This is a genomic window from Tateyamaria pelophila (genome assembly GCF_019966495.1).
GTDB lineage: Bacteria > Pseudomonadota > Alphaproteobacteria > Rhodobacterales > Rhodobacteraceae > Tateyamaria > Tateyamaria pelophila.
In genome coordinates this window covers 1-48519 of the sequence record NZ_JAIMIA010000029.1, presented here as the reverse complement: position 1 = coordinate 48519, position 48519 = coordinate 1, and the positions used below count along the sequence as shown (strand labels likewise).

The window sequence follows — 48519 nt, the reverse complement described above, 5'->3', positions numbered from 1 at the left end:
GATTTGCTGCTGCTCATAAATGCAAACGCTACAAAAATCCCCAACAATCAAAAAGACGGCCCTCACCGGAGGAATACAGATTTCGAGACGATACGCTCGAATGACTGGATCACGTTACAGGCTGGAGGGCACTACCAGTCTGTAACGCTTCTCCCTCCCCGCCCGATCAATGTCCGCCCCGGATGGGTTTTTTCACCACCCTCATCATGAACCGCCCTGGCGATCCATGGCGGTTTTCGCCGTTGGCACAAGGCACGTCGCCGGATCGAAACAGGTGGATTTTCCGATTATTTTGATCCACATACGGTCCAACCTCGCAGCGGTGGGCTCGTCCCGTCAACGCCTGCGAGAGTGGATGAGACATTGCATAACCGAAAGGCGGCCTGATGAAACGGTCCCGTATCAACGACATCATGACGCAAGCGGACGAGATGATCCGCGCCCATGGCTTCACCCTGCCGCCCTGGGCCTACTGGACACCCCAGGAATTCAGCGCGCGCAAGGTCGAGGCCGCAGAGGTGATCAACGCCCGCAACGGCTGGGATATTACGGATTACGGCAAGGGCGACTTTGACAAGCTGGGCTTGTTCCTGTTTACCCTGCGCAATGGGCGACTGGCCGATCTGCAACGCGGCGGCGGCATGTGTTACGCGGAAAAGCTGCTCATTTCCCGCCAGGATCAGCTCTCTCCCATGCACACCCACGTCATCAAGGCCGAAGACATCATCAACCGTGGCGGCGCCACGCTGGTCATCGAATTATTCGGGTCTGATGCCGACGGAAACTTTGCCGAAGATGCGGGCGGCACCGTCTGGTGTGACGGGCTCAAACGCGAGTACGCCCCCGGCGACAAGCTGAAGCTCGCCCCCGGTGAAAGTGTGACCTTGATGCCCGGCGACTGGCACGCCTTCTGGGGCGAGGGCGGCGATGTTCTGATCGGCGAGGTCAGTACCGTCAACGACGACGAAACCGACAATATCTTTCGCGAGCCCATCGGCCGTTTTGCCGACATCGAAGAAGACGTCGACCCCACGCATCTGCTGGTCAGCGATTACCGGACATGGCTGGCCTGAGACGCTGAAGTACATGCGTTGCGTCACAGGCCCCGCACAGGATCAGAGCAAGTGACGCGCTCAGATGACGAACTGCACTACCCGCTCGATCGTCCAGAACGCCGCGATGGACCCAATGCCGTAGGCCGCGGTAACAAGGCCCGGCGCACCCGGCCGCAGTTGCGCCGTAAAAACATCAGGGGCCAGACGGCGGAAGATCACGGCAGCGGCTGAAACAAAGGCAACAAACATCAACTGCCCGGCCTCGACCCCCAGATTGAAGGTCAAAAGCGCCAGCGGAATGTCCACCTCGGGCAAACCAATCTCGCGCAGGGCGCTGGCAAAACCCAAACCGTGCAACAGGCCGAAGGCAAAGGCCACAATCCACGGCGCGCGCTCCATCAGACTGTCCGCGCCTTCCTTCCGGGCCAGAATTTCGGCCGCAAGAAAGACGATGGACAAGGCGATGACAGCCTCGACCGGCGGCGTGGGCAACGTCAAGAAACCCAAGGCGGCCGTCACGAGCGTAATGCTGTGGGCCACGGTGAAGGCCGTGATCGCCCAGATCAATCGCCGGATATCCGGGATCAGCAACAGCAACGCGAAGACAAACAACAGGTGGTCAATGCCGCCCAGAATATGATCGACCCCAAGCTTGAAATAGCTGGACGAAATGCTCCACCCCGTCGGCGCGTCGGGCAGCACGATCGACGGCATGTCCGGGGTCAGGCGAAAGGTCTGCGCCCAGATCTCCGGGCTGGACGTATAGCGCACGAGCACATCGGTCGCGGTATTGGACAAGCCGTCGATAAACACCGCGCCGCTGGAAAACGGCGCATCACAGGTCGCGATCCAGCCGCTTACAAAGGCACGCCCGTCAAACCGCGGATCGGGTCCCCGGCGCGGCGTGCAGGCTTCGGGCAATTCCGCGTCGATGCCCATGGGCTGGCCGTTCACTTGCGGCTTGCGCCAGGTGATGCGCCACTGCCCGTTCTCAAGCGGGCTGATTTCAAGGTAGCCGGGTTCCAACGCATGGGACTGCGCCGGGACCGCCCCGAACACCTGAAGGATCATGGCAATCAGAAGGACGGCGACTTTCATTGCGACAAGACCGCCGCCGGATCCGGGCGCTCGATTGTGTACTGATCCTTCAGGGCCTCGAACCGTTCTTCGCGCAGCATCCGGGCCTGTTCCGCCCGCCAGTCGACCTCGATCTGATCGCGCGCGGCCTCAAAGGGCAACAGAGACCCCGCTTCGACGCGCTCCAACCGCACGACATGCGGCCCATAGCCGGACACCACGGGACCGGCCCATTGCCCTTCATCCAGCCCTGACACCCGATCAAAAAAGCCCTCCCCGAATGTCCGATCCACAATCTGCGGAACGCTCAGCGGAAATTGATGCGGCAACAGTGTCCTCTGCCCAAGGGTTTGTGAGTCAGCCCCCGCAGCCAGGTCTGCCAGAACCGCCGCGACGGTCCCCTCGTCTGATTGCGGCAACAGGATCTGGCTGAACGCGATGCGCGGCGCCAGCGCATATTTGTCCGGATGCGCCGCCTGATAGGCCCTCAGGACGTCATCGGTCGGATTGGCCGCCTCCGCGCTCGCTTCCGTCAGAAACTCCATCTTTTGGCTCAACCGCCGCCGCACGACCGCATCGCCCTGATCCAGTCCCAGGGCCAACGCTTCGCGCACATAGATATCCTCACGCACAAAGCTGTCGATCAAACCATTCAGCTCGGCCTCCGAAGGCGGCCTGCGCCAGGTCGCCTCGAACTGACTGGCAAGCCAGGTTGCATCCTGTTCCGACACGACGATGGTCGGCACGCCCGCTTCCGGCACGGGATCATTCGTCAGCGAAAACAGGCCAAAAAAGCCCAACCCGATGAGAAAAAAGTGCATAATCGGTTGACGCACAATCTGTTTCAGCATGTTCAGGTCTTACTCCTTGGGGCCTGCGGGCAGTACAACCGGGCGGCAATTTCGATACCCTACAAAGCCGGGCAGATTGTTCAAGGACCGCGCAACATCTGTACCCGTCACAGGCCGAAAACAGAGGCGACAGTCGGACAAACCGCCCTGACTTGCAGATTAAATGCGGCCGCGCGCAAAATCACCCCATGCGACTGCGTGACTTCTGGCTATCTTCGGCTAGGGTCGGCAACATGAACGCCGCGATTCAACGACAAACGGAACCTGCCACAGTGTCTGCACCGACCGATCCCAAGACCGCATGCGCCCCGCGCTCCTTTCCGGCTGCCATGGCCCGGATACCGATGCGAGGACACCTGTAATGCCCATCTTACGCTCCCTGGTCCGTAACTTCTCCGTGCCCTGCCTCATGCTGGGCCTTTTGTTCTTCGCCGCCTCCCTGACGCCGTCGCTGATCCCGCGCGGTCCAGTTGTACAGGGCGTCTTGGGCGGGATCGTCATTGGCGTGGGGTACCTCGTCGGTCAGATCGTCGGGCTGTTCTGGAAGGCGGCCGATTTGCCCCATCTCCAAGGGAAACTGGCGCTCGCGTTTCGGCTCGTGATGGGTAGTGCCGTGCTGGCCTTCGCCGGATGGACAATGACCTCCAGCCTGGAATGGCAAAACGAGTTGCGCGGCAAAATGGGGCTGGAACCCACCGACGCGCTGCACCTTGTCAAAATCGTCTCGATCGCCACCGGCACTTTCGCGGTCGCCCTGCTGGGCGGGGCCCTGATCGCGGCCTTCTTCCGCTTTGTACGGAGCAAGTTGAACCGGATCATGCCCGAACGGCGTGCCAACGTGTTCGGCGTCGTGACCGTGGCGGTGATCCTGTTCGTGGTGACACGCGACGGCGTCTTTGATCACATCTTCCAATCCCTCGACGCCAGCTATGAAGCCGCGCAGGAGCTTTTCGACACCGCCCCGCCCCTGCCGACACAACCAAACCAGGCCGGGTCCGCAGCTTCCTTGATCGACTGGGCTGCGATGGGGCAGCCTGGCCGGAATTTTGTGTTGGACGGGCCGGACGCCGCAGCGATCTCCGCCTTTTCCGGCAGGCCCGCGCTGGACCCGATACGGGTCTATGTCGGCCGTGCAGACGGGGAAACACCCGAGGACCGGGCGCAGCTTGCACTGGCGGAGCTCAAGCGGCTCAACGCCTTTGACCGCAAGGTGCTGATCGTGACAAGCCCGACAGGGACCGGCTGGATGGACCCCGGCTCGCATGACCCGATCGAATATATCCACAACGGCGACATCGCTACGGTGAGCGTGCAATATTCCTATCTCCAGTCCCCGCTCGCATTGATCCTGGAAACCCGCACCGGGCTGGAACAGGCGACCGCCTTGCTCGAAGCGGTGCATGAACACTGGAAAACCCTCCCCAAGGACAGCCGCCCGCGGCTCTATGTCCACGGGCTCAGCCTTGGGGCCTGGTCGTCGATGCATGCAACCAACCTGTTCCGCCTGCTTGATGATCCGATCAATGGCGCGTTCTGGGCTGGCCCCCCTTTCCCGTCCGGCCTGTGGCAACGCATCCAGAACAAGCGCACGCCGGGCAGCCCATGGGTGCTGCCGACCATCGGCGACGGCTCTCTGGTGCGCTACGCGTCGCATTTTGCAGACGCCTCCCAAGCGGAAGCAAACTGGGGAACGATGCGGATCGTGTTCCTGCAATATTCCAGCGACCCGATCGTGTTCTATGATCCACAGTCAATCTGGCGTGCACCGCCCTGGATGAATGACCCCCCTGCCCCGGATGTCTCCAAACACCTGATCTTCATCCCCTTCGTCACCCAATTCCAACTGGCGCTGGACATGGCCCTGTCATTCGGCACCCCGCCGGGCCACGGTCACGCGTATTTTGCGCATGATTACATCGCCCCATGGATCGAGGTCACAGCGCCCGAGGGCTGGACCGCGGAAGACACCGAACGGCTCAAGGCCCATTGCAACGGCGGGCTCCGGGACGGGTGCAACAACGACGCAGGATAGCGGACGGCCGCTGGTGCAACATCGGGGCGCGAAACGATCAAATGACGGTTCATGACCACACATTCGAAGTCTGCGCACGCAATGACCGACCCGTTTCTTCGTTCGCAAGGAACACGAACCGGAAGGCCAGGAATCATGACAACCAAGCCACTGTATTTCTGGATAAAAACAGCGTTGGAGTTCGGTCCGACGATAGGATTCGTACTGGCCTATCTGATCTTCCGGAACGAAACCTATCTGATCGCCGGCACCGAATATGGCGGTTTCGTGGCGGTCACCGCAGTGTTCATCCCGATCTTCCTTGCCGCGATTGCCGCCCTCTGGTGGCTTTCGGGCAAAATCGTCCGGATACAGGTCGCAACAGCAGTTATGGTTCTTGTCTTCGGAGGGCTCAGCATTTGGATGAACGACCCCCGACTGTTCAAGATGAAGCCAACGGCGATTTACCTGAGCCTCGGTCTTATCCTCAGCATCGGTATTCTGAGGGGGCAATCCTGGCTGAAATACATCATGGAAGACATGGTTCCTTTGAAACCAAAGGGTTGGATGATCCTCACCAAACGCGTGACGGTCCTCTTTTTTCTGTCAGCAGGCGCAAATGAACTGGTCTGGCGCACACAATCCGAAAAATTTTGGGTGCTTTTTGAAACCTTTGCAATGCCGATTGTGATTTTTGTCTTCTTCATACAGCAAATCGGGCTCGTCATGGACTACGCACAACTAAAGCCATCGAAAAGGAAAAGCTGAGCGCCAACACGTTCTGCCGCGGCAGGCATCAAAAAGGCCAACGGGCGTTTCCCATGCACATGGCCCCTTGGTCCGCATGGTGACCTACAAGCTTGCCCCCTATTGCGTGAGCAGGTCGGCGGCCTCAAGTTTTGACCAGTCAAATGTCACACCGATCCCCGGCGCATCCGGCGCAATGGCCAGATGGTTTTGCACGACCAGGGGCCGTGTCGTGTAGGTGTCGATGGGAAAGGAATGCACTTCGATCCATCCCGCGTTGGGGCGGCCCGACACCAGACTGACATGCAGTTCCTGCATTCCGTGACTGCAGACGGGCACACCGTGCTGCTGCGCCAGTTCCGCCACCTGCAAGAACCCCGTGATGCCCCCGCAATTCGACGCGTCGGGCTGGATATAGCTCAGCCTGGCCTGCGCAAAGGCATATTCGAACTCATGGATCGTGTGCAGGTTCTCGCCCATCGCCAACGGCATCCCCGTCGCATCCGCAATCCGGCCATAGCCCGCATAGTCATCCGGGATCGTCGGCTCTTCGAACCAGAGCAGATCGAAGGGCTTGAACGCATCGGCTGCCGTGATCGCCTCCTCCACAGTCATCGAGTAATTGGCATCGACCATAAACGCGATTTTAGGCCCGATGAGGTCCCGCACCGCCGTGATGCGCGCGATGTCTTCCTCCAGTGTCGGCTGACCGATCTTGATCTTTACCCCGTTAAAGCCGCGATCCAGATAGCCCTGCACCGACGCCAGCAGCTTGGGCAGGTCAAATCCCAAATCGATCCCACCGCAATAGGCCTTGCACGATTGCGCAGCACCCCCCGCCATTTTCCATAACGGCTGCCCACTCTGCTTGCCGCGCAGATCCCACATCGCGATATCAACCGCCGAGATCGCAAACGACGCGATACCGCCCCGCGCCACGTAATGCACATGCCACTGCATCGCCTCATAAAGCGCCTCGACGTTCGTGCTGCGCTGCCCCAGCAGAAACGGGGTCAGATCATGTTCGATCATCGCCTTGATCGCATGGCCGCCCTTGCCACCGGTATAGGAATAGCCCGTGCCCTCCGACCCATCCTCCAGCCGGACCGTCGCGGTGATCAGCTCAAAGAAATAATGATCCCCATGCTTGGCATCCACCAGCACTTCTGCCAACGGGATGTGAAACAGCCGGGTCTCGATTGCGGATATCCTTGTCATGTCACTCCCCTTCGCCACGCTCCGGGTCGCTGCCAACGCGTGCGGACCCGGATGTCGCCCATCAGACGAAAACCACCTTGTGGATCGCCCCGAATTCCTGTTCCGCCGCGCCGGTCAGCGGCCCCATCAGATGCGTCGCGATGTACCGCTCCGAAAACCGGGTCGGCACGGTCAGCTGCAACGTGCCCGCATCAAAGCTGCAAAACCCCACCTTGGCAAACCAGGACTGAAACACCGACGGGTCCGTCTCGGACAAGCGCTGCAGCGTTCGCTCCCATGGCGTGTCGGCGTCCGACGTCTTGACCGGGGATGTCGCGTAATCCTTCAGGGCCACAACCTTCACCGAAGCCGATCCGTGACGGGCCTGCATCCGCGCCTCGAAATCCGGACCGACCAAGGCCCAGCACGGCTCCGACATCTCGACAATGCGCTGTATGTTGAGCCGGTACGTTGCCACGCGCCCCTTGACCCCTGCCCGCTTGCAAATCAGCAGGCCCGCTTCGGTCAGCCGCTTGACCTCCCGTTTCACGGTCCGCTCGTTCACGGACCACATGCGCGCCATCTCGCGCTGCCCGACACATAACTCATCCTGCGTCCAGTTGTACCGGGCTGTGATCAGGGAAATCAGCCGCATCATCGAGGTTTGCAAAACCGGTGGCCCATTCAGCCCGGCGACCGAAAGGCTGGTGACAAGATCATATTTAACGACCCCTGCCCCGGGCCCCGTCATTCGTTGCGCGTCCATACTCGGTTATCCTGTATCCGTCTTTCGCCTCAGGGATCGAATCTCTTGCCGGATTAATTCCCCTGCTCACAGCTAGGACTTAATTCCCGTCTTCTGTCAACACTTTCGAAAAGACGCGATTATTTCCCGAATTAGAAAAAGAATAAGAATTTTTGGTATATAGGTATTGGGTGACACAGGTGATGTCACCTTAAAAGCCCTGCCATGACACCATATATGCGCAATCAAGCCCTTGGGTGTCACCATATCGTTGCGGCGCTGCGACAGGGCATGCCGCCGCTGTCCCGCCATATTATCAACATATATGGCGTTTGGCCATTTTTCCTTTTGCGAAATATGCAAAATCCCGTTATTCAGAATTGGCAAATCAAAAACGCGAGAATGCAAATGCGAAATCACGCTGACCTGCTCAATATGAATGAACGCAGCCTCGCGCAGCAAACGGCTGTGCGCAAGGCAACCTTTTCTCCCGGCGAGATAAAGGAACTGCGTCCCTTTTCGATCTGGGAGATCAGCCAGTTCATGTTCGATGTGCCCGCTGACACGTTGCGCAAGAAACTGGCCGAAGACCCGTCCCTGCCGCAAGGCGAAACCCAGGAGGACGGTCGTCAACGCTGGTTCACCTTGAACGAGATCAACGAGCTGCGCCGTCGGATCCGGTTCCGCGGGCGCAACCTGCTGCCAGACCGCCCCAAGGGGCGCGCCATGCGCGTGGCCGTGTCCAACTTCAAGGGCGGTGTGGGTAAGACGGTGGTGGCGCAACACCTCGCTCATGCGGCGGCGCTTGACGGCTACCGCGTGCTGGTTATCGACTTTGACCCGCAGGCGACGCTCACCCACTCCATGGGGCTGACCGAGGTCAAGGAATGGAACACGGTCTGGGGCGTCATGTGTCGTGACCTGTGCCGCGAGGCCGACCGGATCACCGAAGGCTACGATGACCCGGACGACTGCCCCTACCCCTCCTCGGACGAGTTGCCCGAAGACGTACGCTCCATCGGCGCGCAACGGTTTCAGGACTTCATCCAGCGCACGTGCTGGCCCACGATCGACATCATCCCGTCCTGCGCCAATGCTGCCTTCGTCGAGTTCGCGTCGGCCCAGTACCGCGCAATCCACAAGGCATGGAGTTTCTTTGGCTGTGTCGATCGGTACCTGAACGAATTGCCGGACGACCAATACGATATCATCCTGTTCGATTGTCCGCCCGCCATCGGATACCAGTCTCTGAACGCGGCATTTGCCGCCGACATCCTCTATATCCCCTCCGGCCCCGGCTACTGGGAGTATGACAGCACCACCAGCTATCTGGGCCAGCTTGGTGACGCGATGGCGGATATCTCGGACGGGTTCGGTGCCTTGGCAGCGGACGCAGGCATAAAGCTTCCGAAAGGTTTTGCGGACATTCGGTTGCTGATGACCCGGTTCGAGGCCACCAACCCGCTGCACATGGCGATGATGGATGCGTTCCGAAACGTGTTTGGCGCGGACGTGTGCCAGAATCCGATCGAAATGACGCGCGCCGTCGAACAGTCCGGCCGGTTTCAGATGTCAGTCTATGAACAGGACTATCGCCAGATGACGCGCGAAACATGGAAACGCGCCCGCCAGAGCTTTGACCGCGCCTACGGAGAATTCAAAGGCACCGTGTTGAACGCCTGGATCGAAGCCGCACAACGTAAGGAGGCCGCAGAATGAGCAGCAAGAACAAGTTCGGCTTTGCGCCACTGGAAACGGACACCAGCAGCCCTGCCCGCCGCGAACGCGCGCCTGGTCCAATGGGTGCCGCGGTGCGGGATGCAGCCGAAAGCCTTCAGGAGACCACGGAGGCCAAGGTCGAACAGCGTCGGCGCAACGCCGAAGACGCCAAGCGGTTCCGTGCGGCACAGGACGACGGGTTGTTGTTGATGGAGTTACCCGTGGGTAACGTGGCGACCGACGATCTGCCGCGCGATCGGATTGCGCTTGAGGCCGTGGCAAACTCGGACGAGATGGAAGAACTCAAGGCATCGATCCGGGATCGTGGACAGAAAGAGCCGATCGAGGTCTATGTCGGTGCCGATGGACGCTATCAACTCAAGAAAGGCTGGCGGCGTTTGACCGCGCTGACCCAGTTGCTGACCGAAACCGGCAAGCCTGAGTTCGAAACCGTGATCGTCCGTGTCGAGGCCGGTCAGGATGATCGCGTTCTGCGCTATGTCGACATGGTCGAAGAAAACGTGGTGCGCGAGGATCTGACATTTGCGGAAATGGCGCAGGTCGCGATCACTGCAGCACAGGACCCCGGCGTAGAGGAAACTGACCCGGCCGAGCTTGTGTTGCGTCTGTACGGCGCACTGCACAAAACCAAGCGGTCTTACATCCGCAGTTTTGTCTTTTTGCTCACGTCGCTCGGTAATGATTTGAAATGGCCCAAGGCCGTGGCGCGCAATCTTGGCGTCGATGTGGCGCGGGCGATCACGTCGCAAGAACAGGCAGAGGATCTTCGGGAACGTTTGAAAGCCGCGGCGACGGTGGAGGCGCAGACGGACGTGCTCAAGAGCTTTTTGGTCAACAAGAGCCAGGTCAAGGCCAAAACGTCTACGTCGCCTGCACCCAAGCAGAAGTTTGAATTCTTCGTCGGGCAGACAAAAGTGACCGCACGGGATGGTGAGTTGCGGATCGTCAGCGGTCAGGATTTTACCCTGACACCAAAATCTGTTCTCGAAGATGCGATCCGTGCGTTTGAGGACGCGCTGAGGGGACCCAGAGTGCGGTAAGGTTACCCGTGGGTAACTGGCGATGGCGGGTTACCCACGGGTAACCCCGTCGTTGGCTGGCAACGGATTTGCTTACAAACCTGCGGCTTTGGTGAGATTCACGCGAAATCTGTCCCTGCGCCGTTGGTATCGCCGGGTCATCTCTGCCGATGCGTGACCAAGATGCTTCTGAACATAGCGCTCATCAACCTCTGCGGAGCTGGCGAGGCCCGCGCGCAGTGAGTGGCCGGAAAACATCGCCAGCCGTTCTTTTTCGGGAAGGTCGCTGCGGATGCCTGCGGCCAGAACGGTTTGTTTGATCAGCCGGGCGACATGTTTGTCACTCAGACGTGCGTCAACGGCGCGTTTGCCGTCGCGGGACGTGCGCACAAAAATCGGTCCGAAGTCGATCTTGGCGAAGTGCAGCCATTGCTCCAGCGCGTGAACGGGGCAGGTTTGTTCGCTCGATCCTCGGCCAATTTCGACCGTGCGCCAACCGGATTTGGCGTTGAGCCAGAGCAACGCACCGTCCTCCAGGATGTCGATCCAGCCGCCGGAGGCCATGGTATCATCCTTGTTCACATCAAGGCTCACGATCTCGGAGCGGCGCAACCCGCCGGCATAACCGAGGAGAAGGATCGCTCGGTCACGCAATCCGCGCAGATCAAAGGGCAGGGCGGCTACCATCGCCAGGATATCCTCGGCAAGAATGGCTTCTTTCTGGACGGGTGGGCGCGCGTGCTTGCGCCTGATCCCGGCCAATACCGTGGCGATATGGCGGTTCTTGCGGTCGAGGGAAAACCCGCGTTGTGTGTAATTCCAGGCAAGGCCGGAGAGGCGGCGGTCGATGGTTGCGGCCGACAGGGCAGGGGAGGCGTCAGCGGGCAAGGCCAAGTCTGTGATATACAGCCCGATCAACTCGGATGACGGGGGCAGGGGCTCTGCGCCCTTCTGGCGGCACCACCGGGAAAAGTGTTTCCAATCTGCGGTATAAGCCTTGTTCGTATTCTCGGCGGTTGCGGCGGCGGCATAGTCCCGCGCGGAATCGACGAGACGATCGAGGGTACCAGAACCTGCAACATCGTTCGGCAGGGCGATGGAATCAGTTGCCGCTTGCGGGATGGAGTTGCTCGATTTATACTCTTTAGGCATACGTATGTTCGGGGAGGCGAGAATGGGGCGAGTGAAGGTTAATCTGACATTGGACGCCGAAGTTGCAGAAACAGCCCGCGCGCTGGGGCTGAACATGTCGCGTCTCGCAGAAGCTGCCATTGCTGATGCGGCAAAGATCGAACGCAACCGCTTGTGGCGCGCAGCGAACGAGGGCGCGATCAATGATTATGCAGAGGAGGTTGCCCGCGACGGGTTGCCCCTCGCGCAGTTCAGAAGCTTCTAGAGGGCTGTTCGAATGGCGCAGTTCGATCTTTATCGCCTGAAGGGCGGGCAGCTTGTGGTAGACTTGCAAACGGATCTGATCGGCATCGATGCGTCGCGGATCGTGGCACCACTGCGCGATGCGGGCCTCTACACGGCCTTTCCGGGGCTGACGCCCATCGTGGAGGTCGATGGTGCGCGCTGGATCGTGCGGGTGCAGGAGTTGGCGGCTGTTCCGGGGGCGGAGTTGAGCGCGCCCACCGGATCGCTTGCGGCGCAGCGGGATGCTCTGAAGCGCGCTTTGGATATCTTGATCGACGGTGTGTGACCGCTTTGAGGCGTTGTCGCGAGACGGCGATTTTTGTGTGGCACTGAACGTACGCGCGCGCAGTCCATTGGGTGAGAACGTACTTGGGAATGCTTCATCTTTTGCCATATTTCGATGAATATCCAAATGTGTCCGATAAGGCAAACGTTATTGGACATAGCAGAGAACTGTAAGGTGGGGCGGCTTGAACATCATATTGTGGACGAAAGCGCCGCGATACGACAGACTCTGCGTATGAAACATAAGCCTGATCATTGTGGTTCTGACCCAACCAGCCTACCCCGGATGCCGCCCTGGGTCACCTCTGCGCCTCGTGAAACCCTTGAAGATGTGGCGTTTTTGTCAGGGGCAGCACTTGTAACTCAGCATTTTGTGGTAAGCGGCGCGGACTTATCCCATTCCTAGTTATGAGAACGTCCGCCGTTGGCTGCTCCCGAGGCCTACGTGGGCTTTTCCGGTCGATCTGAGTGGACAGGGGATCTGCGCGACGACGACGTCCATCTGCTGCGAACGGGCGATCTGAACTGAAAACGAGGAGTGGAAAGGCCAATATGGATTAAATCAATACAACGGGTGTTATCGACGCCTGCATCAAACCAGATCGCCGCGTGGCTTGACCCATATGATGGGTGCGACGGGTCCGAGCCGGGATCTTGGTGACAATCTGCTTGGCCAAGTCTTCCTACTGGCTATCTCTGGATCGGAAAGCGAAAGCGCTCTTGGCTCGTGGGCTGTTCAGATTGCTGCCGTCAGTTGTGGCGCAAGGCTGCACTGAGTTCGAAGCAGACGCATTTCTAAAATTTTTCTTGTCACTGATTTAGACAGCTGCAACCATCCTCGTGCGGAGACAGGGGCGGATGCCAATGTGTACTGTTCCTGATCTATCAACTACTTTTGAGGTGGCGAAATGTACAATAAAATACTTGTTGCGACAGATGGGTCTGAGTTGGCTCAGTCCGCGGTTGAGCATGGAGCTGCCTTGGCTCGAGCCGTCGGCGCTAGTGTCTTGTTCGTTACAGTAACTGAAACCTGGTCAGCATTTCAGATTGCAAGCGGTATTGAGACCGGACAGGTAGATGCCGTCAGAGAATTTGAAGAGGCCGCCAAAACTTCTGCACAGAATATTCTGAATGCAGCAAAAGAGGTTGCGGTGAAACTCGGAGTGCAAGTGGAGACACACCATATTCTGGACAGGCCCGCAGCTGAAGGCATTATCCAAGCTGCAGAATTGGAGGACTGTGACCTCATCGTGATGGCCTCGCATGGGCGCAGGGGGCTTGGAAGAGTTATGCTGGGCAGCGAAACTGCTGAAGTGTTGGCAACCTCAAAAACCCCTGTTTTGGTGTTGCGCTAAATATTTAAAAAGCGGGTCACGAAATTTTTGGTGAATGAACACAAGTTGAGCAGGCTATGATTTTTTGTTTGAGGGAGCCTTCGGGGCGCAGGTCATTCAAACTCACGTTCGGCTGAAGTTCATCAGACACAAGACGTAGGCACTGAGCAGGCAGAGTAAGCATGTACTCAAGAAACGACTTTGCACCGAAGCCAGTTGAGCGAGGTCAATGTCAAGGTGAACAGGATGTCCTAAAAAGAGCGCGTAAGCATTCTCAAAACTAAAAGGTTTTTTGATGAAATCTTTATCGCAAACTAGGCAGTTATGCTTGATTTCTACGTGCATTGGTTCCGCGCTTTAAGCTGGGACAAGGGAGTATTCTATGACAGCGCAAAATCTGGAAGTGATTGACCACACTGTTCATCTGGCCCACGAGTGGATCAACGAACTGGCCTCGAGACTGGATTGGGCTTCAAAACGCAGTGCCCTGCGGCTTTTGAGGGAGACGTTTCAGCATTTGCGCGATCATTTGATGGTAAACGAGCTTGCACAGCTTTCGGCACAATTGCCTTTGTTGTTGCGCGGCATGCTGTTTGAAGGTTGGGTCCCGAAAAATACACCAATAAAGGAGCGGCGTGCGTACAGCTTTGTCGGCTTCATCGATGCGCAAATGAAGGACACCGAAGAGTATCGAGGCAGTCAGGACATCAAGTGCGTTTTCGAGCTGCTCAACCACAGGCTCAGTCAAGGCGAAGTTAACGACGTGAGGGCGAGCCTTCCAGAAGATATTCGTGCAATTTGGCCCGCGCCGTAACGACGAAAACCAGCCCAAGCCCGCGCGTGTTTCTAATCGAGTAAGCCTCGCTAAATGTCTGATGTGCTAAGTGTCTATAGCACAAGGCTTTAACGGTTCTGTCGCAAACTTCAGCGCACGACGGAATGACTCATAACTTTGGCCACAGCTATCCAGCGAGTGCTGTGAATTGTTGGAATGCGGATTGGCCAGAGGAGTCGAATTGTCGCTTGTGGATCATGTGGGCGACTTCGATGCCTTCCAGCGTTGCAGTGGCCGAGCGGAAGGATTTGAACCCCTTCATTTGCCTTGTCAGTTTCTTGATGAACCGGTGGTCCTGCTCAATGATGTTGTTCAGGTTCTTGACCTGCAGGATTTCGATCAGCCAAAACCATTCGTTCAAAATCAGTAGGCAATTCATGTTCTGCAGCCCTGCGAGATTTGCCCCGCTTTTGTCGATTACAACTCTGTCGGGGAAGCCGTTTTTGCCGATTGTGCGTGCAAAGAACGCCGTTGCCGCAGCTGTGGACAGCTTCGACTTCAAGGTCATCCCCTCGGTGAACAAGGTCTTGACCATGGAGCTTGCCCGCTGCGCCTTCGCCGATCGGCGAGAGAACGTCATCGCCCTGGGCCCGAGTGGCACCGGCAAGACCCACGTCGCCCTGGGGCTTGGACTGGCCGCCTGCCAGAAGGGTCTCAAGGTTCGCTTCACGACGGCAGCCGCCCTGGTCCACGAACTGATTGAGGCAGCCGACGAACGGCGTCTGCAGCGTCTGCAAAAGCTGCTGGTCAGCCAGGACCTGCTGATCATCGATGAACTGGGCTTCGTTCCGCTCAGCAAAACCGGCGCCGAGTTGTTGTTCGAGGTCATCTCACAACGCTACGAGCGTGGTTCGATCATCATCACCTCGAACCTGCCATTCGATGAATGGACCGAGGTCTTCGGGTCTGAACGTCTTACAGGCGCCATCCTCGATCGCCTAACCCATCACGTCCACATTCTCGAAATGAACGGCGAGAGCTTCAGGCTAAGCCAAAGCCGCAAAGCCAAAACCTGACCTCAGCAAACACCAGGACGACAAAGACTGGCCTGCGGCCAGTGCGCCTTGGCACACGTCAGCTATCTGGAGAGCACGCGCGCCAAGGCGCGGCTAACTCCCAACCAAACTGTCCAATTTTACACCGGGAAATTGGCCAATTTTGCTCCGGGATTGACACATCGAAGTCGCCCACATGATCCACAAGCGACAATTCGACTCCTCTGGCCAATCCGCATTCCAACAATTCACAGCACTCGCTGGATAGCTGTGGCCAAAGTTATGAGTCATTCCGTCGTGCGCTGAAGTTTGCGACAGAACCGTTGTTTCTTGTTTAGGGTCAGGATTCATAACCAGAACATGACGACGGCAGCCAATGCGCATGCTGATAAGAAGACTTTGGGGCACCTGTCGTAGCGTGTTACGACCCGTCGCCAGTCATTGAGCCGAGCGAAGCTGTTCTCGATCTTGTGGCGCTTGCGGTATCGGGCTTCGTCATGGGGGATCGGAACCTTGCGGTTCTTTCGGGAAGGGATGCACGGAGTGATCCTCTTGTCCTCAAGGGCTTCGCGATACCATTCCGCATCGTATCCACGGTCCGCCAGCATGTGTTCGGCGGGAGGAAGGCCGTCCAGCAGTGCCGGCGCGCCGATGTAATCGCTCCGGTGGCCGGCCGTCAGAAACATCCGCAGCGGGCGGCCAGCCGCGTCTGTTACCGCGTGCAGTTTCGAGTTCATCCCGCCCTTGGTGCGCCCGATCAGGCGGCCGCGCCCCCTTTTTTCAGCCCCAGGCTTGAGGCTGTGCGGTGCGTCATCAGATGCGTCGCATCGATCATCAGCGTGTCAGTCCCGCCGCCTTGATCGGCCAGTTCCAGAAGCATCCGAGCAAAGATGCCTTTCTCGCTCCACCGCTTCCATCGGCTATAAAGGGTCTTGTGTGGCCCATACTCTGCAGGCGCATCGCACCATCGTAAGCCATTGCGGTTGAAGAATATTATTCCGCTCAACGCCCGCCTATCGTCCACACGGGGCTTGCCGTGGGACTTCGGGAAAAAGGGTTCCAGCTTGGCCATCTGCGTGTCGCTCAGCCAGTATAGATCGCTCATGTCACCGCTCCGTTTTCAGAGCCGTGAATCAGGCAGAACAACGGAAATCAATGCATCCTGACCCTAGCAAGACCGCTCAGGGCGTCTGATCAGTCTGGGCTTGCAGGTATCCCAAAAGGTCGCTGAAGCTGCGCATCCTGTCATAATCGGCCTCGGGCATTTCAAGGCCAAACCGTTTGCCAAGAGCCGTAACGAGGTTCAGGAAATCCATTGAATCAATGTCGAATTCTTCCCTCAAGTCCGCCGTGAGGTCGATATCGTCGATATCGATATCGGGGGCGATCCGGTAAAGCTCCTGCTGCAGCGCGGTTTGGATGGTGTCGTCGTTCATAATGTCTCCGGGTTCTGCAGATGTTTGACAATTTCTTGCAAGAAAAGCCCGCCTCGGCGACCGTTGCTGACACGGTGATCAGCTGCAAGTGTGATGGTTGCGGTCAGGCGCGGCACGCAGGCTTCACCCTGCACCTGTGCTGTCAGGGCCGGTGTGCCGATCCCGACAATGGCAACCTGCGGTGGATAGATGACGCCATACAGTTGATCAACGCCCCGCTCCCCAAGACTGGTCACCGTAATCGTGGCATCTGTCAGTTCGCGTGCACGAAACCGCCCGGTACGGACACGAGTGATCAAATCGCGCATGGCGGTCATCACGTCGTCCAAGCCTTGCGCATCGGCGTCAAAAACCGCAGGTGCAACCAGCCCGCCGCCGCGCAGGCTGATGGCAAGGCCAACATGGGATGCCTCGCTATGATCGAAATTATCGTCTTTGAAATGACCGTTGAATTCCGGGAACTTTTTGACCGCCCGCGCGATCGCCTTGAGATAGAGCGCGCCCAACATCAGCCGCGTTTCTGGCGCGCGGGTCGCGTTGGTCGCGCTGACAAATTCATCAGCGTTGGTCAGGTCCGCCCTGTGTGACAGATAATAATGCGGGATTTCACGTTTGGACCGAGACATCGCCGCAGCGATTGCGGCGCGCATCTCTGAAGGCTGGGTTGCATCTGCAGTTTGTGTCAGCGCGGCAATGTCTTGCAGGTAAAACGGCGCGTCTTTCTGATGGGAAAGTGTGCCCAGATCGATCCCCCTCTGCGCGGCAAGCCGACGCGCAGAGGGCGTTATTCGCAGGCGTTTTTTGTCTCCGACCCGACGTTCCTGCAACGCGATATCACCAATTTCAGGCGGCTGAATGTCAGGTTGCGGAACCTCGGGGATGGGGATTTCCGGTCCGGGGACCTCTGGCTCTGGAATTTGCCGTTCAGGCTCTTCCGGTGGCACGACATTCGGTTGCGGATCTTGCGGCTGGGGCGCTTCAGGATTGGGTGGTTCCGGTGCTTGCGGTTCAGGCAGATTGGGTGGGTCAGACGCAGAGGACGCAGTGGCAGCATCATGATCGGTCTGGATCATCGCAAGCGGTGTGCCCACATCAACCTTGGTTTCAAGATCAACTAGCCACTCCTGCAATACGCCGTCTTCGAACACCTCGATCTCGATTACGCCTTTCTGGGTCTCGACTGCAGCAATGATATCCCCGCGGGCAACTCGCTCGCCGGGATTTCGCAGCTTTTCCACCAAGGTGCCCGCCTCCATGTCCGCACCAAGCGAGGGCATCAGAAATTGGCTCATGGCTTTGCCTCCATGAGGGTTTTGGCTGCGGCGATGATCTTGTGTGCCTGCGGAATGGACGCCTGTTCAAGATGCTGAGCATAAGGAATTGGCACTTCTTCGCTACAGACCCGCGTCAGCGGGGCATCAAGCTCAAAGAAGCTGTCTTCGGCAAGACGCATGCCTATCTCGGCCGACAAACCGCCGCTTCGCCAGCCTTCATCCACGATCAGCGCGCGATGGGTTTTGGCAACGGAACCAGCAATCGTCTCCATATCCAGAGGCCGCAGACTGCGCAGATCAATCACCTCGGCCGAGATGCCGTCCTTGGCAAGGGCGTCAGCTGCCTCAAGCGTTTTGAAAAGTGACCCACCATACGTGATCAGGGACATATCGCTGCCTTCGCGGCGCACAACGGCGCGGTCAATATCAACCGGCCCGGCATTTTCTGCGATATCCCCTTTTCGATTATATAGCATCACGTTCTCGAAAATCAGAACCGGGTCGGGGTCTTCCAGCGCGGTCCAGAGCATGCCGCGCGCGTCCTCCATCGTGGCGGGGGCCAAAACCCGCAATCCGGGGATGTGGGCATACCACCCCTCAAGGCTGTGGGAATGCTGGGCGGCAAGCTGTTTGCCCGCACCTGTCGCCATGCGGATCACAACCGGCACGCCAAACTGGTTGTTCGACATGTGCCGCAGCGTTGCGGCGGTATTAAGGATCTGATCCAGCGCCAGAAGCGAGAAGTTGACCGTCATCACTTCGATAATTGGGCGCATCCCGGCGATCGCAGCGCCGATCCCGGCACCGGTGAAACCGGATTCCGACAATGGCGTATCGCGGATACGGTCGGGGCCGAATTCCTCTAGCAAGCCCTTGCTGACCGCATAACAGCCGCCGTAATGGCCGACGTCTTCCCCCATCAGAAAAACCCGCGGATCGCGCACCATGGCGTCAATGATCCCGGCCTTGACCGCGTCGCGATACGTTGTTTCGATAGTGGGACCGGGGGCCGATTGTTTTGGCGGCGCGGGGCGGTCCGGCGCCATAACAAACTGCGTCAGCGTTTCCTCGGGCTCATCGGTTCCGGTTTCGGCAAAGGCGACGGCGGCGGCGATCTCATCGTCCACTTCGACGGCAATTTTCGAAACCTCGTCGGAGTGCAGTAATCCGCTGTCGTTCAACCACGTCTGAAAACGCAGTATCGGACCTTTCTGCCGCCACTCCTCGATCTCCTTCTTGGAGCGATAGAGCTGCGCGTCAAACATCGAATGAGCGCGAAGCCGATAGGTCTTACACTCCAGAAAATACGGCTTTCCGGTCTCGGCGATGTACTTGAGCGCCCGTCGCGCCGCGACTTCGACCGCAACAACATCCATGCCATCCACCGCTTCGCTTTCGATGTCATAGCAGCGGGCCTTGGCGGTAATGTCGGTCTGTGCCTCGGTCAGTTCCAGCGCAGAACCCATGGCATAGCCGTTATTCTCGCAGACAAAAAGTACCGGTAATTTCCACAAGGCGGCCAGATTGAAACTTTCATGAAACTCACCCTCGGCCACCGCGCCTTCGCCAAAGAAACAGCTCGTCACCGCGTCGCTTTTCTGCATCCGGTCGGCCAGCGCCAGCCCAACAGCCATCGGAAGGCCGCCGCCGACGATGGCATTGCCGCCGTAAAACTGATGATCCCGACTGAAGAGATGCATCGAGCCTCCACGACCGCCAGAACAGCCTTGCGCCTTGCCATACATCTCGGCCAGAACCGCACCCATCGGCACGCCACGCGCCAACGCATGGCCGTGTTCGCGGTAAGTCCCAACCACGCGGTCCTGAGCAGTGAGCAAGGGGATTATCCCGACCGCGATCGCTTCTTCGCCGTCATAGAGATGCAGGAAGCCGCGTATCTTCTGCTGTGTGTACATCTCGGCGCATTTATCCTCGAATCGGCGAATGCGGATCATGCCCTTCAGAAGCGCGCGGACATGGACATGATCGAGTCGGGTCTTTTGATTCTGGAGTGTCATCGTTCGTCACTTTCGAGGGTTGAGATGTCGCCTTCGGGCAGGCCAAGTTCGCGGGCTTTCAGCAGGCGGCGCATGATCTTTCCACTGCGCGTTTTGGGCAGGTTTTCGCGAAAGATGATGTCCTTTGGCGCGACAGCCGGGCCAAGGCGTTTTCGCGCGTGGCCTATCATCTCAAGACGCAGATCCTCGGTGGGCGCATGTCCGGGTTTGAGGGCGACATAGGCCTTCACGATCTCACCCACGGTTTCATCGGGAATACCGATCACACCGACCTCGGCGACGGCGGCGTGCTCCATAAGCGCGCTTTCTACCTCAAACGGGCCAATCAGATGACCCGCACTTTTGATCAGATCATTGCTGCGGCCGATGAACCAGAAATATCCATCCGCGTCGCGCATGGCCAGATCCCCGCTGAGATACCAGCCGCTCTGAAAACATTTCTTGTAGCGGGCCTCTTCATGCAGATAGCCGCGCATCATCGACGGCCAACCCGGGCGCAGGGCAAGCTCGCCCATGGCCAACGGCTCGGTCAACGCGCGCGCGTTGTCTTTGGTGACCTTGACAATCCCGGCCTCAATCCCCGGCAATGGCTTGCCCATCGAGCCGGGTTTGACATCCATCGCTGCAAAGTTGGCGATCATTATGCCGCCAGTTTCCGTCTGCCACCAGTTGTCGTGAAACGGCATGCCAAAGACGTCATTGCCCCAGATCACGGCCTCGGGGTTCAGGGGCTCGCCGACGCTAGCCATGAACCGCAGCGATGAAAAATCGCGCCCCGCCAGCGCATCAGCGCCCGCGCGCATCAGCATCCGAATGGCAGTGGGCGCGGTGTACCAGACATTCACAGCTTCTTGTTCAAGGATATCGTACCAACGGGTGACGTCGAATTCCGCCTCGTCGACGATCATTGTCACCCGGTTCGTCAGTGGTGCGATAATGCCGTATGACGTACCCGTGACCCATCCCGGATCAGCGGTGCACCAATAGACATCGCCCGGCTTAAGATCGAGCGCGAGGTGCCCGGTGATGTGATGGGCGACGACAGCCTCGTGGACGTGGACGACACCCTTAGGCTTGCCAGTCGTGCCAGATGTGAAATGCAGCAAACCTGTTTCTTCGGGGTCCATGTGTTCGATCCGAAAATCATCATCGGCAGCAGCCATGAGCGACTTCAGATTATGGGTATCTTCCGCATCGCCATCGGTCAGAAAGACAGTGCGTAGGTCCGGCAGATCGCTCCGCAGGTTCTTGATCTTGCGGTTGTAGAGGCGCGCCGTGGTGACCAAGGCATTCGCCCCGCCGATTTCCATCCGGGATTGGATGGGTTCAGGACCAAAGGCCGAAAACAGAGGACAGAATATACCGCCCGCTTTCAACGTGCCAAGGGCGGCGATGTAAAGGTCACTGGTGCGCCCCAGTAGAGAGTAGACGCGATCCCCCTTCTTGACCCCCTGACGTCGCAACACGTTCGCAAAGCGGTTGGTCAGGTGTGACAGTTCCAGAAAGGTAAAGTCCGTGCGCGCGCCGGATTTCGCGATCCACCGCAACGCAACCTGCGACCCGTGACCGGCCAAAACGTGGCGATCAACAGCCTCGTGAGCGATGTTAAGCTTGCCATCTGCAAAACCGTCGATCTGCGCACGTGCATCTTTCCAGGTGAACGCGGCGCAATAGCTGTCATAGCTCGACATGTTCGCAGCGCTCTGAGCGGCTTGGGATTTGGTGATCGTGTCTGATGTCATGGGCACTACCTGACTTACGATGTTGCTTTGATCGTGAAATAACAGGCCGTGCCGTCGTCGAGATGATCAAAATCAATTCTGAGGGGACAAAGTTTGATCACACACTGGTCGCATATGTTGATCCGGTAGCGTTTTGGGCGATGCAATCAATAACCAAAGACAGAACGCTGGGTATCTGCAGGTCACGTGCAAAATGGCCCCGCAGGAACGCGCGCCGCATGACCTAAGTCAAAAGGTGTGCCGCGGATGATGGTATTTTTAATGCCAGCCCTCCGCGAAAGGACCTAAAATGGACAGCTCAAATCCGCTCGTGATCGACTTTGGCAAATTGAAACGCGATGACGTGCCAATTGTTGGCGGCAAGAACGCCTCGCTCGGCGAGATGATTGGCGCGTTGGGCCGACAGGGTATTCTTGTGCCTCCCGGTTTTGCCACCACAGCGGATGCTTATCGCCGCTACCTTTCTGCCAATAATCTGGACGCTGGCATCGCTGCCGAGCTTGAAAAACTGGCGGCGGGGAAAATCACATTGCATCACGCAGGTGAGGCAATCCGCGCGCTCATTCTGGGCGGCGAATGGCCTGAGGACACCGCCAAAGCAATCCTCGCCCACTACAAAGACCTCTGCAATTCGCAGGCTGAGGTAAACGTTACTGTCGCTGTACGCTCCAGCGCCACTGCAGAGGATTTGCCGGACGCGAGTTTCGCCGGTCAGCAGGAAACTTTTTTGAACATCAGCGGAGAAACTAACCTGCTGGACGCCTGTCGCAGATGTTATGCGTCGCTCTTTACGGATCGCGCGATCTCTTACCGCAAGATGAAGGGGTTCTCGCACACGCAAGTGGCCCTCTCGGTCGGTGTACAGCTGATGGTTCGTGCCGATACCGGCGGATCGGGCGTCATGTTCTCGATCGATACGGAAACAGGGTTTCCCGACGCCGTGCTCATCAACGCAGCCTGGGGTCTGGGCGAAAACGTGGTGCAGGGTGCGGTCGATCCGGACGAATACGAGGTCTTCAAGCCGTTTCTGAGCAATGCTGATCTCACGCCTATCCTTGAGAAACGGTTGGGCGGTAAAGAGATCAAGATGATCATAGATTCAGGAGGCACCCCGCGAAATGTGCCGACGTCGAAAGCGGAGCGGGAGCTGTTCGTGCTGAGCGACGAGGAAATTCTATCCCTTGCCCGGCAGGCCTGCATCATTGAGGACCACTATGGCCAGCCAATGGATATGGAATGGGCCCGCGATGGCAAGACCGGTACGCTCTACATCGTTCAGGCCAGACCTGAAACGGTACAATCCCGCAGCGACACCAGTGCGCTGAAGACCTACGAGGTGCAAGATCCAGGCAAGACGCTTGTGACCGGTCTAAGCGTTGGCGACGCCGCAGTGGCCGGGACGGTCAGCATCATCGAAAACGCCAAGGATATTGACCGCTTCGTCGATGGATCGGTTTTGGTGACGTCCACAACAGATCCGGACTGGGTTCCGATCATGAAACGCGCCGCCGCGATCGTGACGGACCACGGGGGCCGGACGTCACATGCGGCAATCATCAGCCGAGAGTTGGGCCTACCTGCGGTTGTCGGTTGCGGAAATGCAATGCATGTTCTGCATGATGAACAGGACGTGACAGTGTCCTGCGCTGGTGGTGAAGATGGCGTGGTGACTGAAGGACTGTCTGAGGTTGTCGTAACCGAGGAGCCGCTGTCGGACCTGCCCCAAACCCGCACAAAGGTCATGCTAAACCTTGCCAACCCGTCGGCTGCCTTGCGTTGGTGGCATTTGCCGACGGATGGCGTCGGGTTGGCACGCATGGAGTTTGTAATCAACAGCGCCGTGCGGGTGCATCCGATGGCGCTTGTGAATTTCGACCGAATTACAGACCCCACTGTGCAAGCTGAGATCGAGGCGCTCACGATCGGTTATGACGACAAGCCCGCCTATTTCGTGGACCATCTGGCGCGGGGATTGTCGCGCATCGCTGCCTTTTGCTACCCCAAACCGGTCATCGTGCGGATGAGTGATTTCAAGACCAACGAATACGCCGATCTTCTGGGCGGGCGCGATTTCGAACCGCACGAGGCAAACCCCATGATCGGGTTTCGCGGTGCGTCGCGGTATTATTCCGAAAACTACCGGGACGGGTTTGCTTTGGAATGTCAGGCGATTGCCCGTCTGCGCGGGCTGATCGGCTTTGACAATGTGATTGTCATGATCCCCTTTTGCCGCACGCCCGAAGAGGCAGATCGCGTGCTGGCCGTGATGGAGGAACATGGCCTGAAGCGAGGCCAAGATGGGCTTGAAGTTTATGTGATGTGTGAAATCCCGTCTAACGTGATCCGTGCGAAAGAGTTCGCGCAACGGTTTGATGGTTTCTCGATCGGATCGAATGACCTGACACAACTTACCCTGGGCATCGATAGGGATTCAGAAGAGCTTGCCGCGCTTTTCCGCGAGGATGATCCGGCGGTCCTTTGGATGATCGAAACCGTCATCCGCGAAGCCCATGCGGCCGGGTCAAAGGTCGGGTTTTGCGGGCAGGCCCCCAGCAATGACCCGGCATATGCCGGGCGGCTGGTCCGCTTCGGCATCGACAGTGTCTCGGTCACGCCGGACAGTTTCATTAAGGTGCTGCGCAATGTCGCCAAAGCCGAGGCAGACTAGACCTGTTCGACGTGACAGTGTGCCAACAGCGCCTCCACCACTGGCCGGTCGCAAAGTCCGGTGCCCTCAGTTCCCATTGTCGCACTGGCCGCCGCCACGCCCCATTGCAACGCCACGTCGAGCGTAGCGCCCCGCGACAGCGAAAGCGTCAAAGCCCCAACAAAGGCGTCTCCCGCGCCGATCTTGCTGACCACCGCCATATGCGGCGTGCGGCATATGTAGCGCGCGTCCTTTGTGACAAGGATGGAGCCCTCGGAATCCCGGCCCGAAACGATGATCCGCGCAACCCCCCGGTCGATCAGAGTCTCTGCAAAAGCGATGCTGTCTGCGACGGTCTTGAGGGCGTGGCCCGCCGACAGTTCCGCTTCCCTTTGGTCTTGACGCAAAATGTACACCGGCACCGAAGGCTGCGCTATCAGGCGCGCAAGTGCTGCCTTGGACGTGTCAACGATCAACCTGTCGGTGCGCGGCGACATCGCGGCAAGAATGCGTTCGGGGAATGCGTCGCCCAAACCGGGGGCGACACCGCCGCTCAGCACGACATAGCCATCCTGCGAGACAGCGCTGGCAATCTCGGCAATGAGCCGGTCGCCATCCTGAGCGGTCAGGGTCTGGCCCGGAAGGCTGAACCGATATTGTTCGCCGGTGCCCTCGTCTGTCACGGCAAAGCTTTCGCGGGTCTCGCCGCTGACAGGTACCGTATGGGCAGGCACCGTTTCCGCCGCAAGCAATTGCAGCAACCGATCCCCTGAAGCGCCTCCAACGGCCACCAGCGCCTTGGCACGGCCACCCAGTTTGCAAATGGCGCGGGCGACATTCACGCCGCCACCCCCCGGATCGATACTGGGTGGCCTGCAGTACAGCTTGGGTCCGGCAATGACGTGTTCAACCGACGTGGCGAGGTCAACAGCGGGATTGAGCGTAATCGTCAGAATGTCTTGCAGAGCGTATGCCTTTCCTGCCTGTCACACCGGCGCGTGCTGGCACCATTCCAGCACCATATCTGCCCAGCAAGCAACCGCGACGTCACCGTTCGGCTTAGTCGTTTTTCAGGATCATCGCCAATCGCATGGTGGCGGCAAGGATCGCCTGCGACAGGACAGGCGAGCGCCCTGAACCAATTGCGACATCGTCATCCAGCCCGTCGTGTTCGCGCAAGGTGCAACGCCAGTGCCCGTCTTTGTCATTGGCCCGTCCGTGAATGTGCACATTCCAATTCGGGAACGCCTGATCAGCGATGTGCATCGCCGTATCCGCCGTGCCGATGCGCTCGGCGAGCTGCTGATCGGATTGCACAGCCTTGGGCAGCAGAAAGGCGAGCGCGTGAACCACACCGTCGAAATCGGCCACTGTCAGGTCTGTCCTTTTTTCCAGTTCACCTAACAAAACGTCCAGTTCTGGATCCTTCATCGTCATGCCTCCAATTCAGAGCGTTGATCAAGTTGTGCGATGCCAACGACATAGTTTGCACCGTACGCGCGCGCGCATTTCGGGCATGTCGTGTAGAACATGAAAACACGGTCGACCCGGTGGCCACTCGCCTTGGCGGCAACCTCCATCTCATGCATCCAATCCCCGGTTTTGCGGTGCGGCCCTTCGAAAATCCGTGTGATGAAATCGCCCGACAACGTTGTCATTTCCTCGTCCTGCACCGGGTCTGAGACCGCGAAAAAGTGTTCGCTTTCGGTTGCAGACAGATCGCGACTGAGAACAAGATATCCGTCCGGGTCCTGCGCGCCTGCGTCTTCGATATGGCCTTGTACCCGCGTGAACACTTTGCCCATGTTCAGGGGCACGTGCAGCAGGCTTTGCGTCGTGGCGCGCACAAAAAGTTTGTTTTCAAAATGGAGCTTGCGACCATCCCATCCGGCTGGGTCGAACCGGGGACAACATCCTGTCGGAGCGTCGGACACGTCCATGTCTGGTAGCGCATTCGTTTGCACTTGGTAATCTCCATTGCCTACGGACACCATTTTCGCCCCATTCCACGGGATACGATTGATATTTGTCATTCTCGGATGCGGGGGCGAAAGCTTGTCTCGGGGTCTCCCGCACGAACCCGGCGCACCTAACCAGTTCGGCTCTCACTGGACTGCTTTTCGGCTGGATTTTCCTCTAACGTGACAACGACCTGTCTGGTTTGGCCTTTGCCCGGAAAAGGCACAGTGTCCGACGACCAGAGTTTGCCATCGACAGTGATGTGGCCCTGTCTTTTGCCGATGGTGCTGCGATCCTCAATGATGATCTCAAGACGACCCTGCGCGCCGTCCATTGTCAGCTTTGCGCCACCCCAGCTTGCAGGTAGGCAAGGATCAATGCTGATCGCACCCGCCTTAGGCTGGACACCCAGAATTCCGGCGACGGCAAGCTGCCAGGTCCAACCGGCAGCACCAGTGTACCACGACCAGCCACCCTGCCCCGTGCGCGCGCCTGCCCCGGATACATCGCCAGTCAGCACATAGGGTTCCCTGCGATAATGGTCGGCATCTACCTTGCCAGCCGCACGCCGAACCGGATTGATCAGATCAAATACCTGATAGGCACGGTCGCCGTCGCCGATTGCGACATAGGCAGCGCCAAGCCACGTCGCCGCATGTGTATACTGACCGCCATTTTCGCGGATACCGGGTGGATAGGCCTGAATATAGCCGGGGTCGCGGTCCGTAATGTCAAACGGTGGCGTAAGCAGCCTGATCAGCCGTGCCTCGGTATCAACAAGATGCTCATGTGCCGACTGCAAGGCACGGTTCCCCCGCTTGTCCGCAGGATCACCGGTCAGAACGGACCATGCCTGTGCAATCAGATCAATCCGGCATTCGTCGTTTTCCCGCGCGCCCCATGGCACGCCGTCATCATCAAAGGCCCGGACATACCACGCACCGTCCCATCCGTGCTTTTTCAAAGCCCGGCGCAAACTGCGCGCATGATCCTGCCAACCTTTCGCGTCCTCGCCGTGTCCGGTCTTTTCGGCAAGTGGAGCAAACAGGGCTACGGTGGCAATCTGGAACCAGGCGAGCCAGACGCTTTCGCCCCGACCCTTGTCCCCGATCCGGTCCATCCCGTCATTCCAGTCGCCAGCACCCATTAGCGGCAAACCATGCGACCCGGTCGTCATCATCCGGTCCATCGCGCGCGCGCAATGGTCATACAGTGATGCGTCTTCGCCAACCTCGAACAGCGCATAGCGGTCGTGTTCCTCTGGTCGTAACTCCGGTGCGGACAGAAAGGGAACGATGGCATCCAGAATGCTGATATCTCCCGTTGCATCGACGTATCGCGCCGTGACAAAAACCAGCCATAAATAATCGTCCGAACACCGTGTGCGCACGCCCCGGCCTGCGGGCGGGTGCCACCAGTGCAGCACGTCGCCTTCCTCGAACTGGTATCTTGCAGCCAGCAGGATGTGCTGCCGCACCCGCGCCGGATCGCTGTGCAGCAGCGCCAGAACATCCTGCAACTGGTCCCTGAACCCATAGGCTCCACCCGCCTGATAAAAGCCTGCCCGCGCCATGATGCGGCAGGACCGGTTCTGATAGGGAAGCCATCTGTTGACCATCAAATCGAATGCGGGGTCCGGCGTCTTGACCTGAACGCCACCGAAACGTTCAGTCCACGCCTTCCCTAACTCAAGATGGGCCTTGTCAACTTCGGACGGGCATCTCCATTTTTCCACTTCCGCAGCAAGACCGGCGTGATCCGCGGTTTCGCCCAAGGCAAAGACCACCTCGGAGCTTTCCCCGGCCGCGAGATCAAGGTGGACCTGATAGGCGGCACAGGCATCGCTGCCGGGGGTGAACCGTCCGCCAAGATCCCAGCGCCACATCCCGGCGGGACTGCTCACATCACCATCCTGGCCTAGAAAATCATGGCGATCACCGGTCAGGCTGTGCGGATCGACCGAAGCGGTAAGGTAGGCACAGCGGTTCCCGAATTCAGGATTCCACCGATTAGTGCCGATGATCGCTTTCAGCTCCGGATCATAGCGGCTGATCACATGGGGGCGCGCGACGCTGCCCATCGCACCTAGCAGCCATTCGGCGTAGTAGGTCGCCGATATGCGCCGGACCTGCCCGGAACGATTTGTGATCCGCAACCGGACCAGCTTTACCGACGCATCATCAGGCACGAACGCCAACACCTCCTGTTCCAGCCCGTGGCTGTTGCGCTGCCAATGTGTTGTGCCCGCACCGTGCCGGATTTGACAGGTAGCATCCCGCCCCATCGGTTCAGGCGTTACGGTCCAAACCTCGCCGTTGGCCTCATCGCGCAGGTAAAGCACTTCGCCGGGCGTGTCGGTGACTGGGTCGTTGGACCAGGGGGTCAGACGGTGTTCACCGCTGTTGATGGCCCAGGTCATGCCAAACCCGGACTCGCTGACAAGGCACCCAAAATCGTCGTTAGCGATAACGTTGCACCAAGGCGCGGGTGTGCGCGTGCCCGGTGTCAGTTGGATCAGGTAATCGCCGCTCTCCGGCTCAAATCCACCATAGGCATTGTCGAACAACAACCCTTGTGGTCGCTCAAGGGGCGGCACCGCGTCATACGTCGGCGCTGGCCCCGGCGAAAACGGCGGTGATTGAACACGGGTTTCCAGGGCGCGGTCGATTATTTCGCGCAGCGTCTGGTGTTCATCCGTCAGGACGACATGGGCGGCAGCCTCCAGTCCACGCCGCACGCCCGGGTCCATTTGATCTGCCGCCAGAAGATGGATGCCACCGCGCATGCCCAACACTTTGTCGGACTGCGTATCGCGCAGAATCGACAAGACACGCTCGCGCAGCGGTTCTTCGTATCCCGAGGTGGCGTTGCGCAGAATGACGAGGTCGACCTGCAGCCCGCCCCGGTGCCAAAGCTGTTGCGCGCGGATCAGAAGGTCAAGAAATGACGGCTCCTCGGTCAACACGACATTCATCAAAAGGATCGGAAGATCACCCGATATCCCGAACCGCCAGAGGTCGGGCTGGCCATTCCATTGATCGGCGTCGGCCGCAGGCGCACCGCGCAAGGTGTGATTGACATGCGTGAGCAGTGACGACAGCACTTGCAATTGCGGTAAGTGCGCAGGGTCGATCTGCATTTTCTGCACGGCCCGCCCGGTTTCGAACAATGCCTCGCGAAAGGCGCGCCCGATCGACGCTGCAGGATAGCGTGCGGCCACCTCCAGAACCTGCCTGCGCGACGTACCCGCGATGGTCAGAAAGGTCAGCTCCCGGGTCTCCATCGGCTTGAGGCGTAGGCTGACCTGGAGCGCCATCACCGGGTCAAGTGTCCATCCGTCCGTTTCAGAGAGACCCTCGCGCAGCCCCTGCGGCGCGCGCGCGTTTTGGTTGCGTCCCAGAAAACGCGCGCGGTCGGTCTCCCACCCCGTGATCCCGATCGCGGGATCATCCGAGACCAGCTTGTGCAACACGACAGGCGGACGCGTCTCGGGACGGCGCGGCCTCCGCTCAAAGAGCAACGCTTGCCTGTCCTGCAGATAGCTGCTTTTGACGAAAAGCTTGCTGAAGGCGGGATGGCGTTCATCCTCCTGAGGGGGTGCCAGAACGACCTCCGCGTAGGTCGTCAAATCGATGGTGCGTTTCTGGTCGCTCTCGTTCACAATGGTTACCCGGCGGATTTCCATGTCATCGAACGGGGTCACGGTCACATCCATGCGCGCGACAAACCCATTATGGCGGCGCAGCAATTCCGGTTCTGTCGCAAACTTTTAGAATATGGGCCTGCTTGGTAACCTGTGGTAGACGCCGCCTTTTGAATTCGAGGGTGAGTATCGGAACGTGACGATTGATTTCAAGGGCAGCCACTATCCCAGATCCGTGATCCTGTACGCTGTGTTTTTCTATGTACGATATGCCGTTTCGTATCGTGATCTGGAGGAGATTATGGCGGAACGTGGGGTCGAATTTGACCATGCAACGCTGAACCGTTGGGTGATAAGGTTCTCCCCTTTGATTGCGATGGAAGCGCACAAACGAAAGCGAAAGACTGCTGTATCCTGGCGCATGGATGAGACTTACATCAAAGTGAAAGGCAAGTGGACGTATTATTACCGAGCCATCGACAAGTTCGGAAAAACCCTTGATTTCATGCTCTCGGAGCACCGGGATGAAGCTGCGGCAACGGCGTTCTTTGCACGCACAATCGGCAAAAACGGCTTCCCCGACAGAGTTGTAATCGACAAAAGCGGGGCAAATCTCGCAGGGCTGCAGAACATGAATTGCCTACTGATTTTGAACGAATGGTTTTGGCTGATCGAAATCCTGCAGGTCAAGAACCTGAACAACATCATTGAGCAGGACCACCGGTTCATCAAGAAACTGACAAGGCAAATGAAGGGGTTCAAATCCTTCCGCTCGGCCACTGCAACGCTGGAAGGCATCGAAGTCGCCCACATGATCCACAAGCGACAATTCGACTCCTCTGGCCAATCCGCATTCCAACAATTCACAGCACTCGCTGGATAGCTGTGGCCAAAGTTATGAGTCATTCCGTCGTGCGCTGAAGTTTGCGACAGAACCTCCAGCTTGCGGTTAAAAAAGGGGGGCGTGGACGCCTGATTGGGCAGACCAAGGGCGGCATGAACACCAAACTGCATGCAGTTACCGACACCATTGGGCGCCCAGTCCGCCTCTTTATCTCCGGAGGGCAAGTTAGCGATTACACCGGAGCGGCAGCTTTGATGAATGGCTTGCCAGAGGCTGAATGGCTTCTCGCTGATCGAGGCTATGATGCCGACTGGTTCCGCGATACCCTTATAGACAAGGGAACAAGGTCCTGCATCCCAGGACGCAAGTCACGCAAGAAGACCGTCAAATATGACAAACGCCGTTACAAGAGGCGCAACCGGATCGAAAGGATGTTCGGCAGGATCAAAGACTGGCGTCGCGTCGCAACTCGCTACGACAGATCACCAACCGTCTTCCTCTCCGCAATCGCACTCGCAGCAACCGTTATCTTCTGGTTATGAGTCCTGAGCCTAAACTCATGTTTTCCTCCGCAGTTCGCTTCGCGGATCAAAATCGGTGTGTTGACGCCAGCTTGTTGCCAGCTCTTCCATCTGCGCATCAATCTTGTCGGGCAGTACGGTTTTCAGGCGGACAAACTGATCTCCGCCGGAACTCTTCCCGGCACCAATTCCCCTGCCTTTGAGCCGCATGCGATGCCCCGAAGAAGCACCCTTGGGAATGGTCAAGGATACAGCGCCATCAATCCTTGGAACTTCAATCTTGGTACCCAAAACCGCCTCATCAAATGTAATCGGCAGCTCAACTTCAATGTTGTTGCCCTCACGCACAAAAATGGCATGCGGACGCACACTGATGGAAACATAGGCGTCGCCGGCAGGCCCCTGCCCAAACCCAGGGCCGCCTTTTCCGCGCAAGCGAAGCGTCTGACCTTCCTTGACCCCGGCCGGAATTTTGATTTCAATCCCTTTGCCGTCTGGCATTGTTACGCTTTGCTTTGCTCCACGCGCCGCGTCCAAAAAGTCGACTTCAATATGATAACGGGCATCTTGACCGCGCGCATTGAAGTCTTGTCGAGTATCTCTGCCACCGCGTGCCTGACGACGCCGAAACAGTTCCGAGAAAAGGTCGGACGGGTCGTCAAACCCACCCATGTCCGCGCCGGGATCATAGCGACGCCCGGCATCTTGACCGGCATATTGGTGATAGTATTGGCGTTCAGGGCGTTCTTGCCCGCTGGCGTCAATGTCTCCGGCATCAAAGCGTTTGCGCTTTTCCGGATCCCCCAACAGATCATTTGCGGCCGTGACGGCCTGAAACTGCGCCTGCTTGTCAGCATCACCCGGATGCAGGTCCGGATGCAGCTTTTTTGCGAGCGTGCGGTAAGCTTTTTTGATCTCGTCCTGCGACGCGGTTTTTTTCAAGCCCAACACTTTATATGGGTCATCGCTCACAGGTGAGCTCCCCATCTCAAAGCCGCCGCAAAACGTGGAAGGCGTGGTGACAGGCCAAAAGCCTTGAACGAGCAAAGCATTAAACACGCCGAAGCCATGCTTAAGGACACCGAAAACTACCCTTTCATCGGCGATGTCATTGATCAGCGGAAAATAGGTCGCACCGCATTCTACAAATATTTCCCCACGGATCGCATCAAGAAGCGGCGGCATGACCACTCAGACACGCCTCAAACATAGCTAAATCCTGTGGTGGATTCGGTACCTTTATGAAAAGGCACCCAGGATTCATTGGAACGAACATAAATGTGACAGTTTGCTGATTGATCAGCGTCAATTCGATCTGGATCATAACGATTATTCTGTTCACCAAACCTATCAAAGGACGTGGACCATGTGCGCTGGAGACGCAAAAGGCCTCAATGGGGCCTAAATTAAATACAGCCTGCGATTTTGCTGATCGAGTCGGGGTAAATGGGATTGGGCGGCTTTTTCGCGCTTTGGCTCTGCTCAGCGGCACTTCCAGAGTGCACGTTAAAAAACATGGCATGGGTGCGACATGAGCGCTAACACCAACACCAACACCAACACCAACACCAACACCAACATCGACGCAAAGGCGCAGACCGACGGCCGCATCGCGGCGATTCGTGGCGGTGTCGTCGACGTCGTTTTCGACGGACCAGTGCCGCAGATCCACGATCTTTTGTTTGCGAACGACGTGGCGTTAGAGGTCGCTGCCCTGATCGGGGAGGGACTGGTGCGGGCCATCGCGATGGCCCCGGTACGAGGTCTGGGCCTTGGTATGACGGTCAGGGCGACGGGCGGGCCGATCATGGTTCCTGTGGGCGAAGGCGTGCTGGGGCGAATGCTGGACGTTTTTGGCGCGCCGATCGATGGACGCCCGGCACCAGAGGCGGTGGCGTGGCGGTCGATCCATCAGGCACCGCCTGCGCTCAGCGACCGTGTGCTCAAGTCGCAGATTCTTGAAACCGGGATCAAGGCGATTGACCTGCTATCACCTATCGAACGTGGCGGAAAAACCGGGCTGTTCGGTGGGGCAGGCGTTGGCAAGACGGTCCTGATCACCGAGTTGATCAACAACACCGTCCAGCACCACAAGGGTGTGAGCCTATTTTGTGGCATCGGCGAGCGGTCGCGCGAGGCTGAAGAACTCTATCGCGAAATGGGCGAGGCAGGTGTGCGCGACAACACTGTGATGTTGTTCGGCCAGATGAACGAGGCGCCCGGCGTGCGCTTTCTGGTCGGCAACACCGCCCTCACGATGGCCGAGTATTTCCGCGACGATAAGGGGCAGGATGTGCTGCTGCTCATCGATAACATTTTTCGTTTTGTGCAGGCGGGGTCCGAGGTTTCTGGCTTGATGGGACGGATGCCCTCGCGTGTGGGTTATCAACCGACATTGGCCACGGAATTGGCCGCTTTAGAAGAGCGGATCACCTCCACCAGCCGCGGTGCGATAACCTCCATTCAGGCAGTTTATGTGCCCGCAGATGATTTCACTGATCCGGCGGCGGCGCATATCTTTTCGCACCTCTCAGCCTCCGTGGTGCTGTCGCGCAAACGCGCGAGCGAAGGGCTGTATCCAGCCGTCGATCCGCTGGCCTCGGCCTCGGTCATGCTGACCCCTTCGGTCGTCGGTCAACGGCACTACGACATTGCCCGAGGGGTACGGCGCACCTTGGCGGAATACGAGGAATTGCGCGACATCATCGCGATGTTGGGCCTTGAGGAACTGTCTTCGGCGGATCGCGCCACTGTGGCCCGCGCACGGCGGTTGGAGCGGTTTTTGACGCAGCCGTTCTTCACAACTGAATCCTTTTCTGGAACGCCCGGTAAGCTGGTGCCCATCGCTGAGACGTTAGACGGGTGCGAGACGATCCTCGCGCAAACGGAGTTCGACCACGCGGAAAGCGCTTACTACATGATCGGGTCGCTGAATGATCTGGGGGCGGCACCATGAGCTTGACCGAGGATATGAGCGTTTCTGTGCGGCTTCCCACAAACACCCTGTTTGAGGGGCGCGCTATCCGCATGACCGCAGTGGCCCAGGATGGGGCCTTTGGAATTTTGCCGAACCACGTCGATTTTGTCACCGCACTGGTGCCCTCCGTCATGACATTGCGCATGGCCGACGGGTCAGAGGAGATTTTCGGCGTCGACGAGGGCCTTTTGGTGAAGAAGGGCCATCGCGTTGTTGCAGCGGTGCTCCGCGCTGTGCATGGCGATGATCTTGGGACGTTGAACGACACCGTGAAGGCCAAGTTCATCGAGATGGACGACGAGGAACGTCAGGCGCGTTCGGCCTTCTCGCGACTGGAAGCGGATGTGGTTCGCCGTTTTGCCGAATTGCGAAAGCCGCACCCATGACGCCCAAACCCGATAAATCGGCCGAGGATATCGCCCGCCACGCAAAGCGGTTGAAATCCGCGCGCGACAATCCGGGCCCAAGCCCGCTGCGCGGTATCGGCACCTTTGGCATGATCGGCTGGTCCATTGCGGTGCCGACCGTGGGGGGGGCGTTTTTGGGCCTCTGGCTCGACCAGGTGGCGCCGCAGAGTTTTTCCTGGACCATCGCCCTGATTTTGGGAGGGGTCGTGCTTGGGGCTTTCATAGCCGCGTCATGGATCAACAAGGAAGGAAGCGATAAATGATAGTCTTGGATTGGAGCGCGGTCGCGCTTGGACTAGCGATCGGTGTTGGGACATCCGCGTTGTTTTTTGCAGGCTTGGGCCTTGGTATGCGTCTGGCGCTTGGGACAGAGCGGCCCGTCAACATTTTGGCGCTCAGTGCCTTCATACGGATCACTGCGTTGTTGGGGATCGGTTGGGGCGTCGCCTTGTCTGTCGGTCCCTTCGCCCTTGCGGGGTTTGCATTGGCATTCTTCATCACACGCTGGGTCGCGACTGCAATCGTCCAAGCGGGGGTGCCTGCCGGGGATGCGCCATGAACCTGTCGCCAGATCAGACAATCATGTTCGAGGCGTGGGATTATGGGGTCAACGCCACGATATTCTATACTTGGATCGTGATGGCGCTGCTGACTGTGGCATCCTTGTTGATCACGCGCAACCTGCGCCCTGACGTGCCGCCAAACCGTTGGCGGACCATGTTGGAGGTCATCGTACAGGGCATTCAAAGCCAGATTGAAGAGGTCGCGCAAGGCCCGTCCCGCTATCTGCTATACTACGCAGGCACATTGTTCTTGTTTGTGGCAACATCGAACTTGCTGCTGGTTGTGCCGGGATTCGAACCTCCCACCGCCTCGCTGTCCACGACTACGGCTTTGGCGCTGTCGGTCCTTATCGCTGTTCCCTTGTTTGGAATAACCACCCGGGGTCTGGGCGGATACCTCAAGACCTATCTTGAGCCGTCCTTTATCATGCTGCCGTTCAACATCATCTCGGAGTTTTCGCGCGGGATTTCGCTGGCGATCCGGCTTTACGGCAACATTATGAGCGGGGCTGTCATCGCGGCCATCCTGCTCAGTGTCGCTCCATTCTTCTTTCCTGTCGTTATGGACCTGCTCGGGCTGCTGACCGGCATGATCCAAGCCTATATCTTTGCGATTTTGGCCACGGTCTACATCTCCAGCGCGACAGCGCCTCCTCCATCTTCCCAACCTGAAAAGGAAAACCCATGACAGACCTTGGCATCATCGCCGCCATTTCGATCTTTACCGCCGGATTGACCGTGTCGTTCGGGGCGATCGGACCCGCACTTGGTGAAGGGCGCGCTGCTGCAATGGCGTTAAGCGCAATCGCCCAGCAACCCGACGCCGGATCGACCATTTCCAGAACGCTGTTCGTCAGCCTCGCTATGATTGAATCCACCGCCATCTACTGTTTTGTTGTCGCGATGATCCTGATCTTCGCCAACCCGTTCTGGAACGCTGCGGTCGCAGCCGCTCAGGCAACGGGAAGCTAACAGATGTCCATTGACTGGATCACAGTTGCAGCCCAGATCGCCAATTTTCTGGTGCTTGTTTGGTTACTCCGGCGGTTTTTGTACCGCCCCATTCTGGATGGGATCGACGCCCGTGAGGCCGAGATCACAAACAGGATGCATGAAGCTGTGCTTGCAAAGGAAAAAGCGCAGGCAGCGGAACGGGTGCATCTGGATCAGATCAGGGCTCTGAATGCCGAACAATCCGACGTGGCAGAGGCTGTGCGACAGGAGGCCGAAACACAGCGCGACGCCCTCTTGGCTGAAGCACACAAACGGCTGGAGGAAGAACGCATGGCATCGCAAGCGCATCTGGACGAAGAGAGGAAGAAATACGCTGCAAAATTGCAGCGCGCTGGCGGTGGCGCCTTGCTGTCTTTGACCCGCAAGGCTCTGACTGATCTTGCGGACACATCGCTTGAAGGCCGCATCGCCCAGCATCTTGCCAAGCGGATTGAACCGATGGCTGAAGAGTTGAGTGCTGCCGCGGGCAAAAGCACCGCAGCCGTAATCACCAGCCGCGATGCCTTGCCGGAATCTGCGCAGAACGATCTGATAAGCAGCCTTCAAACGGTGTTCCCGGACATCCCGTTTCGGTTCGAAACCGATGCGGACCAGCCCCCCGGCCTCGTCCTCCGGATCGGCGGCGCGCAACTGGATTGGACCGTGGATGGTTACATCGACAGCCTGGGCGATTTGATGGACGCGCAATTGGCTGCGGGTGTTGATCCAAAGCTGGCTTCGACATGACTGGCTCAGCCACAAACCCGATGCCAGGCCCCCAGGCGTTGGTAGAGGCGCTTTTGGCCAGCCCATCCCCGTCACCGCGCCTCAGCGAGATCGGCCATGTGGTTGAGGTGGCGGATGGTATCGTAATTGTCGTTGGACTCGAACGTGCCTTGTCTGACGAATTGCTGCACTTTTCCAGCGGCGTGCAGGGCATCGTTCTCGATCTCGAACCGGGCCGCTTGGGTGTCGTTCTGCTTGGCTCCAGCGACCAGGTGACGGTCGGCGAAAGCGTCACACGCTCTCACAAGGTAGTCAGCACGCGGGTCGGTGCAGCACTCTTGGGCCGCGTTGTGGACGCCCTTGGCAATCCAAGAGACGGCAAAGGCCCGATCAAGACTGAAGCGACGCGGCCGGTGGAGGCCGAAGCCCCCGAAATCCTTGACCGACAGGCCATCACGCGCCCGCTGGCGACTGGGATCAAGGCAATCGACGCCGCCGTTCCTGTGGGTCTTGGACAGCGCGAACTGATCATCGGTGACCGTCAAACCGGCAAGACGTCGCTGGCGGTGGATGCTATCCTAAATCAGAAGGCGACCGGCGTGATCTGCATCTATTGCGCCATCGGGCAGCGCGGCGATGCAGTTGCCAAAGTGATCGGTGCGATCCGTGAAGGGGCGATGACGGATCAAAGCATCGTCATGTCGGCAGGTGACGAGGACGCGGCGGGTCTCGCTTATGTGGCGCCTTACGCGGCGATGACCATGGCAGAATACTTCGCGGGCCAAGCCAAAGATGTTCTCGTCATACTGGATGACCTGACCCACCATGCACGGTCCTATCGGGAGCTGTCGCTTTTGCTGCGCCGCCCGCCGGGGCGCGAGGCCTTTCCGGGCGATATATTTTACATTCATGCGCGGTTGCTGGAGCGGGCAGGGCAGTTCACCTCGTCCGCAGGGGGCGGCTCCATCACGGTTCTGCCAGTGGTCGAAACGCAGGCGGAAAACCTGGCAGCCTATATCCCCACAAACCTCATCTCTATCACCGATGGGCAGATCTACTTGTCGCCGCGCCTTGTGCGCAAGAACCAGTTCCCCGCGATCGATCTTGGCGTGTCGGTGTCGCGTGTCGGCGGCAAGGCGCAGTCCAAGGCGTTCCGTTCCGTAGCCGGAAACCTGCGCGTGACTCTCTCGCAGTTCGAGGAATTGGAAGACTTCGCCCGCTTTGGCACCCGGCTTGACGAGGCCACGCGCGCCCGGCTGACGCGCGGTGTGGCGGTGCGGGCGGCTTTGCGACAGCCCGAACGCGATCCGATCCCCACCATCGAACAGATCACTGTTCTGGTTGCGGCGATGGAGGGTCAGTTCGATGGTCTGACCGAGGCTGAAACGGCGCAAGTCATGTCCGCCCTCAGGTCGGCGGCCGCGCGGGAGCTTGATGATGTCGCCGCGCGCATTGCCGGGAACGACCCGCTTGGCGACGATGATCGCGCCTGCATGGTGGCGCTGGCTCAAAAGGCGCGCGCAACTTTTGGAGAGCAAGATGGCGCAAACCCTTGAAACCCTCGGGCGTCGGTCGACCAGCATGCGCGGCATTCGTAGTGTCGTACACACGATGAAAACCCTGTCTGTCATCAATGCAGCGCCCTATGAACAGGCAGCAAAGGCGATCGAGGCCTATCATGCGACTGTGCTGGACGGATTGCATGGGTTTCTGACGGCATTCGGACCGCTTGAGACGCGATCGACCGATCACGCCAGGCAGGTCTTGATCGTATTCGGGTCCGATCATGGGCTATGCGGCAACTACAACGAGGCGCTTGCGTGCTTTTTGGCGGATGAGCGAACCGAAGCTACTGATGGCAAGCTGACGGTTCTGTGCGTCGGGGCACAGATGACAGCTTCGCTGGCAGATCAGCACATCGCCGTGGATGAAACATTTTTTCCAGCGGCTTCTGTTGATGGGATCGGACGTCTGGCAAACCTTCTCACGCAAAGGCTGGAAGAGATCCGCAAGGCGGACCTCTCGCGTGAATTGGCTGTATCGCTGGCTTATGTCGCGCAAGAAGGTGTGACCGGGCAGGGGCCAATCGTGACATCCCTGCTTCCGATCGATCAAGGACTTCTGGCCGATCTGTCGACAAGGCCATGGGTGTCGCGAAGTCGGCCATTCTTTTCTATGCCCGCAGACGACTTGTTCATGGCGTTGGTGCGAAGCCATCTCTTTGCCACGCTGTTCCGCGCGATTGCCGAGGCGTTGATGACCGAAAATGCGGCGCGTTTGGCGCTGATGCAGCAGGCCGAAAAATCCGTTGATGACAGGCTGGAGGAGCTTGGGTCCGAGAAACGCGCTGTGCGTCAGGCTGCAATAACCACCGAGTTGCTCGACGTGATCATCGGGTTTGAAGCGCTGAGAAAAACCAGAGCCAAAAACTGCCGACTATCGCCCAACGATTTGGCTACCGGCCGCATTCTTTCCAAGTCAGAATGGGAAGACCAGCGTTAACATTGTCTTCTTTTCAAGCAATGGGCGAATGCACCGAACCAAAGTGTTCAAAAAGAGTCACTCCTTAAACACGTAAGTCCCCGGCGCGGTGCCCAGTTGCTCTCGCCTGGATCCCATTGCCGGTGGCGCAACCGTGGCTCCCGATTGATGCTACATGCTATCCAGCAAGGGCTTTATCGTCTTGCCAGGAAGATTTGTTCGCCATGCGTTCCTCGTTAACGGTATTCTACGAACAAATCTTCCGATAGAGCCTTGCTGTCTGGACCCTTGGGTGCTTACGGGGTGGCAATGCGGATCTGGTCAGGGTTTGGCGGCGCGCAGGACCCAAGTAGCGTCGCGCGGCTCATGGTTTTTGCGGCAGCGATCATCTTCATTTCGCTGTTGAATTTCATTCCTTTTGTCGGCGGGGTCGCCAACTACACGCTGGTCTTACTCGGGGTTGGTGCGATGACACGAGCGTTGTTCCTGTGGCTGATCGGCAATCCTGGCGTCGCATTCGACGTGGGGTGAAGCCCCTCTTGTCTGAAGACCAGATGGCGCAACTCTCGCGTTGGGTTGAGGCCGGGCCCGATCCGGCGCGAGATGGCGTCGTGCGCTGGCGGCGCGTGGATCTTGCGCGGCGCATTGAAGCGAAGTTCGGCGTCAGACTCCATGAGCGTACGGTCGGTACATATCTGGCCAAGCTGGGATTTCGCAGGCTCTCGGTGCGCCCGGAACATCCCAATGCTGACGTATCAGCACAGGTGGCATTCAAAAAAACTTCGCAAGTATCGTAGCGGATATCCTGCCCGAACACGCGCGTGGAAAACCATTGGAAGTCTGGTTTCAAGACGAAGCCCGCGTGGGCCAGCAAGGCACCCTGACCCGTATCTGGGCGCGACGGGGCACACGCCCGCGTGTGCCCCGCGATACACGCTACAAATGGAGCTACATCTTTGGCGCTGCCTGCCCCGCACGTGGCACCGGAGCCGGGCTGATCTTGCCTTATGTCAACACAGAAGCAATGGGACTGCATCTCGAAGAGATCGCAAAGGCGGTCGCGCCCGGGGCCCATGCGCTGCTGATCGTGGACGGGGCTGGTTGGCATTGTGCGAAAGCTCTCGATGTGCCCGACAACATCACGCTGCTGAAACTGCCGCCCTATGCGCCCGAACTCAACCCGATGGAAAACGTCTGGGCCTACTTGCGGGCCAACAAACTCGCCATCTCCGTATTTGATAGTTACGACGAAATACTCGACAAGTGCCAAGATGCCTGGAACTTCTTCGCAAACGATCCAGACCGAATAACCTCAATCACTCACAGGGACTGGATAACGGTCAACTAATCGAGCCGTTGGTATGAGTCCCGGTCCCCCACCGACAGGTTCAACAGGGCCGTTGGTCGCTGAATGATGATGGAATGATTGTTGTCGATGGCGATTATCTTACGCTTGCGCAGCTGGGTAAAGGTCCGGCTGATCGTTTCTGTCGTCAGACCAAGAAAATCGGCAATGTCAGATCGACTCATCGGTAAATTAATCTGGCGATAGGCCCCCAAATCTTCTCCGACGCGCTCGGTAAGGACGCACAGGAAAGATGCCAGTTTTTCTGTGGCTGACTTTCGCCCAAGCATCATGAAGTGATCCTGCATTGCGCTGATTTCGCGCAAAGTTGCCCTCAGCAGGGCGGCATGCAGCACTGGATCGCCTTCACCGCTCTCGAGGTGGGTCCGACGGAACGGCTGCAACCGTGCATCCGTCAGACTTTCGCAATCCGTATGATGCAGGCCATCTGCAGGAAATCCAATGATATCGCCAGGATAACCAAATGCGATAACTTGTCTGCGACCATCCAACAGCAAACGTGCCAATCGAACAACCCCGCTGGTGACCTGATAAAGCCATGCAACGTCGTCACCCTCAAAGTACAAATAGTCACCGGGTTTCAGCCGCGCCTCGGTGGTCTTGGGTGTAACGCTGACAAGTGGCGCAATTGAGCTTTCAATTGTCTGTTTGTCGGGAATGGTCACGTACATTGGGCGGCCCTTCTTGGTAAAGTCGAGGCCACCTTGGACAACCCATGTAATCTGCATTATTGTCTATGTGTAAACTTTTGTATCATTTTGTAATCTGGAGACTTGAAATGAGGGGCCGGCAAACCGGGCTCTTGGTTAGTGACTCACAAATTGGTTGTGCGAGGGTGACGTGACTGCTCAAACCGTGCTCATCATTGACGACGACCCTAAAATCAGAACCCTTTTGCGCAATGTGCTTGAGGACGAGGGCTTTTCTGTGCGTGAAGCGGACGATGCCGCCAAAACCATGGATATCTTATCGGATACGCACATTGGCCTGATTACACTGGACATAAATCTGGGCAAAGACAACGGGGTTGATCTGGCCCGCGAGATCAGGCGTACGTCTCAGGTGCCCATTATCATGGTGACCGGAAAAGACGACGTGATCGACCGCGTTGTAGGGCTTGAAGTTGGGGCGGACGATTACATCACCAAGCCGTTTCATGTGCGCGAGGTGATCGCACGCATTCGCAGTGTGTTGCGACGGGCAAGGGACCCAGGGGCGATGCACCCCACAGACCCAGTTGAAACCGTGGTTCGGGACGCGGAGGGCAGTCTTCATTTCTGCTTTGATGGCATGACGGCGATTCCAGACCGGCTGGAACTGATTGATCGCAACAACACTGAATGCAATCTGACCAGCGGTGATTTCAAATTGTTGTTTGTGTTTCTCGAACGTCCCAATCGCATTTTATCGCGCGATCAGCTGATGGATCTGACTGGGGGGTTACAGTGGAGTCCGCTGGATCGCACCATCGACAACCAGGTCGCCCGGCTGCGTAAAAAGATCGAACGCCACCCTTCGAGCCCGAAACTTATCAAGACCGTGCGCGGTGTCGGATATACGTTCGCCTGCAAAGTGCAGAGGTTTCAGACATCAGACGCACCTGCCAACAGGGCGTGAAGCCGCTGAGCGAGATCCAACTGACGGTAAGGTTTGTGAAGAATATCTCGAGGTGGGCCGCTCGCCATCGATCCCGTCACGACGTCACTCGCATAGCCGGAGGTCAGCAAGACCTTCAGCGAGGGAAATTCTGTAGCGATCTTGGCGGCTAGATCGTATCCGTTCAGATCGCCCGGCATGACAAGATCGGAAAACACCAGATCAACCTTCGCCCCGTCCTTTAGCATCTGAAAAGCCCGATCGCCACTGTCTGCTTGCAGCGTCTCGAACCCCAGATCACGGATCCGCTCGATCGACAGCTTACGCACTCTGGGATTGTCTTCAACAATCAGGATGGTTTCACCACGACCACGCGGGGAGGCAGGGATTTTGCTTTGCTTCAGGGCAGAACTGACGGCGTCGTCCGCTTGTTGCACGATAGGGAAGTAAAGGCCAAAACTTGTCCCATGTCCAAGCTCGCTATACAGGGTTACATGCCCGCCGGATTGGCGAACAAAGCCGTAGACCATCGCCAGACCCAAGCCCGTTCCGCCGCTGTCGGGCCTGGTTGTGAAGAAGGGCTCGAACACACGACGCTGCGCCTCAAGACTCATGCCTGCGCCGTTGTCACTGACCGACAGGCGTACATAGTCACCGGGCTCCATGTCAGTTTCCTGCGCCATGTAGGTGTCGTCGATCGTGACATTCGCTATCGAAAACAACAACTCGCCACCAGCGCCCATCGCGTCCCGCGCATTCAGGGCAAGGTTCATAAGCGTCGATTGCAGTTGCGCGGGGTCGATCATCACCGAGTTCACATCAGCGGCAAAATCGGTTTTGATCTCAAAAGGCGTGCCAAGTGTCCGTTTGAGCAGTTTCAGGGTATCTGAACACAAGACCCGCAGGTCTGCCACCACAGGATTAAGGTTGCTGCGGCGCGCAAAAATCATGAGCCGCTTTGTCAGATCCGCGCCCAACTCGGCGGCCTCGAGCGCATCTTTGATCAAGGGAAGTTGGCGGGCATCTGCACCGCGCATTTCAAGCAGCTCCAGATTACCCGTGATGATCGTCAAAAGATTATTAAAATCGTGCGCGATGCCACCAGTCATCTGGCCAATCGCATCAAGCCTCTGCGATCGGGCCAAAGCCGCCTCTGTCGCTTTACGATATGTCAAATCGTGCATAATACTGATGAAAATGCGTTGGGCGCCCACTTGTGCGTGACCCAGGGAGATGTGTAGCGGAAATACGGTTCCATCGCTGCGCTGCCCTTCGACATCGCGGCCCAGACCGAGGATCCGTTTTTCTCCTGTCTCGATATGACGCGCTACAAAGTTGTCGTGCAAAGCGGCCAGAGCATCTGGCATCAGCATGTTGACGCTTTTTCCAACCATCTCATCCGGTGCAAACTGGAACAGCGTCGCCGCTGCCGCATTTACCCGCAGGATCGTGCCCGATTGATCTGAGACGATCATCGCATCCACTGCCGCGTCCATGATGGCGCGCAGAACAGTATCGTCTTCTGATGTCTCGGTCATAAGTAACACCTCTGCTTCCAACCTGCCAAATGGTGTGTGGAAGGTGCAAGCCTCGATTGATTTGTATCAGCCGGACCTTGTTTGGATATGAGAAAATGGTGACTAACTACATGGAGATCAGGATGAAACCGATTGTGACATGGGTCGTATTGGCGAATGCCCGGTTCGCAAAAGTGGTGGCCCATCGCGGGCCCGGAAAAGGGCTTGCACCCGTACGCGGACAAACTTGGAATTCGCCTGAAGCAAACGCGCCTAAAGATAAAGCCGGAGTTGGCCACAGCATCGCCGGGCCCGGCATGGCAGCGGTGGAACAGACTGATCCGCAAGACATCAGTGATGCGCGGTTTGCTAAAACTGTAATCGATCAGGTTGCAAAGGCGCATGTCGAAAAGCGGTTTGATCGACTGATCCTGATTGCAGGGCCGCGCATACTGGGCTTGTTACGCGAAATTCTTGATACGTCACTGCGCGCGGTCCTTTTGGGTGAAATGCCCAAGGAACTGTCAAATCAGCCACTGAGTGCGGTGGAAATCCATCTTGGCGAGTTGATCGCGATTTAGTGCTGTATCGTTGACCAAAGGAAAAAACCGCTATTCGCACAGAAATCGGCAATGTGGCCTTTTGCGCGTGGTTTTGGACAGTGCGACGTAAAGCATCAATCATCTGGAAATTCGCCTGCCTATCGAAGGTCCAAGCCAAGGTTCATCGCTAGCACTTTGAAACGAAAACGAGAACCAGAGTTCGGTACGCCTGTTCGCACACTACTCAGCGTTTCGCCCAAGCGCCTCGGCCTTAGAGAGGAATACCTTTTGCGCTTTGCCACTGGGATCCTCAGCATTCCCGAAAATGCTCCATTTGACCGGCCTTATTCCGCAGAATTTCAAGATATTGCGATCAAGAGTGCGCAGAGAGTGCGCGAAGAAAAACCAGCGTGTAGCGCGACAATCTGGATGCGGCAATACGGATTCTCATCTTGTTTGTCGCGCTGCACCAGCGATAGGCAAGACCTGGTGCCTATGGTGACGATCACCCGTGCAGACTTGCCCCTGAGCGACGCTTTCCAGCGCTTGTGATCCATCTCGAATGCAAAGTCCTTTCGTAGAACCTGCGCAATCTACGCCTTAACAAGTGCTGGAATGTCCCCCATCCAAAGGGGGTACACTAAAACGACGTGATCGGCGGCGCGCACCGCGGCCTGTCCGGTTTTGGGCAACTTGAGGCGGATCACCGCTTTCCCATTCAGCTTTTGAACGGAGATATGGAACGTCCTCCTTCGCTATCATGATGACCTGCACATCATGACCTTTTTGTTCGGCCCCCCGGCGGTAGTTTTCTGCAATCGCGTGACACAAATGGGTTTCTGATGGATCAGGGTGACCTTGAAGTATGAGAATTTTCATCACGATTGATCCCCTTTGTTGTGCGGTCGCTGATCCTGATCGGCGGAACTCAGAAAACGGGTTAGGTCCGACAGGGTGATAACCCCGAGCAGGTCGTGATCCGACACGACGAGAAACTTGCGCTGTCCGGTGTTCGAGATGATTTCAAGCAAGTCTTGAACAGGCATGTCGGCACCGGTCATGGCGGCTTGATCCAAGCCCACAAACACATCGTCGACCCGTGTATTTGCCCAGTTCTCACGGTCAATTCCCGCCAAAACGGATGGGTCCATATGGCCGAGCAATACATCGCCTTCAAGGACCGGCACAAAGTTCACATGTTTCTTCAACATGATTTGGTTGACGAACTCAGACAACGTCATATCAGGGCTGACCGTGATTGGATTTGGCGTCATCAGCGCCCCGACGGTTCGCCCGTCAAAGGCCACCTTTGCCAGTTGTTGAGTATAACTGGTACGTGCGGCAACCAAAACAAACCCGCCAATCATGATCTGCCAAAGCCCCCCGATAAGCGCACCCCGAAACAATGAAACGACCCCTAGAGTCATCATTGCATAGGCAAGAAAAGCGCCTGATTGCGCGGCCGCCCGCGTTGCATAAAGCACATCACCAGAGCGTAGCCAAAGGACTGCCCGCAAGACGCGGCCGCCATCAAGCGGGAAGGCAGGCAAAAGGTTGAAAAGCGCGAGCACCAGATTGATGAGCGCAAGATATGAAACGATCTCGATGAGTGCCGCCGACAGTCCAGACCATACGGCTATATATTCCAGCACCGTAAATTCGATGGCAAGGCACAAAGACATCGCAGGACCGGCCACTGCAATCCAGAATTCCACCCGCGCGGAGCTTGGTTCCGCTTCAAGCTCGGCTACACCGCCGAACAGAAACAGCGTAACGCTCTTGATCGGAACACCCAGACGGCGCGCAACCATTGAATGTGCCAATTCATGCAACAAGAGCGAACCAAACAGACCCAGCATCGCAACAATGGCCATCGTCAGGTAAACATACGCGTTTTCCCCTGGCAGCACTTGTGGGAAGAACTGACGGGACAAGCTCCATGTGATGAGTGCTGCAATAAGCAACCAACTGGGATCGACCTTAATATCGAACCTGTTAAGCGTGAAGAGTTTTACGGCGTTCGTAAACATGATCGTCTCATCTTTGCTTCCATGCTTCCATGCTTCCATGCTTCCAGCTTTTGGGTCAGCTCAATTGACATGGCTCAAACGGAATCAGGCTGGATGGAAAAGACCGCCAACGATGTAGGTGAGCAGCGCCGCCACGCCACCAATCAAAAGCGTTACGCTGCCTGAATGCCACCCTTTGGAGAGAGACCAAAAACTTTTTCCCGTTCCAATCAGGAAAAACGTCATCAAGGTTGCAAAGACCGAGATTGCAAAAGCGTGCTCAAGCCTCAGCACGAAGGGCACAAGTGGTACCGACCCAGCCACGATAAAAGCCGCGAAAGTCGTGAGGGCTGCACGCATTGGTTCAGGTTCAACATTTGCGAGCCCATATTCATCTGTCAGCATCAGGCCGATCCAGTTATCCTTGCTTTGGGCGATTGCTGTCGTTGCCTCTTCCAGAACCGCACCTGACAAACCACGCATCAGCAAGATCTGGCGCAGTCCTTCCAACTCGCCTTCAGGGTGCAGCGCGATATGGCGTTCTTCAATCTTGATAATCCGCTTGCGCTCGTCGAATTTAGCTTTGGTGCCGGAATAGTTGCTGGCGGCCATTGAAAAGCCATCGGCGATGATATTGGCTACTCCAAGAGCAACGATGTTGACGTGCGACAAGCCTGCGCCTTCAATCCCCGCGACGATGGCAAAGGTCGTGACAGCGCCATCGATCCCACCGTAAATCATGTCTTTGAGGTGCCCGGGGCGCTGACCTTTCGAAAGACGTTTTGAGATTTCCTGCGGGCTGTGTCCGTGCTCATCATTCATGCCTACATAGTGCACGGACAAAGCTCCGCGCGATTGAGCGATGTCAAATAGGCGACAGTTAAACTTGGTATCCCGGTACCATGCAGAATCCGGTGACCATGCTTTTCCAAAGCCTGGTTTTCTTTGCTCTATGCGCGACCGCCGTCTGGATCGCCTAGGCGCGACTAGCTTATCTGGCAGACGCTCTGTCTGATCGCTTCAAACTTGCCAAATCGATTGTGGGTTTGTTGCTTTTGTCATTGGCGACATCGCTGCCAGAAGTGGCAACGACGCTGACCGCTGCGGTTGGACAGGCGCGCGACCTCGTTCTTAGGTGTCGGCTGATCAGCAAGAGATATCGCGATTGCGGGCGTCTTGTACAGTCTCCCGTACCATTTGTTTGCGTCTGGTGGTGGCCAGGCGCGTTGACAAAAATCAAAACGTGGTGGGCGGGGCGCGGTTAGTGTCATGAGAAACAGGATTAGCACAATGCTGAAACACCCTTCATGGAGGGAGCGTTTTCCCGGTCTTTCCGATCTGTCGCCGAAAACTACAGCGATGTTGGACAAGCGCGCCCGCACTATATGCCTTAAACAGGGTACCGTGATCTTTGGTCCGGGCAAGCCAGCCGAGAACCTTTTTTTGTTAGTCTCAGGCACTGTGCGGGTTCAACGGCTTTCCGAGACCGGGTGCAAGATCGTCCTCCATCGGGTTCATGCGGGCGAGAGCTGCGTGCTGACGATGGCTTGCCTCTTGGCATTCGAGTATGGTTCTGCCGAAGGCCTCGCTGAGACCGATATCGAGACCGTCGTTATCCCACGCAGCGCATTTGACGAGATGATGGGGGCCTCAAGGATCTTCCGCGCCTTTGTTTTTGAGGCCTACTCAAAACGGGTCACCGATCTGTTTCTGTTGATCGAGGATATGGCGTACAAAGTAAACATTCGGCGTGGACCGCGGCTATGCAGCCTTGACGTTTTGTGCTGCGGTTTTCCAGTTCCACGGTAGCAGCTCGTGCACGCGCGAGACGGGCATGTCGGGCAGTCGTTTGAGAACGTCAGCGAGCCAGGCTTGGGGGTCGATGTCGTTCATTTTTGCGGTGACGATCAGGGTGTACATGAAGGCTGCGCGGTCGCCGCCGCGTTCGGAC

The 48519-nt window shown here is 57.7% G+C and carries 47 protein-coding genes and 5 pseudogenes; 29 read left to right on the top strand and 23 right to left on the bottom strand.

From position 1 onward, the window contains the following. On the top strand, positions 1–210 hold a 210-nt coding region (locus tag LC354_RS11510), incomplete at its 5' end, for a hypothetical protein (RefSeq protein ID WP_223423920.1). Between the two features lie 176 nt (positions 211–386). After that, complete coding sequence (locus tag LC354_RS11505) at positions 387–1073, top strand: D-lyxose/D-mannose family sugar isomerase (protein ID WP_223423919.1); 687 nt, start codon at positions 387–389, stop codon at positions 1071–1073. Positions 1074–1133: 60 nt separating this feature from the next. On the opposite strand, the gene LC354_RS11500 is transcribed toward LC354_RS11505, so the two are convergent. Together LC354_RS11500 and LC354_RS11495 are read right to left on the bottom strand one after the other, a co-directional pair. After that, positions 1134–2153 carry a HupE/UreJ family protein gene (locus LC354_RS11500; protein WP_223423917.1) on the bottom strand — a complete coding sequence of 340 codons (1020 nt, stop codon included), beginning with the start codon at positions 2151–2153 and terminating at the stop codon, positions 1134–1136. After that, complete coding sequence (locus tag LC354_RS11495) at positions 2150–2983, bottom strand: peptidyl-prolyl cis-trans isomerase (RefSeq protein WP_223423915.1); 834 nt, start codon at positions 2981–2983, stop codon at positions 2150–2152. The genes LC354_RS11500 and LC354_RS11495 overlap by 4 nt, the downstream gene beginning before the upstream one ends. Before the next feature lie 361 nt (positions 2984–3344). Here LC354_RS11495 and LC354_RS11490 point away from each other — a divergent pair, with 361 nt between their 5' ends. Beyond that, the gene (locus LC354_RS11490) at positions 3345–5015 is read left to right on the top strand and encodes an alpha/beta hydrolase (RefSeq protein WP_223423913.1); all 1671 of its coding nucleotides are present in this window, start codon (positions 3345–3347) and stop codon (positions 5013–5015) included. An 81-nt stretch (positions 5016–5096) separates the two neighbouring features. Continuing rightward, complete coding sequence (locus LC354_RS11485) at positions 5097–5762, top strand: inner membrane-spanning protein YciB (protein ID WP_399203418.1); 666 nt, start codon at positions 5097–5099, stop codon at positions 5760–5762. Positions 5763–5861: 99 nt separating this feature from the next. On the opposite strand, the gene LC354_RS11480 is transcribed toward LC354_RS11485, so the two are convergent. Both LC354_RS11480 and LC354_RS11475 read right to left on the bottom strand, forming a co-directional pair. Then, positions 5862–6959 (bottom strand): mandelate racemase/muconate lactonizing enzyme family protein, encoded by a 1098-nt coding sequence (locus LC354_RS11480; RefSeq protein ID WP_223423911.1) that lies wholly within the window; start codon positions 6957–6959, stop codon positions 5862–5864. 61 nt (positions 6960–7020) lie between these two features. Then, complete coding sequence (locus LC354_RS11475; RefSeq protein ID WP_223423909.1) at positions 7021–7704, bottom strand: DnaA N-terminal domain-containing protein; 684 nt, start codon at positions 7702–7704, stop codon at positions 7021–7023. Between the two features lie 387 nt (positions 7705–8091). Between LC354_RS11475 and LC354_RS11470 the strand changes: the two genes are divergently transcribed. Both LC354_RS11470 and LC354_RS11465 read left to right on the top strand, forming a co-directional pair. Next, the gene (locus LC354_RS11470; RefSeq protein WP_223423907.1) at positions 8092–9402 is read left to right on the top strand and encodes an AAA family ATPase; all 1311 of its coding nucleotides are present in this window, start codon (positions 8092–8094) and stop codon (positions 9400–9402) included. Then, positions 9399–10463 (top strand): ParB/RepB/Spo0J family partition protein, encoded by a 1065-nt coding sequence (locus LC354_RS11465; protein ID WP_223423905.1) that lies wholly within the window; start codon positions 9399–9401, stop codon positions 10461–10463. The genes LC354_RS11470 and LC354_RS11465 overlap by 4 nt, the downstream gene beginning before the upstream one ends. 72 nt (positions 10464–10535) lie before the next feature. Here LC354_RS11465 and LC354_RS11460 read toward each other — a convergent pair whose 3' ends face one another. Continuing rightward, a complete protein-coding gene (locus LC354_RS11460) occupies positions 10536–11594 on the bottom strand; it encodes a tyrosine-type recombinase/integrase (RefSeq protein ID WP_223423903.1) in 1059 nt (352 codons plus the stop codon). A gap of 22 nt (positions 11595–11616) precedes the next feature. Between LC354_RS11460 and LC354_RS11455 the strand changes: the two genes are divergently transcribed. From LC354_RS11455 to LC354_RS11440, 4 genes are all read left to right on the top strand, one after another. After that, a complete protein-coding gene (locus tag LC354_RS11455) occupies positions 11617–11838 on the top strand; it encodes a type II toxin-antitoxin system CcdA family antitoxin (protein WP_223423902.1) in 222 nt (73 codons plus the stop codon). Between the two features lie 12 nt (positions 11839–11850). Continuing rightward, positions 11851–12144 carry a CcdB family protein gene (locus LC354_RS11450; protein WP_223423900.1) on the top strand — a complete coding sequence of 98 codons (294 nt, stop codon included), beginning with the start codon at positions 11851–11853 and terminating at the stop codon, positions 12142–12144. 907 nt (positions 12145–13051) lie between these two features. After that, positions 13052–13498: a universal stress protein gene (locus tag LC354_RS11445; protein WP_223423898.1), complete on the top strand. Its 447-nt coding sequence runs from the start codon at positions 13052–13054 to the stop codon at positions 13496–13498. A 361-nt stretch (positions 13499–13859) separates the two neighbouring features. Then, on the top strand, positions 13860–14291 hold the full coding sequence (locus LC354_RS11440; RefSeq protein WP_223423897.1) for a DUF2267 domain-containing protein: 432 nt from the start codon (positions 13860–13862) through the stop codon (positions 14289–14291). Positions 14292–14439: 148 nt separating this feature from the next. Here the strand turns inward: LC354_RS11440 and LC354_RS11435 are convergent. Next, a pseudogene (locus LC354_RS11435) lies at positions 14440–14814 on the bottom strand (DDE-type integrase/transposase/recombinase); the annotation flags it as partial. Here LC354_RS11435 and istB point away from each other — a divergent pair. Beyond that, positions 14795–15328: pseudogene (gene istB, locus LC354_RS11430) on the top strand (IS21-like element helper ATPase IstB); the annotation flags it as partial. The pseudogenes LC354_RS11435 and istB overlap by 20 nt on opposite strands. A gap of 326 nt (positions 15329–15654) precedes the next feature. On the opposite strand, the gene LC354_RS11425 reads toward istB, so the two are convergent. The 5 genes from LC354_RS11425 to acsA all read right to left on the bottom strand — a co-directional run bounded on the left by LC354_RS11425 (position 15655) and on the right by acsA (position 21777). Then, positions 15655–16412 (bottom strand): IS5 family transposase gene (locus LC354_RS11425; RefSeq protein ID WP_223423895.1). Its coding sequence is split into 2 segments (ribosomal slippage): positions 15655–16076 and positions 16076–16412, totalling 759 coding nucleotides; the frame shifts between segments, so codons are not numbered across the junction. Between the two features lie 76 nt (positions 16413–16488). Next, positions 16489–16743: an acyl carrier protein gene (locus LC354_RS11420; protein WP_223423894.1), complete on the bottom strand. Its 255-nt coding sequence runs from the start codon at positions 16741–16743 to the stop codon at positions 16489–16491. After that, on the bottom strand, positions 16740–18035 hold the full coding sequence (locus LC354_RS11415; RefSeq protein ID WP_223423892.1) for a dihydrolipoamide acetyltransferase family protein: 1296 nt from the start codon (positions 18033–18035) through the stop codon (positions 16740–16742). The genes LC354_RS11420 and LC354_RS11415 overlap by 4 nt, the downstream gene beginning before the upstream one ends. Continuing rightward, positions 18032–20035 (bottom strand): pyruvate dehydrogenase (acetyl-transferring) E1 component subunit alpha, encoded by a 2004-nt coding sequence (pdhA, locus tag LC354_RS11410; protein ID WP_223423890.1) that lies wholly within the window; start codon positions 20033–20035, stop codon positions 18032–18034. Before pdhA ends, LC354_RS11415 begins: the two co-directional genes overlap by 4 nt. After that, positions 20032–21777 carry an acetate--CoA ligase gene (gene acsA / locus LC354_RS11405; RefSeq protein ID WP_223423889.1) on the bottom strand — a complete coding sequence of 582 codons (1746 nt, stop codon included), beginning with the start codon at positions 21775–21777 and terminating at the stop codon, positions 20032–20034. Before acsA ends, pdhA begins: the two co-directional genes overlap by 4 nt. A 289-nt stretch (positions 21778–22066) precedes the next feature. Between acsA and ppsA the strand changes: the two genes are divergently transcribed. Then, on the top strand, positions 22067–24445 hold the full coding sequence (ppsA, locus tag LC354_RS11400) for a phosphoenolpyruvate synthase (RefSeq protein ID WP_223423887.1): 2379 nt from the start codon (positions 22067–22069) through the stop codon (positions 24443–24445). On the opposite strand, the gene LC354_RS11395 is transcribed toward ppsA, so the two are convergent. The 4 genes from LC354_RS11395 to LC354_RS11380 all read right to left on the bottom strand — a co-directional run bounded on the left by LC354_RS11395 (position 24442) and on the right by LC354_RS11380 (position 30131). Continuing rightward, positions 24442–25371, bottom strand: a complete 930-nt coding sequence (locus LC354_RS11395) for a 1-phosphofructokinase family hexose kinase (RefSeq protein WP_223423930.1) — start codon at positions 25369–25371, stop codon at positions 24442–24444. The two genes, ppsA and LC354_RS11395, sit on opposite strands and share 4 nt — an antisense overlap. Positions 25372–25483: 112 nt before the next feature. Beyond that, positions 25484–25855 (bottom strand): hypothetical protein, encoded by a 372-nt coding sequence (locus LC354_RS11390; protein ID WP_223423886.1) that lies wholly within the window; start codon positions 25853–25855, stop codon positions 25484–25486. A 2-nt stretch (positions 25856–25857) separates the two neighbouring features. After that, a complete protein-coding gene (locus LC354_RS11385) occupies positions 25858–26457 on the bottom strand; it encodes a hydrolase (RefSeq protein WP_223423884.1) in 600 nt (199 codons plus the stop codon). 56 nt (positions 26458–26513) lie between these two features. Continuing rightward, the gene (locus tag LC354_RS11380) at positions 26514–30131 is read right to left on the bottom strand and encodes a GH36-type glycosyl hydrolase domain-containing protein (RefSeq protein WP_223423882.1); all 3618 of its coding nucleotides are present in this window, start codon (positions 30129–30131) and stop codon (positions 26514–26516) included. Positions 30132–30222: 91 nt separating this feature from the next. Between LC354_RS11380 and LC354_RS11375 the strand changes: the two genes are divergently transcribed. Together LC354_RS11375 and LC354_RS11370 are read left to right on the top strand one after the other, a co-directional pair. Further along, positions 30223–30909 (top strand): IS6 family transposase, encoded by a 687-nt coding sequence (locus LC354_RS11375; protein WP_223423880.1) that lies wholly within the window; start codon positions 30223–30225, stop codon positions 30907–30909. A 59-nt stretch (positions 30910–30968) separates the two neighbouring features. Beyond that, positions 30969–31412, top strand: a pseudogene (locus LC354_RS11370) (IS5 family transposase); the annotation flags it as partial. Between the two features lie 15 nt (positions 31413–31427). Here the strand turns inward: LC354_RS11370 and LC354_RS11365 are convergent. Then, positions 31428–32576, bottom strand: a complete 1149-nt coding sequence (locus tag LC354_RS11365; RefSeq protein ID WP_263289386.1) for a DnaJ C-terminal domain-containing protein — start codon at positions 32574–32576, stop codon at positions 31428–31430. Positions 32577–32922: 346 nt separating this feature from the next. Here LC354_RS11365 and atpD point away from each other — a divergent pair, with 346 nt between their 5' ends. From atpD to LC354_RS11310, 11 genes and pseudogenes are all read left to right on the top strand, one after another. Beyond that, entirely contained in the window at positions 32923–34347 is a 1425-nt protein-coding gene (gene atpD / locus LC354_RS11360; protein ID WP_223423878.1) for a F0F1 ATP synthase subunit beta, read from the top strand. Next, positions 34344–34754 (top strand): ATPase, encoded by a 411-nt coding sequence (locus tag LC354_RS11355; protein ID WP_223423877.1) that lies wholly within the window; start codon positions 34344–34346, stop codon positions 34752–34754. Before atpD ends, LC354_RS11355 begins: the two co-directional genes overlap by 4 nt. Then, complete coding sequence (locus tag LC354_RS11350; protein ID WP_223423875.1) at positions 34751–35038, top strand: AtpZ/AtpI family protein; 288 nt, start codon at positions 34751–34753, stop codon at positions 35036–35038. Before LC354_RS11355 ends, LC354_RS11350 begins: the two co-directional genes overlap by 4 nt. Beyond that, positions 35035–35334 carry an ATP synthase subunit AtpR gene (locus LC354_RS11345; RefSeq protein WP_223423873.1) on the top strand — a complete coding sequence of 100 codons (300 nt, stop codon included), beginning with the start codon at positions 35035–35037 and terminating at the stop codon, positions 35332–35334. The genes LC354_RS11350 and LC354_RS11345 overlap by 4 nt, the downstream gene beginning before the upstream one ends. Continuing rightward, positions 35331–36026 carry a F0F1 ATP synthase subunit A gene (locus LC354_RS11340; RefSeq protein WP_223423871.1) on the top strand — a complete coding sequence of 232 codons (696 nt, stop codon included), beginning with the start codon at positions 35331–35333 and terminating at the stop codon, positions 36024–36026. The genes LC354_RS11345 and LC354_RS11340 overlap by 4 nt, the downstream gene beginning before the upstream one ends. Next, positions 36023–36310 carry a F0F1 ATP synthase subunit C gene (locus tag LC354_RS11335; RefSeq protein WP_223423869.1) on the top strand — a complete coding sequence of 96 codons (288 nt, stop codon included), beginning with the start codon at positions 36023–36025 and terminating at the stop codon, positions 36308–36310. The genes LC354_RS11340 and LC354_RS11335 overlap by 4 nt, the downstream gene beginning before the upstream one ends. 3 nt (positions 36311–36313) lie before the next feature. Next, complete coding sequence (locus tag LC354_RS11330; RefSeq protein WP_223423867.1) at positions 36314–37078, top strand: F0F1 ATP synthase subunit delta; 765 nt, start codon at positions 36314–36316, stop codon at positions 37076–37078. After that, positions 37075–38613 carry a F0F1 ATP synthase subunit alpha gene (locus tag LC354_RS11325; protein ID WP_223423866.1) on the top strand — a complete coding sequence of 513 codons (1539 nt, stop codon included), beginning with the start codon at positions 37075–37077 and terminating at the stop codon, positions 38611–38613. The genes LC354_RS11330 and LC354_RS11325 overlap by 4 nt, the downstream gene beginning before the upstream one ends. Further along, positions 38597–39559, top strand: a complete 963-nt coding sequence (locus LC354_RS11320; protein WP_223423864.1) for a F0F1 ATP synthase subunit gamma — start codon at positions 38597–38599, stop codon at positions 39557–39559. Before LC354_RS11325 ends, LC354_RS11320 begins: the two co-directional genes overlap by 17 nt. 288 nt (positions 39560–39847) lie before the next feature. After that, complete coding sequence (locus LC354_RS11315) at positions 39848–40069, top strand: hypothetical protein (RefSeq protein WP_223423862.1); 222 nt, start codon at positions 39848–39850, stop codon at positions 40067–40069. After that, positions 40063–40886 (top strand): annotated as a pseudogene (locus tag LC354_RS11310) (IS630 family transposase); the annotation flags it as partial. The gene LC354_RS11315 and the pseudogene LC354_RS11310, both read left to right, overlap by 7 nt. On the opposite strand, the gene LC354_RS11305 reads toward LC354_RS11310, so the two are convergent. Beyond that, entirely contained in the window at positions 40883–41632 is a 750-nt protein-coding gene (locus LC354_RS11305; protein WP_223423861.1) for a helix-turn-helix domain-containing protein, read from the bottom strand. The pseudogene LC354_RS11310 and the gene LC354_RS11305 sit on opposite strands and share 4 nt — an antisense overlap. A gap of 112 nt (positions 41633–41744) precedes the next feature. Here LC354_RS11305 and LC354_RS11300 point away from each other — a divergent pair, with 112 nt between their 5' ends. After that, positions 41745–42521: a response regulator gene (locus LC354_RS11300; RefSeq protein WP_223423859.1), complete on the top strand. Its 777-nt coding sequence runs from the start codon at positions 41745–41747 to the stop codon at positions 42519–42521. On the opposite strand, the gene LC354_RS11295 is transcribed toward LC354_RS11300, so the two are convergent. After that, entirely contained in the window at positions 42488–44038 is a 1551-nt protein-coding gene (locus tag LC354_RS11295; RefSeq protein WP_223423857.1) for a PAS domain S-box protein, read from the bottom strand. The two genes, LC354_RS11300 and LC354_RS11295, sit on opposite strands and share 34 nt — an antisense overlap. Positions 44039–44160: 122 nt before the next feature. Between LC354_RS11295 and LC354_RS11290 the strand changes: the two genes are divergently transcribed. After that, positions 44161–44598 (top strand): host attachment protein, encoded by a 438-nt coding sequence (locus LC354_RS11290; RefSeq protein WP_223423855.1) that lies wholly within the window; start codon positions 44161–44163, stop codon positions 44596–44598. Between the two features lie 554 nt (positions 44599–45152). Here LC354_RS11290 and LC354_RS28005 read toward each other — a convergent pair. The 4 genes and pseudogenes from LC354_RS28005 to LC354_RS11275 form a co-directional block, all read right to left on the bottom strand. Then, entirely contained in the window at positions 45153–45227 is a 75-nt protein-coding gene (locus LC354_RS28005) for a hypothetical protein (RefSeq protein ID WP_399203422.1), read from the bottom strand. A 64-nt stretch (positions 45228–45291) separates the two neighbouring features. Continuing rightward, positions 45292–45438 (bottom strand): annotated as a pseudogene (locus LC354_RS28000) (NAD(P)H-dependent oxidoreductase); the annotation flags it as partial. Then, positions 45438–46589, bottom strand: a complete 1152-nt coding sequence (locus tag LC354_RS11280) for a site-2 protease family protein (RefSeq protein WP_223423852.1) — start codon at positions 46587–46589, stop codon at positions 45438–45440. The pseudogene LC354_RS28000 and the gene LC354_RS11280, both read right to left, overlap by 1 nt. A gap of 84 nt (positions 46590–46673) precedes the next feature. Next, complete coding sequence (locus LC354_RS11275) at positions 46674–47309, bottom strand: VIT1/CCC1 transporter family protein (RefSeq protein WP_317849310.1); 636 nt, start codon at positions 47307–47309, stop codon at positions 46674–46676. A gap of 254 nt (positions 47310–47563) precedes the next feature. Here LC354_RS11275 and LC354_RS27995 point away from each other — a divergent pair, with 254 nt between their 5' ends. Together LC354_RS27995 and LC354_RS11265 are read left to right on the top strand one after the other, a co-directional pair. Then, positions 47564–47833, top strand: coding sequence for a hypothetical protein (locus LC354_RS27995; protein ID WP_223423924.1), 270 nt, complete (start codon positions 47564–47566; stop codon positions 47831–47833). Between the two features lie 4 nt (positions 47834–47837). Next, positions 47838–48377 carry a Crp/Fnr family transcriptional regulator gene (locus LC354_RS11265; RefSeq protein WP_317849309.1) on the top strand — a complete coding sequence of 180 codons (540 nt, stop codon included), beginning with the start codon at positions 47838–47840 and terminating at the stop codon, positions 48375–48377. Here LC354_RS11265 and LC354_RS11260 read toward each other — a convergent pair. Continuing rightward, the coding region (locus LC354_RS11260; protein WP_223423851.1) for a transposase domain-containing protein at positions 48330–48519 on the bottom strand (190 nt) is incomplete at its 5' end. The genes LC354_RS11265 and LC354_RS11260 overlap by 48 nt on opposite strands.

Bases quoted from the DNA above. Each gene is read 5' to 3' on its own strand.
- LC354_RS11505 (WP_223423919.1), top strand. From the start codon at position 387: ATGAAACGGTCCCGTATCAACGACATCATGACGCAAGCGGACGAGATG.
- LC354_RS11500 (WP_223423917.1), bottom strand. From the start codon at position 2,153: ATGAAAGTCGCCGTCCTTCTGATTGCCATGATCCTTCAGGTGTTCGGG.
- LC354_RS11495 (WP_223423915.1), bottom strand. From the start codon at position 2,983: ATGCTGAAACAGATTGTGCGTCAACCGATTATGCACTTTTTTCTCATC.
- LC354_RS11490 (WP_223423913.1), top strand. From the start codon at position 3,345: ATGCCCATCTTACGCTCCCTGGTCCGTAACTTCTCCGTGCCCTGCCTC.
- LC354_RS11485 (WP_399203418.1), top strand. From the start codon at position 5,097: ATGACCGACCCGTTTCTTCGTTCGCAAGGAACACGAACCGGAAGGCCA.
- LC354_RS11480 (WP_223423911.1), bottom strand. From the start codon at position 6,959: ATGACAAGGATATCCGCAATCGAGACCCGGCTGTTTCACATCCCGTTG.
- LC354_RS11475 (WP_223423909.1), bottom strand. From the start codon at position 7,704: ATGGACGCGCAACGAATGACGGGGCCCGGGGCAGGGGTCGTTAAATAT.
- LC354_RS11470 (WP_223423907.1), top strand. From the start codon at position 8,092: ATGCGAAATCACGCTGACCTGCTCAATATGAATGAACGCAGCCTCGCG.
- LC354_RS11465 (WP_223423905.1), top strand. From the start codon at position 9,399: ATGAGCAGCAAGAACAAGTTCGGCTTTGCGCCACTGGAAACGGACACC.
- LC354_RS11460 (WP_223423903.1), bottom strand. From the start codon at position 11,594: ATGCCTAAAGAGTATAAATCGAGCAACTCCATCCCGCAAGCGGCAACT.
- LC354_RS11455 (WP_223423902.1), top strand. From the start codon at position 11,617: ATGGGGCGAGTGAAGGTTAATCTGACATTGGACGCCGAAGTTGCAGAA.
- LC354_RS11450 (WP_223423900.1), top strand. From the start codon at position 11,851: ATGGCGCAGTTCGATCTTTATCGCCTGAAGGGCGGGCAGCTTGTGGTA.
- LC354_RS11445 (WP_223423898.1), top strand. From the start codon at position 13,052: ATGTACAATAAAATACTTGTTGCGACAGATGGGTCTGAGTTGGCTCAG.
- LC354_RS11440 (WP_223423897.1), top strand. From the start codon at position 13,860: ATGACAGCGCAAAATCTGGAAGTGATTGACCACACTGTTCATCTGGCC.
- LC354_RS11420 (WP_223423894.1), bottom strand. From the start codon at position 16,743: ATGAACGACGACACCATCCAAACCGCGCTGCAGCAGGAGCTTTACCGG.
- LC354_RS11415 (WP_223423892.1), bottom strand. From the start codon at position 18,035: ATGAGCCAATTTCTGATGCCCTCGCTTGGTGCGGACATGGAGGCGGGC.
- pdhA (WP_223423890.1), bottom strand. From the start codon at position 20,035: ATGACACTCCAGAATCAAAAGACCCGACTCGATCATGTCCATGTCCGC.
- acsA (WP_223423889.1), bottom strand. From the start codon at position 21,777: ATGACATCAGACACGATCACCAAATCCCAAGCCGCTCAGAGCGCTGCG.
- ppsA (WP_223423887.1), top strand. From the start codon at position 22,067: ATGGACAGCTCAAATCCGCTCGTGATCGACTTTGGCAAATTGAAACGC.
- LC354_RS11390 (WP_223423886.1), bottom strand. From the start codon at position 25,855: ATGAAGGATCCAGAACTGGACGTTTTGTTAGGTGAACTGGAAAAAAGG.
- LC354_RS11385 (WP_223423884.1), bottom strand. From the start codon at position 26,457: ATGACAAATATCAATCGTATCCCGTGGAATGGGGCGAAAATGGTGTCC.
- LC354_RS11365 (WP_263289386.1), bottom strand. From the start codon at position 32,576: ATGCCGCCGCTTCTTGATGCGATCCGTGGGGAAATATTTGTAGAATGC.
- atpD (WP_223423878.1), top strand. From the start codon at position 32,923: ATGAGCGCTAACACCAACACCAACACCAACACCAACACCAACACCAAC.
- LC354_RS11355 (WP_223423877.1), top strand. From the start codon at position 34,344: ATGAGCTTGACCGAGGATATGAGCGTTTCTGTGCGGCTTCCCACAAAC.
- LC354_RS11350 (WP_223423875.1), top strand. From the start codon at position 34,751: ATGACGCCCAAACCCGATAAATCGGCCGAGGATATCGCCCGCCACGCA.
- LC354_RS11345 (WP_223423873.1), top strand. From the start codon at position 35,035: ATGATAGTCTTGGATTGGAGCGCGGTCGCGCTTGGACTAGCGATCGGT.
- LC354_RS11340 (WP_223423871.1), top strand. From the start codon at position 35,331: ATGAACCTGTCGCCAGATCAGACAATCATGTTCGAGGCGTGGGATTAT.
- LC354_RS11335 (WP_223423869.1), top strand. From the start codon at position 36,023: ATGACAGACCTTGGCATCATCGCCGCCATTTCGATCTTTACCGCCGGA.
- LC354_RS11330 (WP_223423867.1), top strand. From the start codon at position 36,314: ATGTCCATTGACTGGATCACAGTTGCAGCCCAGATCGCCAATTTTCTG.
- LC354_RS11325 (WP_223423866.1), top strand. From the start codon at position 37,075: ATGACTGGCTCAGCCACAAACCCGATGCCAGGCCCCCAGGCGTTGGTA.
- LC354_RS11320 (WP_223423864.1), top strand. From the start codon at position 38,597: ATGGCGCAAACCCTTGAAACCCTCGGGCGTCGGTCGACCAGCATGCGC.
- LC354_RS11315 (WP_223423862.1), top strand. From the start codon at position 39,848: ATGCGGATCTGGTCAGGGTTTGGCGGCGCGCAGGACCCAAGTAGCGTC.
- LC354_RS11305 (WP_223423861.1), bottom strand. From the start codon at position 41,632: ATGCAGATTACATGGGTTGTCCAAGGTGGCCTCGACTTTACCAAGAAG.
- LC354_RS11295 (WP_223423857.1), bottom strand. From the start codon at position 44,038: ATGACCGAGACATCAGAAGACGATACTGTTCTGCGCGCCATCATGGAC.
- LC354_RS11290 (WP_223423855.1), top strand. From the start codon at position 44,161: ATGAAACCGATTGTGACATGGGTCGTATTGGCGAATGCCCGGTTCGCA.
- LC354_RS11280 (WP_223423852.1), bottom strand. From the start codon at position 46,589: ATGTTTACGAACGCCGTAAAACTCTTCACGCTTAACAGGTTCGATATT.
- LC354_RS11275 (WP_317849310.1), bottom strand. From the start codon at position 47,309: ATGATTTACGGTGGGATCGATGGCGCTGTCACGACCTTTGCCATCGTC.
- LC354_RS11265 (WP_317849309.1), top strand. From the start codon at position 47,838: ATGAGAAACAGGATTAGCACAATGCTGAAACACCCTTCATGGAGGGAG.